Below are 56210 nucleotides of genomic sequence, written 5' to 3' on the forward strand. Positions count from 1 at the left end.
TCTTCTCGCTGACCCGGCGGCTTGTCAGTCGTTGTTCCCGGTCAGTGGAGGCGCATTATAGGGAGTTCTCGGCAGGCCGCAACCCCTATTTTCAATATTTTTTCCGACCGTTGAATGTTTAACCAAAACACCGTTAAAGCGGCAGTTTTTTCAACGATTTAAAGCCGTAGCTCTGCAAAACGGGCAATAAAGCGTCAGTATCTTCATTCAACGCCATGCAATAGGCCAGATTCTCTTCCTGGCTCGAGACCAGATTTTCCTGCGTCGAGATGAGCCAGGCGGTACGACGGGCAATCGCCGCGCCGGAATCCACCAGCCGGGTGCCTTCCGGCAACACCTGCATCAGCTCTTCAGCTAATAGAGGGAAATGGGTGCAGCCCAGCACGACGGTATCCGGCGGCTCGCGCATGCTCAGCCACGGATGCAGGATCTTCTTCAGTACCGGCAACGGCACGGCTTCGCCGTGCAGCTTGGCCTCCGCCAGCTCCACCAGCTCTGAAGAGCCCAGCAGCTCAATCTTGCAGTCGGTAGCGAAACGGGAAATCAGTTCGTGGGTGTAGCTGCGCTGTACGGTGCCGCGAGTCGCCAACAGGCCGACAATGCCATTGACGGTAAGACGGGCGGCAGGCTTGATGGCGGGTACCACGCCCACGACCGGGAAACTGAAGCGCTCGCGCAGGGCCGGCAAAGAGACGGTGCTGGCCGTGTTACAGGCAATGACGACAATCGCCAGAGGATGCCGCTGCTGCACTGCGCCGACAATCTCCATCACGCGCTCAACGATAAACTCTTCGGACTTCTCACCGTAGGGGAACGCCACGTTGTCGAAAGCGTATATATAGTGGAGATCCGGCAGCAACTGCCGAATCTCCTGATATACCGACAGCCCGCCGACGCCGGAATCGAAAACCAGCACCGTCGGGCGAGGTGTGGCGGTGCTGTTAGAAGGTATAGCTTCCAGTGAGGTAGTATTCTCTTCCTGGAGTAGCGTAGCCATAGGCCGTCTCATAATCTTTATCAAACAGGTTGGCAATTCTACCACGAACTGTCAGATGAGATGTGACCGGATACGAAACTGCGAGATCCCACAGGCTCACGCCGCCGAGTTTCACGCTCTGCTCCGGATAGGTACTGTAGTCCTTGTCATAACGTTGACCCAAATATTGATAAGTCACCGCCCAGTCAAAGTCATACAGCTGCCAGTCCAGCTCATATTTCACCTGCTGTTTGGCGCGGCGCAGCAGCACTTCGTGAGTTTTTGCGTTGCGCGGGTCGACATAATCGTAACCAATCTGGTGCGTCAGCGGGCCGGTATCAAAAGACGCCGTCGCTTCAATCCCTTTGATGGTCGCCTTACCCACGTTGTAGTAGACGTAGTTGGTTTCCCCCGTCGAATCGATCAAATTGTCAATGTCGTTGCGATAACCGGAGATGCGCCAGGTCACCGGCCCGGTCAGCCCTTCAAAACCGCCTTCCCACTGCTTGCTTTCTTCCGGCTTCAGATCGGTGTTATTGCCAAAGTTGCCGTATAGCTGGCCCATATTGGGTGCTTTGAACGCCGTGCCATACGACGCGATAAAACGGTATCCCTCGACGAACTCCCAGGCCGCGCTGGTTTGCCAGGTGCCGTGCCAGCCAAACTCGGAATGATCGTCACCCCGAACCGCGCCTTCCAGCGTCACCGGGCCAACCAGTTGCTGCGCGGTCAGATAGATGCCTGCATCACGTTGGCTTTTTTCACCCTTTACGGTGGTGGAGTCCGGTTTGATTTTCTGTTGCTGCCAGTCGACGCCAGAGCTTACGGTACCCTGTCCAACCTGCAGCGTATTGCCCCACTGCAGGTTGTACTGTTCGGAATCCACCAGGCTGGCCGAGCTGTCATGCATACCGCGGCGAGGATCGTAATCGTAATCCTTGCTATGGCTGTAGCTGCCGGTCAATTGTGTTGCGTAAATGCCTTCTTTATAACGCAATCCGGTATCCCAGGTTTGGCTGTACAGCTTGCGAGTATCTAGCAGAGAGCTGGCCGGAGAGGAATAGTAACTATCGTACGCCGTGCGGTTGTCGTAGCCATACCCACGTACAAAACCGCTGACCGATTCGCTGAACTGATGCTCAAGCGCACCATACAGCGATTTACTCATAAAGCCATCGCGATCCTGCTGGCTTTGCATACCGGTACTGCCATAGGCCACCACGTCATACCCTTTGGTATAGGTGTAGTCGCCCGCCACCGTCGCCACGGTGCTGTCGCCCAGCTGCTGTTGGGTCGACGCGTCATAGGATTGATAGCCGTTGGAGCCGAGGCCGGCGGAAAGCGTCGTGCCGTTCTTTTCGCGGGTGGTAATGATGTTGACCACGCCGCCGATGGCGTCGGAGCCGTACACCGCCGAGCGCGGGCCGCGAATGTATTCGACTTTCTGCACCAGCGAAATTGGGATTTGGCTAAGATCGGAAGAGCCGCTGACGCCCGCCTGGTTAAGGCGAATGCCGTCAATTAGCACCAGCACGTGGCTGGAGTTGGTGCCACGAATAAACAGCGAGCTCTTTTGCCCCAGCCCGCCGTTCTGGCCAACATCCACGCCCGGCAGGCGGCGCATCACGTCGGTCAGGCTCTTGGCCTGCCAGCGATCGATATCGTTGCGGGTGACGATGGAAGTCGGCGCCAGCACGGAAGAAACCGGCTGCGGGAAGCGGTTGGCGGTCACCACCAGGTTATCGCCATTCGTGGTTGTGGTGTTGTCTTGCGCCCATCCAGAAAAAGCCGTGACGGAGGAAACCACCGCCAGCAGCGTATTTTTTGTAATTGTCATGAGAAAAGCATCCAAACTTAATTGGCGGATGCCGCAGGATCATGGCCGATAGTTCGCGACGGCCACGGACATTGCGACGTAACACCGGCAGGTCTTCGGGCTTGGGATTTGCAGGCCGCGGGGCGCGACCGGCAACGGGCGATGACTTCCCATCCTGCAATGGACAGTGTCTGCGTCGAAACGCTATCGCCGTGACTTCCCCTTACCGCTGCGCGTCAGCTCCGGATTCACACCGGATTCCCTTTTCACTCGCTGCTTGAGGCCGGACGGCAATGCTACGATCAATGAAAATAGATGTCTAGACTGCTACTAATGTTACAAATAATAAACGCGACAAAACTGGACTTCACGGGCTGATTCCCTACAATCCCCGCTGATCAAATTTGCCTGACGAGAAGACACACATGACGCCCGAGAATTTGCCTATTGAACGTTACGATGACCAACTGGCGGAGAAAGTCGCCCGCCTGAAGACGTTGATGTCACCGTTCGCGGCGCCCGAGCCGGAAGTGTTCCGCTCGCCAGTCGACCACTACCGCATGCGCGCCGAATTCCGCATCTGGCACGACGCGGACGACATGTACCACATCATGTTCGATCAGCAGACCAAGCAGCGTATTCGCGTCGATCGTTTCCCGGCCGCCAGCGAACTGATCAACCGCCTGATGAGCGCCCTGATCGCCGCGCTGAAACCGGAACCGATCCTGCGTCACAAGCTGTTCCAGATCGATTATCTGTCGACGCAAAGCGGCAAAATCATCGCCTCGTTGCTGTACCACCGCAAGCTGGATGACGTTTGGCAACGGCGCGCCGAGCAGCTGCGCGACGATCTGCGCGCGCAGGGTTTCGACCTGCAGCTGATCGGCCGGGCGTCGAAGACCAAAATCATGCTCGACCAGGATTATGTTGACGAAGTGCTGCCGGTCGCCGGCCGCGACATGATCTACCGCCAGGTGGAAAACAGCTTCACTCAGCCCAACGCGGCCATGAACGTGCAGATGCTGGAATGGGCGCTGGCGGTGACCGCCGGTTCCAAAGGCGATTTGCTGGAGCTGTATTGCGGCAACGGCAACTTCTCGCTGGCGCTGGCGCGCAATTTCGAGCGCGTGCTGGCGACCGAAATCGCCAAACCGTCGGTGGCGGCGGCGCAGTACAACATCGCCGCCAACCATATCGACAACGTGCAGATCATCCGCATGGCGGCGGAAGACTTCACTCAGGCGATGAACGGGGTGCGCGAATTCAACCGATTGAAAGGCATCGATCTGAGCGGCTACAACTGCGAGACGATTTTCGTCGATCCGCCGCGCAGCGGGCTGGACGAGGAAACGGTGAAGATGGTGCAGGCCTACCCGCGCATTCTGTATATCTCATGCAATCCGGAAACGCTGTGCGCCAACCTGGAAACGCTGCAGGCCACGCACCGGGTCAGCCGCCTGGCGCTGTTCGATCAGTTCCCGTATACCCATCACATGGAATGCGGCGTGCTGCTGGAAAAGCACCGCTGATACGACAGGGGCGCCATCATGGCGCCCCGTTTCATTACGACTCTTGAGTCGGCGCATCCGGCGCCTTGCGCGCCTTCAGTTTCATCCCGATCCACAGCACCAACGCCACGCAGATCACCGACGGCAGGAAGTTGGAACCGATCTGCGGGTATTCGGCGCGCACGATGGCGCTGTACAGCAGCAGCCCCAGCAGGAAACAGGCCGCCGCCAGCTTCGGCATGCCGTCCGGCATAGCGCGGTTCAGGTAACGCTGATGCAGGCAGTACACCGCCAGCACCAACGCGATCAGCGGGAAGATCGAAAACGGCACCACCGAGCTGAACAGCGCGGCAAACGAACCGTTGATCGAAAGGCCGGCAATCAACGCCAGCAGTAAGGTGCCATTTTCACGGCCTGGTTTTTCCATCATTTTTTACCTTTTTTATACGTGGGACACAGAAGCTTTTTCTTGTTCGCGGCGATACCAGTAATACGCCCCTTTGGAGATCATCCGCAGCTGCAGCACCAGCCGCTCTTCCAGCTGCTGCCGCTGCTCGACGTCGATATCCAGCGCTTCCGCGCCGGCGCTGAACACGATGGTGACCATCGCTTCCGCCTGCGCTTCGGTAAAGCTGCGCGGCATGTGGTTTTCCAACTCGAGGTAGTCCGCCAGTTCGGCGATGAAATGCTGGATCTCGCGCGCCACCGCCGCACGGAATGCCGCCGACGTGCCGGAGCGCTCACGCAGCAGCAGACGGAAGGCGTTCGGGTTGTTGCCGATAAATTCCATAAAGGTGGACACCGAGGTGCGGATCACGCTGCCGCCCTTGGCGATGCGTTGGCGCGCCTGGCGCATCAACTGACGCAGCATCAGGCCGCTTTCGTCCACCATGGTCAGCCCCAGCTCATCCACATCGCGGAAATGGCGGTAAAACGACGTGGGCGCGATGCCCGCCTCGCGTGAAACTTCCCGCAGGCTCAGGCTGGCGAAGCTGCGTTCGGCGCTCAGCTGGCTGAATGCGGCTTCGATCAGGGAACGACGAGTCCGTTCTTTTTGTTGTGCTCTGACGCCCATATGCATATCCGGATAGGTTCCATTCTCTCAGTCTAACGCCCTAGACTCGGCAATATAGCAAATTTTATTGCAACAGCATTTATACTAACGCGCTCTATCACACTTCCGCCCTGAGCCGATTGTGCTTTGCCTCAAAAAGCCTAATGGTGATTGGGTGAGCAGCGCTATGATGTTAAGATACCGTTGTAATCTTGTATAAAAAACAGGTCTCTCCTACATGCAACAGCACTATCAATTTGATGCCATTGTGATTGGCTCGGGCCCTGGTGGTGAAGGTGCCGCCATGGGGCTGGTGAAACAGGGCGCCCGCGTGGCCGTTATCGAACGGTACAACAACGTAGGCGGCGGATGTACCCACTGGGGCACCATCCCTTCCAAAGCCCTCCGCCACGCCGTCAGCCGCATTATCGAATTCAACCAGAACCCGCTTTACAACAACTCGCGCACGCTCAGCGCGACCTTCCCTGACATTTTACGCCACGCCGATAACGTCATCAGCCAGCAAACCCGCATGCGCCAAGGGTTCTATGAGCGGAACCAGTGCAAACTGTTCGCCGGCGACGCGCGTTTCATCGACGCCAACACCGTCAGCGTCAGCTACATGGACGGCACCCAGGACACCATCCGCGCCGACCACATCGTGATCGCCTGCGGCTCGCGCCCTTATCACCCGGCCAGCGTCGATTTCAATCACCCGCGCATCTATGACAGCGACTCCATTCTCGAACTGAGCCATGAACCGCGCCACGTGATCATTTACGGCGCCGGGGTGATCGGCTGCGAATACGCGTCTATCTTCCGCGGTCTGAACGTCAAGGTCGATCTGATCAACACCCGCGATCGCCTGCTGGCATTCCTCGATCAGGAGATGTCGGATTCGCTCTCTTACCACTTCTGGAACAACGGCGTGGTGATCCGCCACAACGAGGAGTTCGAGAAGATTGAAGGCACCGAAGACGGCGTGATCGTGCACCTGAAGTCCGGCAAGAAGGTGAAAGCGGACTGCCTGCTGTACGCCAACGGCCGTACCGGCAACACAGATTCGCTGGGGTTGGAAAACGTCGGCCTGGAATCGGACAGCCGCGGGCTACTGAAGGTGAACAGCATGTACCAAACCGCGCTGTCGCACATCTATGCGGTCGGTGACGTGATCGGCTATCCGAGCTTGGCTTCCGCCGCCTACGATCAGGGCCGCATCGCCGCGCAGGCGATCGCTTCCGGCGAAGCCAGCGGTCACCTAATCGAAGATATCCCGACCGGCATCTACACCATTCCGGAAATCAGCTCCGTCGGCAAAACCGAGCAGGAACTGACGGCGATGAAGGTGCCGTATGAAGTGGGCCGCGCCCAGTTCAAGCATCTGGCGCGCGCGCAGATCGCCGGGATGAACGTAGGCAGCCTGAAGATCCTGTTCCATCGCGACACCCTGCAGATCCTCGGGATCCACTGCTTCGGCGAGCGTGCGGCGGAGATCATCCACATCGGTCAGGCGATCATGGAACAGAAAGGTGAAGGCAATACTATCGAGTATTTCGTTAATACGACCTTCAACTATCCGACCATGGCCGAAGCCTACCGGGTGGCGGCGCTTAACGGCTTAAACCGCCTGTTTTAACGCGTTGTCGATGTAGCCCTGCATGTGCTCGCGGATCGCTTCGGCCAACTGCTCATAACGGCTGCGCAGTGGGGAACCGGGGCGATACACCAACGCGATGGTGCGCTTCGGTTCCGGCTTGTAGCAATCCAGATAGCAGACGCCGTCGCGTTCGCGCTGCGGCGGCACCGCCAGTGACGGCAGCAGGGTAATGCCGCTGCCGGCCGCGACCATATTGCGCAGCGTTTCCAGACTGGTGGCGCGGAAGTGGGTATCTTCGTCCGCGCCCGCCTGGAAGCAGAAGCCCATCGCCTGATCGCGCAGGCAGTGCCCATCCTCCAGCATCAGCAGCTTCTCTCCCGCCAAATCCGGCATCGCCACGCGCTCGCGCTGCGCCCACGGGTGATCGGAATACACCGCCAGCTTCATCGGTTCATCGAACAGAGGCACTTCGATAAACGCCTCGGTTTCCTTCACCAATGCCAGAATGGCGCAGTCCAATTTGCCGCTGTCGAGTTGCGCCAGCAGTTGCTGGGTTTGCGCTTCGTGCAGGTACATTTCCAGTTTCGGGAAAGTTTTGTGCAGCGTCGGGATGATCTGCGGCAGCAGATAAGGCCCCACGGTCGGGATCAGGCCGATGTGCAGCGGCCCGGACATGGCTTCGCCCTGCTGGCTGGCCATCTCCTTCAATACTTTCACTTCGCGCAGCACGGTACGCGCCTGCTCCACCAGCAGCAGACCCGCCTGGGTGAACAGCACCTTGCGGCTGGTGCGCTCGAGCAGCATGACGCCCAACTCGTCTTCCAGCTTGCGGATCTGCCCGCTCAGCGTGGGTTGGCTTACATGGCATGAATCGGCCGCGCGGCGGAAGTGCCGGTGCTCGGCCAAGGCGACCAGATACTCTAAATCACGAATATTCATTGTTTCCCTCCATTCCATGATAGCTCATGGCGATAGATAAGATAGCAATGAGCGATTAGATCTATCAACCCCCAGCGACAATAATGTGTCCCAACGAAGCGATATCGCGCTAAATGCTAAAAATTAATTTTGCTAATTAAGGGGTTAATCAATGTTTACCAGTCAAGAAGGCAAGAAAGTTCCTCAGGTTACTTTCCACACCCGTCAGGGCGACCAATGGATTGATGTGACCACTGATGACCTGTTCAAAAACAAAACCGTTATCGTGTTCTCGCTGCCGGGCGCATTTACGCCAACCTGTTCTTCGAGCCATCTGCCGCGCTACAACGAACTGTCCAGCGTATTCAAGCAGCACGGCGTCGACGGCATTCTGTGCGTCTCGGTGAACGATACCTTCGTGATGAACGCCTGGAAAGCCGATCAACATGCGGAAAACATCACCTTCGTGCCGGACGGCAACGGTGAATTCACCAAAGGCATGAACATGCTGGTCGAGAAAGCGGATCTGGGCTTTGGCCCGCGTTCATGGCGCTACTCGATGCTGGTGCGCGACGGCGTGGTCGAGAAAATGTTCGTCGAACCGAACAAGCCGGGCGACCCGTTTGAAGTGTCCGACGCCGACACCATGCTGAAATACCTGGCGCCGGAATTCAAAGTGCAGGAGTCGGTCTCCCTGTTCACCAAGCCGGGCTGCCCATTCTGCGCCAAAGCCAAGCAAATGCTGCAAGAGCGCGGCATTCAGTATGAAGAGATCGTACTGGGCAAAGACGCCACCACCGTCAGCCTGCGCGCCGTCAGCGGCCGCGCCACGGTGCCGCAAGTGTTCATCGGCGGCCGTCACATCGGCGGCAGCGACGATCTGGAAACTTTCCTGTCAGCTTAATAAGTAATAACAAAGCCAACGTGAACTTTGGCGGGCTACGGCCCGCCCTTTTTTTACCTTTCAGGAGCGGATATGAAACTGTTGAACGTTGATGTTGCGGTCATCGGCGGCGGCACCGCAGGGCTCGGCGCCTATCGCGCGGCCAAACTGTCTACCCCCAGCGTGGTGATGATCGAAGGCGGGCCTTACGGCACCACCTGTGCGCGCGTTGGCTGCATGCCATCCAAGTTGCTGATCGCCGCTGCCGAAGCGGTACATCAAATCGAACGCGCGCCGGGCTTTGGCGTGCACCCAACCGGTACAACCCGCATCGACGGGCGCGAAGTGATGGCGCGCGTCAAACGCGAACGCGATCGCTTCGTCGGCTTCGTGCTGGAAGGCGTGGACGAGATCCCGGCCGGCGATAAAATTCAGGGCTATGCCCGCTTTATCGACGACAACACGCTGCAGGTCGACGAGCATACGCGCATCGTGGCGCAGCGCATCGTGATCGCCACCGGTTCCCGCCCCAGCTGGCCGGCGCCGTGGAACGAACTGGGCGATCGTCTGATCGTCAACGACGATCTGTTCAACTGGGATGATTTGCCGCAGTCCGTAGCGGTATTCGGCCCTGGCGTCATCGGGCTCGAGCTGGGGCAAGCGCTGCACCGCCTCGGTGTCGACACCAAGGTCTTCGGCATCGGCGGCGCCGTCGGGCCGCTGACCGACAGCGCCGTGCGCGACTACGCCGCCAACGCGCTGGGGGAAGAGTTCTATCTCGACGCCGACGTGAAGGTAGAGATGATGCAGCGCGAAGGCGACCGCGTATTTATCCGCTATCGGGATCTGCAGGGCCAACCGCAGGAGATCCTGGTGGACTACGTGCTGGCCGCCACCGGCCGCCGCCCCAACGTCGATCGGCTGGGCCTCGAAAACACCGGCTTACAGCTCGACGCCCGAGGAGTGCCGTTGGCCGACCGCCTGACGATGCAAACCAGCGTGCCGCATATTTTCATCGCCGGCGACGCCAGCAACCAGCTGCCGCTGCTGCATGAGGCCAGCGATCAGGCGCGCATCGCCGGCGCCAACGCCGGCAGTTTCCCGGAGATCAATCCGGGCCTGCGCCGCAGCGCGATTTCAGTGGTGTTCTCCGATCCGCAGATCGCCATGGTCGGCTCGACCTTCCGCGAGCTGAGCGAGAAGTTCAGCGCCTGCGGCTGCTTTGAAGTGGGCCAGGTCTCGTTTGAGAATCAGGGCCGCTCGCGGGTGATGCTGCGCAACAAAGGCATTCTGCACGTCTACGGCGAGCAAGGCACCGGCCGTTTCCTCGGCGCGGAAATGATCGGCCCGGACGCCGAGCACATCGCGCACCTGTTGGCCTGGGCGCATCAGCAACAGATGACCGTCGATCAGATGCTGGACATGCCGTTCTATCACCCGGTGATCGAGGAAGGCTTGCGCACCGCGCTGCGTGACCTGCAGGCGAAGCTCAAACTCGGCACGGCCGAAATCGAGCGCTGCCAGCGCTGCCCGGGCGAATAACCTCTCATTCTCCGTTCATCCCCACCGGGCCTTCAGGCCCGGTTTTTTTGCGCAGCACTTTCCACATTTTCCTCCCTCCTCTTGCCTCACGGCCCTTCTGCGTTCATTTTTTATGCTTCGACATTGAAGTGATACCAATAACGATACTAGAATAAAGCAGGGAGCCAGAATGGAGGAAGAACATGGAAAAGCATGAACACTATACCTATCGCATCACCTGGTCAGCGGAAGATCGTGAATATGTCGGGCTGTGCGCCGAATTCCCCTCGTTGTCCTGGCTGGCGGCCACGCGTACCGGCGCGCTGGAGGGTATCGAAAAAGTGGTGAGCGAAACGATCGACGATATGTTGGCGCAAGGTGAAACGCCGCCGCAGGCGCTGGCGGAAAAGAACTTCAGCGGAAAACTGGTGTTGCGCATGACGCCGGAACAGCATCGGCGGCTGGCGATCGGCGCGATGGAGGAAGGCGTGAGTCTGAACCGTTATCTGTGCGCACGCCTGGCGGGGTAGAGGTTCAAGGGCGGCACCGGGCCGCCCTTGTCGTCGTCAAGCCAAACGCTGTTTCGCTGCGGCGATTGCCGCGGCCACCTGCTGCGGCGCGACGCCGCCTTTGGCCGCACGCTTGTCCAGGCAGGATTGCAAGGCCAGGATCGGGTAAACGTCGTCGCCGATCGTTGCGCTGAACTGCTGCAAGTCCGCCAGCGGCAGCGCTTCCAGCGGTTTGCCCTGGCGAATCGCTTCTACCACCGCCTCGCCGACGATATGGTGCGCCTCGCGGAACGGCACGCCCTTGGCGACCAGGTAATCCGCCAGTTCGGTGGCGTTGGCATAGCCCTGCTCCGCCGCTTCCTGGCAGCGCGGGCGCTTCACCTGAATGCCGTCCAGCACCAGCGCCGCCATCTGCAGGCAGTCCATCCAGGTGTCGAGCGCGTCGAACAGCCCTTCTTTGTCTTCCTGCATGTCTTTGTTGTACGCCAGCGGCAGGCCTTTCAGCGTCATCATCATGCCGGTCAGCGCGCCCTGCACGCGGCCGCACTTGCCGCGGATCAGCTCCAGCGCGTCCGGGTTTTTCTTCTGCGGCATCAGCGAAGAACCGGAGGTCACACGGTCGGACAGCTCGACAAACGCCGCTTCACCGCTGTTGAAGAAGATCAGGTCTTCGGCGAAGCGCGACAGGTGCACCATGCTGATGGCGGCGTTGGACAGCAGCTCCAGCACGTGATCGCGATCGGATACGCTGTCCAGGCTGTTGCGGGTCGCCGAGGCGAAGCCCAGCCAGCCGGCCAGCTGCTCGCGATCGATAGGATAAGCGGTGCCGGCCAGCGCGCCGCTGCCCAGCGGGCTGACGTCCAGCCGTTTCAGGGTATCCTGCAGGCGGCTCTCATCGCGCGCCAGCATCTCGACATAGGCCAGGCACCAGTGCGCGAAAGTCACCGGCTGCGCGCGTTGCAGGTGGGTATACCCCGGCATCACCGCATCCTGGTTGGCTTCGGCGGTCTCCACCAGCGCCTGCTGCAGCTGGACGATCGCCTGATGCAGATCGCCGACTTGCTGTTTGCACCACAGCTTCAGATCGGTCGCGACCTGATCGTTGCGGCTGCGGCCGGTGTGCAGCTTCTTGCCCAAATCGCCGACCTTCTCGATCAGCTTCTGCTCCACCCAGCTGTGGATGTCTTCGGCATCGCTTTGGACGATCGCCAAAGGATCGGCCTGGACCTCCGTCAGTAGCGCATTCAGCGCCTGCTCCAGCTGCTGTTGCTCCGTTGCCGTCAACACGTTAACGGTCACCAGCGCCTTCGACCAGGCCACCGAGCCCACGATATCCTGCTCCGCCAGGCGATAATCGAACCGCAGCGAATCGTTGAGTTGCTTGAACCGCTGATCCGCCGCCTGAGTGAACCGTCCGCCCCAAAGTGCCATATCTTACTCCTGAATTTTTATGCGAAAGGGCGCAGCATGCTGCGCCCTTGCAGAGTCACGCCAATCGATTATTTATTCTTTTTCTCGTTCAACGCGCGGATGCGTGAAGACAGAGAGAACAGGCGGATAAAGCCGCCCGCGTGGCTGTGATCGTAAACTTCGTCTTCGCCGAAGGTGGCGAACTCTTCGGAGTACAGGCTGTTGGCGGATTTTTTCTGGATCGCCGTCACCTGGCCTTTGTACAGCTGCAGCACCACTTCACCGTTCACCTCTTCAGCCAATGCTTCGGCAGAGGCCTGCAGCGAGCGGCGCAGCGGCGCGAACCAGCGGCCGTCGTACACCACATAAGACATCTCCAGGCCCAGCTGCTCGCGCCATTTGAAGCTGTCGCGGTCCAGCACCAGCTGCTCGACGGCGCGCAGCGCCGCCACCATGATGGTGCCCCCCGGGGTTTCATAGCAGCCGCGGGATTTGATACCCACCAAGCGGTTTTCCACGATGTCGATACGGCCGACGCCGTGCTTGGCGCCCAGCGCGTTCAGGGTTTCCAGGCACTGGTACGGCGACAGCGCTTTACCGTTAACCGCCACGACGCGGCCTTTCTCAACGGTGACGGTCACCTGCTCAGGCTGGTCCGGCGCTTCCTGCGGATCGACGGTCCACACCCAGCAATCTTTGTTCGGCGCATTCCACGGGCTTTCCAGCACGCCGCCTTCGGTGGAGATGTGCCAGGCGTTTTCATCGCGGCTGTAGATCTTCTCCAACGACGCGGTAGTCGGGATGTTGCGCTCTTTCAGGTAATCCAGCAGCGCTTCACGGGAACGCAGGTTCCACTCACGCCACGGCGCCACCACTTTCAGCTGCGGTGCCAGCGCGGTGTAGGTGGTCTCGAAGCGCACCTGGTCGTTGCCTTTGCCGGTCGCGCCGTGGCACAGCGCGTCGGCGCCCACTTTCAACGCCAGCTCGACCTGCGCCTTGGCGATGATCGGCCGCGCCATCGAGGTGCCCAGCAGGTAGCTGCCCTCGTACAGGGCGCCGGTCTGCAGCACCGGATAAACGTAATCGCGGATAAATTCTTCACGCAGATCGACCACGTGACATTCAGAGGCACCGGACTGCAGGGCTTTTTGCTCCACGCCTTCCAGATCGCTGCGCTCCTGACCGATGTCCGCCACGAACGCCACCACTTCACAGCCGCCGTAGTTCTCTTTCAGCCATGGAATGATGGCCGAGGTATCCAGGCCGCCGGAGTACGCCAGAACGATTTTTTTGATGCCTTGGTTTTGCATGATCTATTCCTTTCTAATTCTAAAATTAAGCGAGGATCCGGGTGCCAATCGACACGCCGTTAAACAAAGCAGGAAGCTGATCGGCATGGCGCCAGCTGGCGATATCCACCGGGCGGCCGAGGGTGCGGGCCGCGTCGAGCGCCGCATTCACCTTCACCACCATACCATCGGTGATAATGCCTTGCGCGATCAGTTGTTCCGCTTTTTGCGCCGTCATTTCCGCAATGCGTTGCCCCTTGCCGTCGAGGATGCCGCTGACGTCCGACAGCAGGATCAGATCCGCCCCCAGCGTCGCCGCCAGCGCCGTCGCCGCCTGATCGGCGTTCACGTTCATTAACTGCCCATCGGCGGTGATGCCGATGGAGCTGACAACCGGCAGGTAGCCGGCGCTCAGCAGGGTATTGAGCAGCGCGGGCGAACCGGGCTGCGCGTTGCCGACGTGGCCCAATGCCGGATCGAGCGGGGTCACGACTGCGCTGCCGCCGTCCGCCAGGCTCAGGCCGACGGCGTTGATTTGGTGTTTAATCGCCCACGCCAGCAGCGTTTTGTTGGCGGTGCCGGCCAGCGCGCCGGTGATGATGTCGATCTGATCGGCCGGCGTGACCCGCAGGCCGTTCTTTTTCACCACCGGCAAAGAGAGCTGCTTCATCAGTTCGTCCACCACGCAGCCGCCGCCGTGCACGATCACCAGCGGGCGCTGATGCTGCTGCCGGTAGCTGTCCAGCGCGGTAAACAGACGCTCCAGCGCTTCTTCACTGTCTAATAACACGCCACCTAACTTGATAATTAACGGGTTCATTGCTGTTTACTCACGCTGGTTTAAAGGAGTGACTGGGTTTCCGGGAAGCCGAAACGGATATTCAGGCATTGCACCGCCTGTGCCGCCGCGCCTTTCAGCAGGTTGTCTTCCACCGCCACGGCGATCAGATGCTCGCCCTGCACCGCAAAGCCGATGTCGCAGAACGGCAGCCCCACCACCGCTTTCAGCGCCGGCACGCCCTGGTCGTACAGCCGCACCAGCGGCTTGTCGTCATAGGCGGCGTGATAGGCGGCGGCCACGTCCTGCGCGGTCACGCCGGCCTTCAGGCGGCAGGTGATGGTTTCAAGGATGCCGCGCGGGAAGTTGCCCAGGTGCGGCGTAAAGATGACCGGCACGCCCAGGTGCGCGGCGATCTCCGGTTGGTGCCGGTGGGTGAAAATACCGTACGGCTGCAGGCTCACTTCGCAGAAGCTGGTGGTCATGCTGGCCTTGCGCCCGGCGCCGCTGACGCCGCTGGTGGCGTTGATCACCGGCCACTGGTCGAGGTTCAGCAGCTGCTTCTCGATCAACGGCTTCAGCGCCAGCTGCGCCGCCGTCGGGTAACAGCCCGGCACGGCAATCAGCTGCGCCTGTTTAATCTTGTCGCTCTGCCATTCCGCCAGGCCGTATACCGCCTGCTCCAGCAGGGCGCCATGCTGATGTTCAAAACCGTAGTACTGGCTATAAAAACCGGCGTCCTGCACGCGGAAGGCGCCCGACAGATCGAACACCACGCAGCCCGCCGCCAAGAAGGCCGGTGCGATATCGTGGCTGACTTCATGGGCGGTGGCGAGGAACACCACGTCGATGCCCTGCGCCGCCTTGGCAACGTCGGTCAACGGCTGCAGCGGCAGATCGACGATGCCTTTCAACTGGGGATGGAGATCGGAAAGCAACTTTCCTGCATCTGCACTTTGCGCTGAAACCGCTAAAGCGGTTATGTTCATGTGTGGGTGGCGATTCAGGTAAGCCGTGAGCTCCGCTCCGGCGTAACCGCTGGCACCAACGATCAGCGTATTCAACATGTGGCCTTTCACCTTCTAAACTGACGTGCGGTCGCTTGCGACCCAGGTAACAGGGCTAGCCAGCGTTGTTGCGCCGTTCACCCACGGAGCCAGGCGTTGATGCTTTTATAAACATCCGGGTATCGGGTTCCCTTACGCGTCGGCTTACTGTATTTTTATTCAAAATAAATGCATGAATATTGATACTATCCTAACCAAAGGCTGTCAACAGTGAAGATGAAATTACCTCCATTTATTGAGCTGTACCGGGCGTTGATCGCAACGAAGTCGATCAGCGCCACCGATGCCGGCCTCGATCAGAGCAATGAGGCGTTAATCAACTTGCTGGCCGGCTGGTTTGCCGACCTGGGCTTTCGCGTCGACGTGCAGCCGGTGCCGGAATCGCGCCACAAATTCAACCTGCTGGCCAGCATCGGCGAAGGCAGCGGCGGCCTGCTGCTGGCCGGCCATACCGATACGGTGCCTTACGACGAAGGCCGCTGGACGCGCGATCCCTTCACCCTGACCGAGCACGACAACAAGCTCTACGGCCTGGGCACCGCCGACATGAAAGGCTTCTTCGCCTTTATTCTGGATGCGGTGCGCGACATCGACGCGAGCAAATTGACCAAGCCGCTGTACATTCTGGCTACCGCAGATGAAGAAACGACGATGGCCGGCGCGCGTTATTTCGCCGCTTCCACCGCCATTCGTCCGGATTTCGCCATCATCGGCGAACCGACCTCGCTGCAGCCGGTGCGCGCGCACAAGGGCCACATGGCCAACGCCATTCGCATCGTCGGCCAGTCCGGCCACTCCAGCGATCCGGCGCGCGGCGTCAACGCCATCGATCTGATGCACGAATCCATCGGTCGCCTGATGGAGCTGCGCAAAACCCTGCAGGAGCGCTACAACAATCCGGCGTTCGCCGTGCCTTATCCCACCATGAACTTCGGCCATATCAGCGGCGGCGACGCGGCCAACCGCATCTGCGCCTGCTGCGAGCTGCACCTGGATATCCGCCCGCTGCCCGGCATGACGCTAGACAACATCAACGAGCTGATGCATCAGGCATTGGAGCCGGTGAGCCAACGCTGGCCGGGCCGCCTGACCATCGAAGAGCTGCACGCGTCGGTGCCGGGTTACGAATGCCCGACCGACCACCGCATGGTGGCGGTGATCGAGGAGCTGCTGGGCACCCGCACGCAGGTGGTCAACTACTGCACCGAAGCGCCGTTCGTGCAGCAGGTCTGCCCGACGTTGGTGCTCGGGCCCGGTTCCATCGATCAGGCCCACCAGCCGGACGAATACATCGACACCGCGTTTATCGAACCGACGCGCAAACTGCTGGGCCAGCTGGTCAATCACTTTTGCCGGCAGTAAACCCGACATTTAACAGGGGAAACGCGCTATGCTTCCCCTAACTCAAAATAAGTAGAAAACGGCGAAATAACCCACGCTGATAACCGATGCGGCGTAATTAAATTTCAGAAAATGCGCCGATTTTGATGTTTTTTTGCTAAAAATAGTGTCAATTGACGATTGGACAGGAACGCGATGTGATCAGGCAGGCGGTCTGCGCCTGACGCGTGAAATTTATTTACAAGATAAAAATCATACAGAACTGGGTCAGGGGTTATATGAACGAACAATATTCGGCAATGCGCAGTAATGTCAGTATGCTCGGCAAATTGCTCGGCGATACCATCAAAGAAGCGCTGGGCGAGCATATTCTCGATCGCGTTGAGACCATCCGTAAGCTTTCCAAATCTTCACGCGCCGGCAACGAAGCGCATCGCCAGGAGCTGCTCTCCACCCTGCAGAACCTGTCCAACGACGAGCTGCTGCCGGTGGCGCGCGCCTTCAGCCAGTTCCTCAACCTGACCAACGTCGCCGAGCAGTACCACAGCATTTCGCCCAACGGCGAAGCCGCCAGCAATCCGGAAGCGCTGGCGCAGCTGTTCAGCCGTCTCAAAGACAAAAAGCTCAGCGACAAAGAGCTGCAGCACGCGGTGTCGCAACTTTCCATCGAGCTGGTACTGACGGCGCACCCGACGGAGATCACCCGCCGCACCCTGATCCACAAGCTGGTGGAGGTCAACACCTGTCTCAGCCAGCTCGATCACAACGATCTGGCCGACTACGAGCGCAACAAGATCATGCGCCGCCTGCGCCAGCTGGTGGCCCAGTCGTGGCACACCGATGAAATTCGCAAACATCGCCCTTCCCCGATCGACGAAGCCAAATGGGGCTTCGCGGTGGTGGAAAACAGCCTGTGGGAAGGCGTGCCGGCGTTCCTGCGCGAGTTCAACGAGCAGTTGGAAAACTCCATCGATTACAGCCTGCCGGCGGAAGCGGTGCCGGTGCGCTTCACCTCCTGGATGGGCGGCGACCGCGACGGCAACCCGAACGTGACCGCCGAAATCACCCGCCATGTGCTGTTGCTCAGCCGCTGGAAAGCCTGCGACCTGTTCACCCGCGATATTCAGGTGCTGGTCTCCGAGCTGTCGATGACCGAATGTACCCCGGAGCTGCGCGCCCGCGCCGGCGGTGACGAGGTGCAGGAACCGTACCGCGAAATCATGAAGCAGCTGCGCAGCCAGCTGATGAGCTCCCAGGCCTATCTGGAAGGCCGCCTGAAGGGCGAACGCGTGCTGAAGCCGCACGACCTGCTGGTGAACAACGAGCAGCTGTGGGAGCCGCTGTATGCCTGCTACCAATCGCTGCAGGCCTGCGGCATGGGCATCATCGCCAACGGTCAGCTGCTGGATACCCTGCGCCGCGTGCGCTGCTTCGGCGTGCCGCTGGTGCGCATCGACGTGCGCCAGGAAAGCACCCGCCATACCGAGGCCATCGCCGAGCTGACCCGCTACCTGGGGCTGGGCGACTATGAAAGCTGGTCGGAAGCCGATAAACAGGCGTTCCTGATCCGCGAACTGAACTCCAAACGCCCGCTGGTGCCGCTGAAATGGCAACCGAGCGCCGACACGCAGGAAGTGCTGGAAACCTGCCGGGTGATCGCCGAAGCGCCGCAGGGCTCGATCGCCGCCTACGTGATTTCGATGGCGCGCACGCCTTCCGACGTGCTGGCGGTGCACCTGCTGCTGAAAGAGGCCGGTTGCCCGTTCGCGCTGCCGGTCGCTCCGCTGTTCGAAACCCTCGACGATCTGAACAACGCCGACGACGTGATGACTCAGTTGCTGAACATCGACTGGTATCGCGGCTTTATTCAGGGCAAACAGATGGTAATGATCGGCTACTCCGACTCGGCGAAAGACGCCGGTGTGATGGCCGCTTCCTGGGCGCAGTACCGCGCGCAGGACGCGCTGATCAAAACCTGTGAAAAGGCCGGCGTGGCGCTGACGCTGTTCCACGGCCGCGGCGGTTCCATCGGCCGCGGCGGCGCACCGGCGCATGCGGCGCTGCTGTCGCAGCCGCCGGGCAGCCTGAAGGGCGGCCTGCGCGTCACCGAACAGGGCGAGATGATCCGCTTCAAATTCGGCCTGCCTGAAGTCACCATCAGCAGCCTGGCGCTGTATGCCGGCGCGATCCTCGAGGCTAACCTGCTGCCGCCGCCGGAACCGAAGAAAGAATGGCGGGCGCTGATGGACGATCTGTCAGACACCTCCTGCCGGATGTATCGCGGCTACGTGCGTGAAAACCCGGACTTCGTGCCTTACTTCCGCGCGGCCACGCCGGAGCTGGAGCTGGGTAAACTGCCGCTGGGCTCACGCCCGGCCAAACGCAAGCCGAACGGCGGCGTAGAGAGCCTGCGCGCCATTCCGTGGATCTTCGCCTGGACGCAGAACCGCCTGATGCTGCCGGCCTGGCTCGGCGCCGGCGCCGGATTGCAGGAGGCGGTGAAAGCCGGCAAACAGGCGGAACTGGAGGCGATGTGTCGCGACTGGCCGTTCTTCTCCACCCGCATCGCCATGCTGGAAATGGTGTTCGCCAAGGCCGACCTGTGGCTGGCGGAATACTACGATCAGCGCCTGGTGGATAAATCGCTGTGGCCGCTGGGCCAACAGCTGCGCGATCAGCTGGAAAGCGACATCAAGGTGGTGCTGACCATCGCCAACGATGCGCACCTGATGGAAGACCTGCCGTGGATCGCCGAATCCATCGCGCTGCGCAACGTTTATACCGACCCGCTGAACGTCTTGCAGGCCGAGCTGCTGCACCGTTCACGCCAGCAGGAGCAGCCGGACGCCCGCGTCGAGCAGGCGCTGATGGTCACCATCGCCGGCGTCGCCGCCGGGATGCGCAACACCGGCTAGCGAGCCTCATCGCGGCCCCGTTTATCGGGGCCGTTTTTTTATGCCTTTCCCCCACAAAAAAAGGGCGCCGCGGTAAGCGACGCCCTTTTTCAATGGAACAGGCCTGTCAGGCGGCGGCCACCGGGCGCACGCCCAGCGTGTGGCAGATGGCGTAGCTCATCTCGGCGCGGTTCAGCGTATAGAAGTGGAAATCTTTCACGCCTTCGCGGCTGAGGATCTTCACCATGTCCATGGCGATGTTGGCGCCGACCATTTTGCGGGTCTCCGCATCGTCGTCCAGCCCTTCGAACATGCTGGTCATCCAGCTTGGCACCCGCACGTTGGTCATGGTGGCGAAGCGCTGCAGCTGCTTGAAGTTGGATACCGGCAGAATGCCCGGCACGATTTCCACGTCGATACCGGCGGCGACGCAGCGGTCGCGGAAGCGCAGGTAGCTCTCAACGTCGAAGAAGAACTGGGTGATGGCGCGGCTGGCGCCGGCGTCGATCTTGCGCTTCAGGTTGATTAAATCGGCCTGGGCACTCTTCGCCTCCGGGTGCACTTCCGGGTAGGCGGCGACAGAAATGTCGAAGTCGCCCACGTCTTTCAGCAGCGCCACCAGATCGGTCGCGTACATGTCCGGCTTGCCGCCGCCCGGCGGCAGATCGCCGCGCAGCGCCACGATATGGCGAATGCCGCTGTTCCAATAATCGGCCGCGATGTCGCGCAGCTGCGCCGGGCTGGCGTCGATGCAGGTCAGGTGCGGCGCCGCCTCCAGGCCGGTGCGCTCCTTGATCCCCTTGATGATGCTGTGGGTGCGATCGCGCTCGCCGGAGTTGGCGCCGTAGGTGACGGAAACGAATTTGGGTTTGAGGATGCTCAGACGATCGATCGACTGCCACAGGGTCTCTTCCATCTCGCTGGTGCGCGGCGGGAAGAACTCGAATGATACGTTAATCTGGCCGTTCAACTCCGCCAGACTCTGATTCAGCGCTTCCCGCTGGTTTGCGTGGAAAAAGCTCATACCCTGCTCACCTCTTATCAATCACTGTTTTTTTCATCTTGATGAGCGTCTATACGTTTAGACGTCTAGATAGAAAATGCCGCATGTTGGCTAAAGAGTCAACAGGAAAATGAGGGGAATAAGATGATTAATCTTCACCCGCTCAACGAGGGAATTTCATGACGGCGGCAGGGATAAGTATGGCAGGAAAAGCGAAGGGGCGCGGTGAACCCGCGCCCGCAGAGGATTAAAGCAGCTGCGCCAACCGGTTAAGGTCTGACTGGATCGCTCCGGCGGTCACGTCGCGGCCGGCGCCCGGCCCGCGGATCACCAGCGGATTATCGCGATACCAGCGGCTTTCGATGGCGAACACGTTGTCGCACGGCAGCAACGAGGCCAGCGGATGCTCAGGACGCACCGCCTCCACGCCGACCCGCGCCTTGCCGTTGGCGTCGAAACGCGCCACGTGACGCAGCACCAGGCCCATTTCGCTGGCGGCCTCAAAACGCTGCTGCATCTGCTGGTTCAGCGCCTCGCCGTTCTCGAAGAACTGATCGACGGAGCCCTGCTCGCAGCCCGCCGGCACCAGCGACTCGACCCGCACCTGGTTAGGTTCGATGTCGTAGCCCGCTTCGCGCGCCAGGATCACCAACTTGCGCATCACGTCCTGGCCGGAGAGATCGACCCGCGGATCCGGTTCGGTCAGCCCCTGCTGCCAGGCCTGATCCACCAGCTCGGTGAACGGCACCGTGCCGTCATACTGCAGGAACAGCCAGGAAAGCGTGCCGGAGAAAATGCCGCTGATCGCCAAAATGCTGTCGCCGCTGTCGCGCAGATCGCGCACCGTGTGGTTGACCGGCAGACCGGCGCCGACGGTGGCGTTGTACAGCCAGTGGCGGCCGGTTTTGGCGAAGGCGTCGCGGATTTGGCGATAGGTATCGCTGCACGAGGCTCCCGCCAGCTTGTTGGCGCTGATCACGTGGAAACCGTAGCTGGCGAAATCCAGATACTGCCCGGCCAGCTCTTCGCTGGCGGTCACGTCGAGCACCACCAGATCGTCGAACGGGTGCGCGCGCATCCACAGGAACAGCGACTCTTCGTCGAGCGCCTGCGCCTCGTCCTCAAAGAACGCCAATGCGCGGCTGGCGTCCAGCCCTTCGTAGTTCAGCAGGCTGCGGCGGCTGTCCACCACCCCCGCCAGGATAAATTCGAAGCCGCTGCGCGCGGAAATATTGGTCTGCTCGCGGGCAAACAGCTCCAGCCAGCGCGACCCAATGTTGCCCTTGCCGAACAGCACCAGACCGATGCGCTTCTCGGCGCGGAACAGGCTTTGGTGCAGCCCCTGAATCAGCAGCGCGGTCGGCCCCTGACGCAATACCGCCACCAGGCTGATGCCATCTTCCGCCTGCCAGATAAACTCGACCGGCTGATCTTTCAGCTGCTGATAGAAGCGATGGCTGTGCAGCGGGTTCTTGCACACCCCGGCGCCCACCATCGCCACCAGCGCCAACCCTTCGCGCAGGTGCAGTTCACCCGGCAGCGCCGAGGCCTGCAGGATCGCCAGCGCGCTGTTGACCACCTCGGAGGTGTAGCACAGCTGTACCCGATTGCGATCAGGATGGATGCCCACCGCCAGCGGTTTGATCTGCGCGCGCTTGAGCACCAGATCCAACTCTTTCTGCGCCAGTTTGAAGTCATGCTGAGCGGCGACGTGCAGCTCAATCAGGCACACGTCATCGTGGCTGGTGACAATCTTGGCGCCGGTGCCGGACGCCAATACGCGCTCGATGCGCGTCGAGCCCTGCTCCGGCTGGTAGCTGCAGCGCAGCTGAAGATCGATATCGCTGCCGGAGACCGGCTGCAGGGTGCGGGTATGCAACACCGGTGCCGCCAGGCGCGCCAGCTCGCTGGCTTCGTCCAGGCGCAGCAGCGGCAGCAGGCAGGCGTCTTTCACCTTGCGCGGGTCGGCGCTGTAAACCCCGGCCACGTCGCTCCAGATGGTGACGCGCGCCGCGCCGGCCAACGCGCCGACCTGAGTGGCGGAGTAGTCGCTGCCGTTACGCCCCAACAGCACGGTTTCCCCGGCGTCGTTGCGCGAAATGAAGCCGGTCACCACCAGGCGCTTGCCCGGATGTTGAGCCAACAATTGCTGCAGCAGCGGATAAGAACGGCCTTCATCCACCTGCGGCTGCGCGGCGCGCTCGGCGCGCAGGAAATCACGCGCATCCAGCCAGGCCGCCTGCATATCCAGGTGGTTGAGCACCGCCGCCATCAGGCGCGCCGACCAGATCTCGCCGTGCCCGACCACTTCGGCATAGCACACCTCGTCGACTTTGCCGTCCAGCAGCACCGCCAGACGTTCCAGATCCTGAATGAACTCGGCGATCAGCGGCTCGGCGCTTTCCGGCGGCAGCAGGCCGCTGATAAGATCGCTGTGATAACGACGCAACGTCTGCTGCACCTGGTGCGCAGACAGGCGATCGCTCTGGCTGAGCTTCAGCCAGTTGATCAACTGGTTGGTGGTACTGCCGGCGGCCGATACCACCATCATGTCGCCCGGCTGGCTGTATTCCGCCATAATCCCGGCCACACGCAGATAACACTTCACATCCGCCAGACTGCTGCCGCCAAACTTGTGCAGTTGACGCCCACTCACCGGCCCTGCTACAGCAATTGCATTCATGCTTACCTCGTTGCCGCCGCCTGGAAAGCGCGTTCCAGATCGGCAATCAAATCTTCACTGTCTTCAATACCCACGGAAATGCGCAGCAGGCTCTCGGAGATGCCGGCCGCTGCCCGCGCCTCCGCCGCCATGCCGGCGTGGGTCATGGTCGCTGCATGCGAGATCAGGCTTTCTACGCCGCCCAACGATTCTGCCAGAGTAAACAGCTCAAGGGCAGAGAGAAAACGGCGCAGCACCGCTTCATCGCCGTCCAGTTCAAAACTCAGCATCGCGCCGAAACCGCGCTGCTGCCGGCGGGCGATCTCATGCCCCGGATTCTCCGGCAGGGAGGGATGATACAGCTTTTTCACCAACGGTTGCTGCTGTAAATAGTCAACAATCGCTTCAGCGTTTAGCTGCGCCGCCTTGATGCGCGGCGACAGCGTGCGCATGCCACGCAGCAGCAGATAGCTGTCGAACGCGCCGCCGGTCACGCCGATGTTGTTCGCCCACCAGGCCAGCTCGACCGCCAGCTCGGGATCTTTGGCGATCACCGCCCCGGCCACCACGTCCGAATGCCCGTTCAGGTATTTGGTGCATGAATGGACCACCAGATCGGCACCGAGTTCGATCGGCTGTTGCAGGGCCGGGCTGAGGAAGGTGTTGTCCACCACCGTCAACGCGCCCGCCGCGTGCGCGGCGGCGCAGATCGCCGCGATGTCCACCACCCGCAGCAGCGGGTTGCTGGGGCTTTCGATCAACACCAGCTTCGGCTTTTGCGCCAGCGCCTGTTGCAGGGCGGCTTCATTACCCTGATCGACGAACAGCACGCGATAGGCACCGCGTTTGCTCAGGCTGTCGAACAACCGATAGCTGCCGCCGTAGCAGTCGTGCGGCGCCACCAGCAGATCGCCGGGCTTCAGCAGCACGGTGGTCACCAGATGGATCGCCGACATCCCGCTGCCGGTCATCACCGCGCCGGCGCCGCCTTCCAGCTCCGCCAACGCGCGTTGCACCACGTCGCGCGTCGGGTTGCCGCGGCGCGAATAATCATGGGCTCGGGGTTGGTTGAAGTCGGTAAAGTTATAGGTGCTGGACAGATGAATCGGCGGGACAACGCAGCCGTACTGTTCGTCGTCGTTCAGGCCGCTGCGTACGGCAATCGTGGCTGGTTTACGCGTCATGGGCTCGCTCGGCTCTCGGTTCGGTGAATGAGGCCTAAAGAGTAATCGCAGGATTGATAGACGTCAATACATCTGGACATCTAAACTTCTCTGCGTATAGATTGAGCAATGGCACAATACCCGCTAAAATTATGCCGATATGACATGACGATAAGATGTTAAGCCGCAATGCCCGGCCGAGGCGGGGCATTCAGTGACCCTGGTCGCGTAAAATTGACATTTATTTAGTGAGAACAGTGAAGATCGGGCATAATTGGCCGGTTTTTAGAATTTTGTAATTTTTCTGACAAAGTTAAGGTGTCCCATGGCTGAGTGGAACGGCGAGTATGTCAGCCCTTACGCTGAACACGGTAAAAAAAGCGAGCAAGTCAAAAAGATCACGGTATCCATTCCGCTGAAGGTCCTGAAAATCCTCACCGACGAACGGACCCGTCGCCAGGTGAACAACCTGCGCCACGCCACCAACAGCGAACTGCTGTGCGAAGCGTTTCTGCATGCCTTTACCGGCCAGCCGCTGCCGAACGATGAAGACCTGCGCAAAGAGCGCAGCGATGAAATTCCGGAAGCCGCGAAAGTGTTGATGCGCGAACTGGGTGTCGACCCCGATACCTGGGAATATTGAGAACCGCCCGGCGAACGCCGGCGGCAGAAACGAAAAAAGGCGCCAAAGGCGCCTTTTTCATCGGACGATAAGAAATCTTATTTCTTAGCGCCTGGTACGCTGAAACGCTTGTTGAAGCGGTCAACGCGGCCACCGGTGGCAACGTCACGCTGCTTGCCAGTGTAGAACGGGTGGCATGCGCCACAAACGTCCAGGTTCAGATCGTGGCCCACGGTGGAGCGGATCTTCATCACGTTACCGCAAGAGCAGTTAGCAGTAACTTCTTCGTATTTTGGGTGGATACCTTGTTTCATGGGAAACCTCAGTTAAGGCCGTGTCGCTATCCAGCCCTGTTTCGCCAGACACCACACGTGGTTGATAATAGAATTTTGGTATCGAATTATACCAAAGGCGGCAAATTATACAGCATTAGTCGGGGCGCGCAATCGGAACCGTACATTTGCCGATGCGCCGTGTAAACTGATGCCCACTTTTTTCAATTTGGATGAGATCATGCCCGTCGTACACGTTGCCTTGCCGGTCCCCCTCGCCCGCACCTTCGACTATCTGCTGCCGCCCGGCATGCAGCCGGTGGCCGGCGCGCGCGTGGGCGTGCCCTGGGGCAGGCAGCATGCGATCGGCATCGTCACCGGCTGCAGCGACACCAGTGAACTGCCGCTGGACAAGCTCAAACCGATCGACAGCGTGATCGACGCCGAATCGCTGTTCTCCCCCAGCCTGTGGCGCATCCTGCGCTGGGCCAGCGATTACTATCACTACCCCATCGGCGAAGTGCTGTTCCATGCGCTGCCGATCCTGCTGCGGCAAGGCAAACCGGCCGAGGCCGCGCCGCTGTGGCAATGGTTCGCCACCGAAGAGGGGCGCGCCACCCCGCCCGAAAGCCTGAAACGCGCGCCGAAACAGCAGCAGGCGCTGGCGGCGCTGCTGCAACGCCCGGTCTATCGCCACCAGGTCAGCCAGCTTGAGCTGACGGAAAGCGCCCTGCAGGCGCTGCGCGCCAAAGGGCTGATCGATCTGCGCGCTCAGGTCGCGGATACGCACGACTGGCGCCCCAACTTCGCAGTGCTCGGCGAGCGGCTGCGGCTGAACACCGAGCAGGCTACCGCCGTCGGGGCGATCAGAAGCGAGGATGAGCAGTTCGCCGCCTGGCTGTTGGCGGGGGTAACCGGCTCCGGCAAGACCGAAGTCTACCTCAGCGTGCTGGAAAACGTGCTGGCCAAAGGCCGACAGGCGCTGGTGCTGGTGCCGGAAATCGGCCTGACGCCGCAAACCATCGCCCGCTTTCGCGAGCGCTTCAACGCGCCGGTAGACGTGCTGCACTCAGGGCTGAACGACAGCGAGCGGCTGGCGGTTTGGCTGCGCGCGCGCAGCGGCGAAGCCGCCATCGTCATCGGCACCCGTTCGGCGCTGTTCACGCCGTTCCGTCAGCTGGGCGTAATCATCATCGACGAAGAGCATGACAGCTCCTATAAACAGCAGGAAGGCTGGCGCTACCACGCCCGCGATCTGGCGGTGTTCCGCGCCCGGGAAGAGGACATCCCGATGGTAATGGGCTCCGCGACCCCGGCATTGGAAACGCTGCACAACGTGCAGCTGGGTAAATATCGCCAGCTGAAGCTCACCCAGCGCGCGGGCAACGCCAAACCGGCAACGCAGCACCTGATCGATCTAAAGGGGCTGCCGCTGAAGGTCGGCCTGTCGCAACCGCTTTTGAAAAGCATGCAGCACCATTTAAAAGCCGGCAATCAGGTGATGCTGTTCCTCAACCGCCGCGGTTACGCTCCGGCGCTGCTTTGCCACGAGTGCGGCTGGATCGCCGAATGCCAGCGCTGCGATCACTACTACACCTTCCACCAGCATCAGCGCCAGCTGCGCTGCCACCACTGCGACAGCCAGCGGCCGGTGCCGCACCAGTGCCCACAGTGCGGCTCCACCCACCTGGTGTCGGTCGGCGTCGGCACCGAACAGCTGGAGCAGGAGCTGGCGCCGCTGTTCCCCGACACGCCGATCACCCGCATCGATCGCGACACCACCAGCCGCAAAGGGGCGCTGGAGCAGCACCTGGCGGATATTCATCGCGGCGAAGCGCGCATTCTGATCGGCACGCAGATGCTGGCCAAGGGCCACCATTTTCCCGACGTCACGCTGGTGGCGTTGCTGGACGTGGACGGCGCGCTGTTCTCCGCCGACTTCCGCTCAGCCGAGCGTTTCGCTCAGTTGTATACCCAGGTCTCCGGGCGGGCCGGCCGCGCGGGCAAACAGGGTGAAGTGCTGCTGCAAACCCACCATCCGGAGCACCCGCTGCTGCAGGTACTGCTGCAACAGGGTTACGACGCCTTCGCCAAACAGACGCTGGCGGAGCGCAACAGCGTGTTTCTGCCGCCTTACACCAGCCACATCATCGTGCGCGCCGAAGATCACGACAACCAGCAGGCCCCGCTGTTCCTGCAGCAGCTGCGCAACCTGCTGGAAGCCAGCCCGCTGAAGGACGATTCGCTGTGGGTGATGGGCCCGGTGCCGGCGCTGCAGTCCAAACGCGGCGGCCGTTTCCGCTGGCAGCTGCTGCTGCAGCACCCGACGCGGCGCGTCCTGCAACAGCTGATGAAAAGCTCGCTGCCGCTGATCGGCACCCTGCCGCAAACGCGCAAGGTGAAATGGACGCTGGATGTCGATCCGATCGACAGCTGATCCCGGAAAAGTCCGATTTAGCTGCCGCAGTGCAAACGTTTACCCTTGAAATTGCGAGCGAACGCTAAAAAACCTTCTCAGGTCACATTTTTTATGCAAATTAGGTAACAAAGGCGGGGCGTATTCTGTTTAGAATGTCTGCGAGGGCAAATTTTGTCGCCACATCGCAGCGCGACGGAGTGCCCGAACGCGAGTGGCGCTCAATGACAACAATTTCGCCACCGCATGCCGGACATTGTGAGCAAACAGCAGTAGTGGCGTCGGCATGGGGCTGACGCAAGGAGAAAGGCGTTGGAACACAAGAAAGAGTTATCCATGGCGACCATGAAAGACGTCGCCGAAATGGCGGGCGTTTCAACGGCTACCGTATCGCGTGCGCTGATGAACCCGGAAAAGGTGTCAACGCCGACGCGCCAGAAAGTGGAACAGGCCGTCCTGGCCGTGGGTTATTCTCCTCATGCTCTGTCACGCAATATCAAGCGCAACGAATCCCGCACCATCCTGGTGATCGTGCCCGACATCTGCGATCCGTTTTTCGCCGATGTGATCCAGGGGATCGAACAGACCGCCGCCCAACAAGGCTATCTGGTGCTGATCGGCGACTGCGCGCAGCAAAACCAGCAGGAGCGCACCTTCGTCAATCTGATCATCACCAAACAGATCGACGGCATGCTGCTGCTGGGCTCCAACCTGCCGTTCGACGCCAGCAAGGAAGAGCAGCGCAACCTGCCGCCGATGGTGATGGCCAACGAGTTCGCTCCCGAGCTGGAACTGCCGACGGTGCACATCGACAACCTGACCGCCGCCTTTGAAGCCGTGCATTATTTGCATCAATTGGGCCACCGGCAGATCGCCTGCGTCGCCGGGCCGGAACAGATGCCGCTGAGCCATTATCGGCTGCAGGGTTACGTTCAAGCGCTACGTCGTAATGGCATTACCGTCGAAAGCAGCTATATTACCCGGGGTGATTTTACCTACGAAGCCGGCGCGCAAGCACTGACGGCGCTGATGGCACAGCCGAAACCGCCGACAGCGGTATTCTGCCACAGCGACGTCATGGCGATCGGCGTGCTGTCCCAGGCGAAGAAAATGGGGCTGCGGGTGCCGCAGGATCTGTCGATCGTCGGCTTTGACGACCTCAAGCTGGCGCAGTATTGCGATCCGCCGCTGACCACGGTGGCGCAGCCGCGCTTCCAGATCGGCCAGCAGGCGATGTTGTTGCTGTTGGAGCAGTTGAACGGCCAGACGGTGGCCAGCGGCTCCCGGCTGTTGGACAGTGAATTGATTATCAGAGGCAGCACCGCTGCCCCGAAACGCTAGTCAAATATTTTAGGGTTCAGTAACATGACGGACTTATCCTTTCATCAGGACACAGCGGAATAATAGTGGCACAAAAAGACTATGTAAGCCGTGGGCGCGCAGCAGGAGCTAAGCGTAAAACCCCCAGCCGTAAAAAACGCAGTTCTCCGAAGGTTTCCAAAACCGTGCTGGCGTTAGCCGCCGCGTTGCTGGTTGTCTTTGTCGGTGGCCTCTATTTCATTACGCACAACAAGCCGGAAGACGCGCCGTTGTTGCCTGCGCACACCACGCGCCCCGGCAACGGCCTGCCGCCGAAGCCGGAAGAGCGCTGGCGCTACATCAAAGAGCTGGAAAACCGGCAGATCGGCGTGCAAACCCCGACCGAACCGACGGCCGGCGGCGAGCTCAATTCCAAAACTCAGCTGACCGCCGAACAGCGGCAGTTGCTGGAACAGATGCAGGCCGACATGCAGCAGCGCCCGACGCAGCTGAACGAAGTGCCGTATAACGATCCGGGCCAGGCCAACGCGCGCAGCACTCGCCAGCAGCAGCAAATGCAGCAGCAGCCGGTGCAGCAACAGCAGCAGGTCAGCCAGCCGCCGCGCAACCCGTTCAACAACGGGGCCACCACCGCGCCGGTGCAGCCGCACCCGCAGCCAAAACCGACTACCCAGCAACCGGTGCAGGTGAAACAGCCTGAGCCGAAGCCGCAACCGAAACCGGAGCCCAAACCGGAAGTGAAACAGGAAACGGCCAAGCAGGAAACCAAACCGGAATCAAAACAGAAGTGGATGGTGCAATGCGGTTCGTTCCGCGCCACCGATCAGGCTGAATCCGTGCGTGCGCGCCTGGCGTTCGAAGGCATCGAGAGCCGCATCACCGCCGGCGGCGGTTGGAATCGCGTGGTGCTCGGCCCGTACAGCAGCCGCGCCGCCGCGGACAAAACCCTTTCGCGCCTGAAGGGCGTCGGCATGTCGAGTTGCATTCCCCTCTCCGTTGGGGGTTGAAAAGCGTCAATCCCCCCCCATCTATACTCTCAATATGCCTCGTAGCGTCTGCGAAAGCAGGCGCTGCGGGGGCTTCTTTCCGTCTTTAACGAGGGTCTGCTCGTGACAACAATTGTAAGCGTACGCCGCAACGGCCAGGTCGTCATCGGTGGTGATGGCCAGGCAACCCTGGGTAATACGGTGATGAAGGGTAACGTCAAGAAAGTGCGTCGCCTGTATAACGACAAAGTGATCGCCGGTTTCGCCGGTGGCACCGCTGACGCCTTCACGCTGTTTGAACTGTTTGAACGCAAACTGGAAATGCATCAGGGTCACCTGGTGAAAGCCGCCGTCGAGCTGGCGAAAGACTGGCGCACCGACCGCATGCTGCGCAAGCTCGAAGCGCTGCTGGCGGTCGCCGATGAAAACGCTTCGCTGATCATCACCGGCAACGGCGATGTGGTGCAGCCGGAAAACGATCTGATCGCCATCGGCTCCGGCGGCCCTTACGCTCAGGCCGCAGCCCGCGCCATGTTGGAAAATACCGAGCTGAGCGCCCGCGACATCGTTGAGAAATCCCTCAACATCGCCGGCGACATCTGTATTTACACCAACCATTTCCACACCATTGAAGAATTGCCTTCCAAAGCGTAAGGATCGAATACCATGTCTGAAATGACCCCGCGCGAGATCGTCAGCGAACTGGACAGCTATATCATTGGCCAAAACAAGGCCAAACGCGCTGTCGCCATTGCCCTGCGCAACCGCTGGCGCCGGATGCAGCTCAACGAGATGCTGCGTCACGAAGTGACCCCGAAAAACATTCTGATGATCGGCCCGACCGGCGTCGGTAAAACCGAAATCGCCCGCCGTCTGGCGAAGCTGGCCAACGCGCCGTTCATCAAGGTTGAAGCCACCAAGTTCACCGAAGTGGGCTATGTGGGCAAAGAAGTGGACTCCATCATCCGCGATCTGACCGATGCCGCCATCAAAATGGTGCGCATGCAGTCGATCGAGAAAAACCGCACCCGCGCCGAAGAGTTGGCCGAAGAGCGCATTCTCGACGTGCTGATCCCGCCGGCCAAAAACAACTGGGGCCAGCCGGAAGAAAATCAGGAACCGTCCGCCGCCCGCCAGGCATTCCGCAAGAAACTGCGCGAAGGCCAGCTGGATGACAAAGAGATCGAAATCGATCTGGCCGCCGCGCCGATGGGCGTGGAAATCATGGCGCCTCCGGGCATGGAAGAGATGACCAACCAGTTGCAGTCGATGTTCCAGAACCTCGGCGGCCAGAAGCAAAAACCGCGCAAGCTGAAGATCAAAGAAGCCTTCAAGCTGCTGGTGGAAGAAGAAGCCGCCAAGCTGGTGAACCCGGAAGAGCTGAAAGAGCAGGCGATCGAAGCGGTTGAACAGCACGGCATCGTGTTTATCGACGAGATCGACAAAATCTGTAAGCGCGGCGGCCAAAGCTCCGGCCCGGACGTCTCGCGCGAAGGCGTACAGCGCGATCTGCTGCCGCTGGTGGAAGGCTGCACCGTGTCGACCAAGCACGGTATGGTGAAGACCGACCACATCCTGTTCATCGCTTCCGGCGCGTTCCAGACCGCCAATCCGTCAGATCTGATCCCGGAGCTGCAGGGCCGTCTGCCGATCCGCGTTGAGCTGCAGGCGCTGACCACCGAAGACTTCGAGCGCATCCTGACCGAGCCGAGCGCGTCGCTGACCGAGCAGTACAAAGCGCTGATGGGCACCGAAGGCGTCAACATCGAGTTCACCGCCGACGGCATCCGCCGCATCGCCGAAGCCGCGTGGCAGGTCAACGAAAGCACCGAGAACATCGGCGCGCGTCGTCTGCACACCGTGCTTGAGCGTCTGATGGAAGATATTTCCTACGAGGCGAGTGAAATTAATGGCCAATCCATTACAATTGATGCGGATTACGTGCGCAGTCATCTGGATGAACTGGTGGCGGATGAAGATTTGAGTCGTTTTATCCTATAATCGCTCAATCTTTGTCTTGTCAGTCATCTGTGTGGGAGGCATTGCCTCCCACAATTATTTCTAACGGACACCGCAACTTACTGACAGAAGCGAAACATGAGCTCATCGACCCCCACCACCCCGATCTCCGCCTGGCTGGAAAGTCTACGCCCCCGCACCCTGCCGTTGGCCTTTGCCTCCATCGTGGTCGGTTCGGCAATCGCCGCCTGGCACGGCAGCCTGAAACCCGAAGTGGCGCTGCTGGCGCTGTTGACTGCCGGCCTGCTGCAGATCCTCTCCAATCTGGCGAACGACTACGGCGATGCCGTCAAAGGCAGCGACAAAGAAGATCGCATCGGGCCATTGCGCGGCATGCAAAAAGGCATGATCACCCAGGCGCAGATGAAACGGGCGCTGGTGGTGACGGTGGTACTGATCGCGCTCGCCGGCTGTTCGCTGATCGCCGTCGCCTGCGAGCAACCCAGCGACGTGGTCGGCTTCCTGGTGCTGGGCGGGCTGTCTATCGTGGCGGCCATCACCTATACCGTCGGCAACAAGCCCTACGGGTATTTGGGGCTGGGCGACATCTCGGTGCTGGTATTCTTCGGCTGGCTAAGCGTAGCCGGCACCTACTATCTGCAAACGCACACCTTCGACAGCGTCGTGATGCTGCCGGCCACCGCCTGCGGCCTGCTGGCGACGGCGGTGCTCAACATCAACAATCTGCGCGATATCGAGAGCGATCGCGAAAACGGCAAGAACACGCTGGCAGTGCGTCTCGGCCCGCACAAGGCGCGCATTTACCATGCCCTGCTGCTCGGCGGCGCGGTGCTGTGTTTCGCGCTGTTTACGCTGTTCAATCTCCACAGCCAGTGGGGCTGGCTGTTCGTGCTGGCGATCCCGCTGCTGGTGCGCCACGGCCTGCGCGTACTGCGCGATCCGACGCCGGTCGGCATGCGGCCGATGCTGGAGCACATGGTCAAGGCGGCGTTGCTGGCCAACCTGCTGTTCGCCATCGGCGTGGCGCTCAGTTAAAAACTGATGATTTTGCCAACAGGGCGAATAAAGGGATATACTGAACATTCCAGCGGCAAACAGACGTAAAATCCTATGAAATACGATACTTCCGAACTTTGCGACATCTATCATGAAGAGGTGAACGTTGTTGAACCTCTGTTCTCCAATTTTGGCGGGCGTACTTCATTTGGCGGGCAGATCACCACGGTGAAATGCTTTGAGGATAACGGCCTGTTGTTCGATCTGCTTGAAGAAAACGGCCGCGGCCGCGTGCTGTTGGTCGACGGCGGCGGTTCGGTACGCCGGGCGCTGATCAACGCCGAACTGGCGCGCCTGGCCGCCCAGAACGAATGGGAAGGCATCGTGGTGTACGGCGCGGTGCGTCAGGTGGACGATCTGGAAGAGCTCGACATCGGCATTCAGGCGATGGCGGCGATCCCGGCGGGCGCGGTAAGCGAAGGCGTGGGGGAAAGCGATATCCGCGTCAACTTCGGTGGCGTCACCTTCTTCTCCGGCGATCACCTGTATGCCGACAACACCGGCATCATCCTCTCCGAAGACCCACTCGACATCGAGTGATTTTCGGTCATGAAAAAGGGCGCCGCAGGCGCCCTTTTCGTTGCTGCCTGGCGTGAGGAATCAGACCTCTTCCATTTTGCCCAGCAGAGCGCGCAGGCGATCTTGCCATACGTGCTGTTCTTCTTTCAGCTGTTGGTTTTCGCGCACCAGCGCTTCGTGGTTGCCGGAGGCAGCCTGAACTTCCTGCGACAGAGAGTTGTTTTTGTCTTTCAGCTCTTCAATTTCCATCTGCAACAAGGTGATGGTATCAATCGCCTGCTGTACTTTTGCTTCCAGTTTCTCAAATACTTCAAATGACATGCTTCAGTCCCCTCATGATAGCAAGGCGTACATCTATAAGTAGCGGCCGCAACGTCGGCTGCAGCTACTGCGAATATTGCATCGCGCTCAGTGACGCGCGCCGTTATGGAAGGCGCGCCAGTCTCGATTCGTTAAAAACGATTGTAAGTAGCCAGTCTCCGCCTGTCTAGCAACATACCGGATCATCGCGCAGTCTGTTGCAATTTTCCTGCCTCCGCCATCAGCAAAAACTGAAAATCCCCGCCGCCGCCGCCGCGAGTTGTTAACGCCCCTCGCCAAACCACTGGTCAGATCACACTTTTATGGCTCAGAAAGAACACTAAACGACGCGAAATCGCTCAATTTTATGACGAGCTACACACATTTTGATTTCGCTATTTCTCGTTTATGTTCGTTAACGATAAATTTACATCACGTCCTCATTCAATAATTGGACGAGATGAAAAAAACTGTGCCCATAGGTCAGATGTATACCTAACTGAGCCTATAAACCAACAACCGCCGTTTTGCAGGACAACAACATTATGAGCCAAACCACCAGTCCGACATTAAAAGGCCAGTGCATCGCCGAGTTCCTCGGCACGGCGCTGCTGATCTTCTTTGGCGTAGGCTGCGTTGCCGCGCTGAAACTGGCGGGCGCCAGCTTCGGCCAGTGGGAAATCAGCATCATTTGGGGCCTGGGCGTCGCCATGGCCATCTATCTGACCGCCGCCATTTCCGGCGCGCATCTCAACCCCGCGGTCACCCTCGCTCTGTGGCTGTTCGCCTGCTTCGACGGGCGCAAAGTGGTGCCTTACATCATTGCGCAGATCGCCGGTGCCTTCTGCGCCGCCGCCCTGGTCTATGGGCTGTACTACAACCTGTTCTTCGACTTCGAAGCGGCTCACCACATGGTGCGCGGCAGCAACGAAAGCCTCGAGCTGGCCGGCATCTTCTCGACTTACCCTAACGCGCATATCTCCGTCGGCCAGGCCTTCCTGGTAGAAATGGTGATCGCCGCCATTCTGATGTGCCTGATCCTGGCGCTGACCGACGACGGCAACGGCATCCCGCGCGGCCCGCTGGCGCCGCTGCTGATCGGTATTCTGATTGCCGTGATCGGCGCCTCCATGGGACCATTGACCGGCTTTGCGTTGAACCCGGCGCGTGACTTCGGGCCGAAACTGTTCGCCTACCTGGCCGGCTGGGGCAAAGTCGCCTTCACCGGCGCACGCGACATCCCGTACTTCCTGGTGCCGATCTTCGCCCCTATCGTCGGCTGTGGCCTGGGCGCTTTCGGTTACCGCGCGCTGATTGGCCGCCACCTGCCGTGCGACGTCTGCGTGACGGAAGAAGAGCCCGACGCCAAGACCCAGCAGCGCAAAGCATGATGGGTGCAGTTTTACACGGTTAACAACAGCAGGATAATTACCATGACTGTAGAAAAAAAATACATTGTCGCACTCGACCAAGGGACCACCAGCTCACGCGCCGTCGTGCTCGATCACGACGCCAACATCGTTGCGGTATCGCAGCGCGAATTCCCGCAGATCTATCCCAAGGCCGGCTGGGTTGAGCACGACCCGATGGAAATCTGGGCGTCGCAAAGTTCGACGCTGGTAGAAGTGCTGGCGAAAGCCGACATCAGTTCCGATCAGATCGCCGGCATCGGCATCACCAACCAGCGCGAAACCACCATCGTCTGGGAAAAAGAGACCGGCAAGCCGATTTACAACGCCATCGTCTGGCAGTGCCGCCGCACCGCCGACATCTGCGAGAAACTCAAGCGCGACGGCCTGGAAGAGTACATCCGTCACAATACCGGCCTGGTGGTTGACCCGTACTTCTCCGGCACCAAGGTGAAGTGGATCCTGGACAACGTCGAAGGCGCCCGCGAGCGCGCCAAGCGCGGCGAACTGCTGTTCGGCACCGTCGACACCTGGCTGGTGTGGAAAATGACCCAGGGGCGCGTACACGTCACCGATTACACCAACGCCTCACGCACCATGATGTTCAACATCCACGAGCTGGACTGGGATGAACGCATGCTGGAAGTGCTGGATATCCCGCGCGCCATGCTGCCGAAAGTCCGTCCTTCCTCCGAGGTGTACGGCCAGACCAACATCGGCGGTAAGGGCGGTACGCGTATTCCTATCGCCGGTATCGCCGGTGACCAGCAGGCGGCGCTGTACGGCCAGCTGTGCGTTCAACCGGGCATGGCGAAGAACACCTACGGCACCGGCTGCTTCCTGCTGATGAACACCGGCAAAGAAGCGGTGCGTTCGAAAAACGGCCTGCTGACCACCATCGCCTGCGGCCCGCGCGGCGAAGTGAACTATGCGCTGGAAGGCGCGGTGTTCATCGGCGGTGCGTCTATCCAGTGGCTGCGCGACGAGCTGAAACTGATCAGCGACGCCGCCGACTCCGAATACTTCGCCACCAAGGTGAAAGACAGCAACGGCGTCTATGTGGTGCCGGCCTTCACCGGCCTGGGCGCCCCTTACTGGGATCCGTACGCCCGCGGCGCCATCTTCGGGCTGACCCGTGGCGCCAACAGCAACCACATCATCCGCGCCACGCTGGAATCCATCGCCTTCCAGACCCGTGACGTGCTGGACGCCATGCAGGCCGACGCCAACACCCGCCTGCAATCGCTGCGCGTGGACGGCGGCGCGGTCGCCAACAACTTCCTGATGCAGTTCCAGTCCGATATTCTCGGCACTCGCGTAGAACGCCCTGAAGTGCGTGAATCGACGGCGCTGGGCGCCGCGTTCCTGGCGGGCCTGGCCATCGGCTACTGGAACGATCTGGACGAAGTGAAGAGCAAAGCGGTGATTGAACGCGAATTCCGCCCAAGCATCGAAACCACCGAACGCAACTACCGCTACGGCGGCTGGAAAAAAGCGGTGGCGCGCGCTCAGGCGTGGGAAGATCACGAGTAATCCCGAAGCTGCCGTTTCACCAACAAGCGCTGCCTGCGGGCGGCGCTTTTTTTTGCCCCGCCCCGCCGCCGCCGCGCTGTGATAGACTTTGCCGATATTTTCTTCCCTTTCTCACAGACAGGTTTGCCATGAAACGTGAATTAGCCATCGAATTTTCCCGCGTTACCGAAGCCGCCGCGCTGGCGGGCTACAAATGGCTGGGACGCGGCGACAAGAACGCCGCCGACGGCGCGGCGGTCCACGCCATGCGCATCATGCTTAACAACGTGGATATCGATGGGCGCATCGTGATCGGCGAAGGCGAGATCGACGAAGCGCCGATGCTGTATATCGGCGAACAGGTCGGTACCGGCCAGGGCGACGCGGTCGACATCGCGGTCGATCCGATCGAAGGCACCCGCATGACCGCCATGGGCCAGTCCAATGCGCTGGCGGTATTGGCGGTGGGCGATCGCGGCACCTTCCTGCACGCGCCGGACATGTACATGGAGAAGCTGGTGGTCGGCCCGGCGGCGCGCGGCGCCATCGATCTCAACCTGCCGCTGGCGGAGAATCTGCAGAACGTCGCCGCCCGGCTGGGCAAACCGCTGTCGCAGCTGACGGTGATCGTTTTGGCCAAACCGCGCCACGACGGCGTCATCGCGCAGATGCAGCAGCTCGGCGTGCGGGTGTTCGCCATTCCTGACGGCGACGTGGCGGCCTCCATTCTCACCTGCATGCCGGAAAGCGAGGTCGATGTGATGTATGGCATCGGCGGCGCGCCGGAAGGGGTGATCTCAGCCGCGGTGATCCGCGCGCTGGACGGCGACATGCAGGCGCGTTTGCTGCCGCGCCATGAGGTGAAAGGCGACAGCGCCGAGAACCGCCGCATCGGCGAACAGGAGCTGGCGCGCTGCCGGGAGATGGGTATCGAAGCCGGTCAGGCGCTGCGTCTGGATCAGATGGCGCACAACGACAACGTGATCTTCTCCGCCACCGGCATCACCAAGGGCGATCTGCTGGAGGGCATCAGCCGCCAGGGCAATATGGCCACGACCGAAACGTTGCTGATCCGCGGCAAGTCGCGCACCATCCGCCGCATCCGTTCAACCCACTATCTGGATCGCAAGGACCCGGCGCTGCACGAGTTTTTGCTGTAACGAAACAGGGCGCCGAATGGCGCCCTGATGATTGATGACAAACCTCATGACCTTGCCGAGTTGGCAGAGAGCAACGAATAGAAAACCAGGAAAATCAATTTATTGATTTTCGGCTGATAACCACAAAGGGGGAAAAATCACGCTTTTTCCCCCTTTGTCAACTGCATGAGGGCGCCGAATGGCGCCCTGTCGTTATGCGGTATGCCCCTGATGTTGCATCCGGTTGGACAGCGGCCACCAGCACAGCAGGATCAACAGCGCCATCGCGAACATCAGCAATCCGAGGCTGAACTGCCCGGTTTGCGGCAGCATGGCGGAAAGCCAGGTCGCAAGCCCCGATCCCATATTCTGCATGCCGCCAACCAATGCGCCCGCCGCGCCGGCCAGGTAAGGGAACGGCTCCATCGCCCCGGTGGTCGCCAGCGGGAACAGCATGCCGGCGCCGAAGAAGAACAGTGCGGCCGGCACGATCAGCGTCCAGATGTTCATCACGCCGAACCAGCCCGGGATCCACATCATCGCCCCCGCCAACAGGCAGCTAATCACCGAATGCCACATCAGCGTGTGGAAGGTCTTGCCGTCGCGCCCGGCGTACCAGGCACCGAAAAACGCCGCCGGGATCGGCAGAATGAACAGGATGCTGACGGTCAGGCCACTCAGCCCCAACACGCCGCCCATCAACACGCCGCAGCTGGCCTCGAATACCGCAATGCCCGCCAGCGCGCCGATCAGCATCACCAGATAGCAGCTGAAGGTGCTGTCAGCCAGCAGCTGGCGGAAACTGGCCAGCATGCGGCGTTTTTCCGTTTGCACCGGGCGGGTTTCCGGCAACCAGCGGAACATGGCGAAAGCGACGCAGGCGCACAGCGCCAGCAGGAAGGCGTAGCTGGCACGCCAGCCGAACACCATCGCCAATGCGCCGCCGATCACCGGCGCCAGCAGCGGGCTGACCAAAATCCCCATATTCAGCAGGCTGTTGGCATAGCGCAGCGCGGTGCCGGCATACAGATCGCGCGGCATGGTGCGCGCCATCACGCCCGCCACGCCGGTGCCCATGCCCTGAATCGCGCTGGCGGCGACCAGCATCGTCAGGTTGGTTGACAGCAGCGCGCCCAGCGCGCCGATCAGGAAGATCATCATGCCGGTCAGGATCACCGGACGACGCCCGATACGGTCCGATATCGGCCCGTAAATCAGCTGGGAGAAACCGTAGGTCAGCAGATACGCCGCCATCACCCGTTGCACGGCGCCGGTGCGAACCGACAGATCGTGGGCGATATCAGCAATAACGGGAACATAAATGGTTTGCGCCATCTGGCCGACGGCGACCAACAGGATAAGCATCACCAGCAGGTGAAAATTCTCTAGTTTTCTCATTATCTTCGTTAACGTTTCAACTCGTCACAGCGTCCCGGAATGGCCGTTGCAGCAGCCAGAACGGCGAGCAGCCCTCTATGGCGGCATAAACTAATCAAATCTGATTTTTTTAGCGAGTTTCAGGCAGATATTGATCCAGGTCACACTGGCAGCAAACCCGACCAGGCTCGTAAATTAAACTGTACGTCTAACGCTTTGGAGTTAAAAACAGCGCCCTTGCAGTAGCCGCGCTTTAGCATTTAATCGATAATCCTTTTCATCAACTTGAAATAAAATAACACCATAGGGATTTGGTTCATGAAAACACCTGAGCTGATTTTATTGCAGTTAAAGGCTCTCGGCCCGCACTCGGCCAAAATGCTGGCGGAGCGTCTGGACATCACGCCGATGGGCATCCGACAACATCTGCAATCCCTGGAAAAACGTGAGTTGGTTTGTTACGAAGAAGCGCGCAGCAAGGTCGGCCGCCCGACGCGCTACTGGTCGCTGACCGAGCGAGGGCATGCCTTTACGGCCGCCGACCAGGAGCGGTTGCGGGCATCCGCGCTGCAGCTGTTTGGCGGCGCCGGGGTGGAACCGTTGCTCAGCGCGCGCGAAGAGCAGCTTTATCTGCGTTATGCCGAAGAGCTGTCCGCCGAGCGTAGCCACCATGATCGGTTAGCCCGACTGGTGCGCCTGCGGCAACATGACGGTTACATGGCTGAATTGCTCGACCACCCGCACGGCGCGCTGCTGGTGGAAAACCACTGCCCGATCGGCGTGGCCGGCTCCAGCTGCAGTAGCCTGTGCAATTCCGAGCTGCAGCTGTTTCACCGCCTGTTCGGCAACGACTACCGGGTAGAGCGCACCGCGCACGCCATTTCCGGCTCACGACATTGTGCTTATTTGATTCGACCACGGGAGCTTTAGAGTATGGCTGAATGGGTAAACGGCAAGGTTACGCAGGTAAAACAATGGACCGACGGGCTGTTCAGCCTGGTGGTCAATGCCCCCATCGATCCTTTCACCGCCGGGCAATTCGCCAAGCTGGCGCTGGAGATCGACGGCGAACGGGTGCAGCGCGCCTACTCCTACGTCAATGCCCCCGACGACGCCAATCTGGAGTTCTATCTGGTCACCGTGCCAGAAGGCAAACTGAGCCCGCGCCTCAATCAGCTGCAGCCGGGCTCGGACGTGATGGTAACCAAAGAAGCCGCCGGCTTCTTCGTGCTGGACGAGGTGCCCGACTGCGACACGCTGTGGATGCTGGCGACCGGCACCGCCATCGGCCCCTATTTATCGATTCTGCAGCAGGGCATCGGGCTGGAGCGCTTCAACAACCTGGTGCTGGTGCACGCCGCGCGCTTTGCGCGTGACCTGAGCTACCTGCCGCTGATGCAGCAACTGCAGCAGCGCTACAACGGCAAGCTGCGCATCCAGACCGTCGTCAGCCGCGAAGAGGCGCCCGGTTCATTGACCGGCCGCGTACCAGCGCTGATCGAGGACGGCCGGCTGGAAGCGGCGATCGGCTTGACCATCGACGCCGAAACCAGCCATGTGATGCTGTGCGGCAACCCACAAATGGTGCGGGACACCCAGCAAACGCTGAAAGACCACCGCCAGATGCGCAAGCACCTGCGCCGCAAGCCGGGCCACATCACCAGCGAACACTACTGGTAACCCGGCGAGGGTCAGCGGAACTTCACCGGTTCGGCTTCCGGGCCGAACCGGTTATCTCCCGGCGTGCCGACGAAGGCGCCCAGATCGATCATCATCATCACGATAATCAGCGTCGGAATGAAACGCCCGACGCCCCATTGCCAGATCGGCGCCAGCATCTGCCAGTTCCCCGCCGCCAGCATCCACGCCAGGATCAGCAGCAGCGCCCACCAGCCGGCCTTGTTGCGATCGTGCAGGCGCTTGACCAGCACCGCCGCCGTCGGCCACAGCAACGCCACGATAAAGAAGGCGATGGATTGGATGGCGATCAGCTGATAATTGGCCAGCGTAAACGCCGCCGCCATCAGCGCCAGCCACAGCCCCATCCAGATCCAGAAGTCGCGCCGCCCGATACGGCCCTTAAAAGAAAAACACCACTGTTGTAACGTCATCGATTCCTGCGCTCTAAGCCTGCCCATATTCTGCGCCGCAGTGTAACATAGGCGCTGCCGGGCCGAGTTTTCCGCCTTGCATAACGCGGTGCGCCGCACAGCTTTCTCGTCAGCGAACCGATAATGGCGTGGGATCTTTGACAAGCCCCGCGGGTTATCGCTTTAATCGGAGCCATCTTTGTCCTTGATGCCATACGCCATGCTGAGAAAAACCCTCGTCATCGCCTGCCTGCTGCAGGCGGCCGCCAGCGCCTGGGCCGATCCGCCGCCCACCGAAGCGACGCCCGCCGCACCTTACCTGCTGGCCGGGGCGCCGACGTTCGATCTGACGGTGGTCAAATTCCGCGAAAAATACAACCGCGACAACCCGAAGCTGCCGATTGGCGAATTCCGCGCCATTCCCGCCGCCGAAGACGATTCGCCGCTGCTGACGCGCGCCGCCAGCAAACTCAACGAAAACCTGTACGCCTCCACCGCGCTGGAGAAAGGCACCGGTAAAATCAAAACGTTGCAGATCACTCACCTGCCGCTACAGCAGGCCACTGAAGAAAAAGCCGCGCGCGCCATCGCCATCAGCTACATGGCGGCGCTGATGCGCCAGTTCGAACCGGCGTTGACGGTGGAACAGAGCCAGAACAAGGTGAACAGCCTGCTGGAAAAAGGCAAAGGATCGCGCTTTTACCAACAGCAGGTCGGCGCCATTCGCTATGTCGTTTCGGACAACGGCGATAAAGGCGTAACCTTCGCGGTTGAACCGATTAAGCTGGCGCTTTCCGAGCCGTAACGGCGCGGCATTTAATGACGAAAAGCAAAGCCTTCGCGCTTAATGATCTCTATACTGTTGGGCAGGTAAACTGCCGGTCCGGCAGTTGTCATTTCGACTCTCGCGTTCCCTAGTTGGAGGAAAAAACATGCGTCATCCATTAGTTATGGGTAACTGGAAGCTTAACGGCAGCACCCACATGGTCAACGAACTGATCGCCGGCCTGCGCAATGAGCTGAGCAGCGTTGACGGCTGTGGCGTCGCCATCGCCCCGCCGGTGATGTATCTGGATCAGGCCAAGCATGCGCTGGCCGGCAGCCGCATCGCGCTGGGCGCGCAGAACGTGGACGTTAACCTGTCCGGCGCCTTCACCGGTGAAGTTTCCGCCAACATGCTGAAAGACGTCGGTGCCCAGTACATCATCATCGGCCACTCCGAGCGCCGCACCTACCACAAAGAAAGCGACGAAGTCATCGCCGAGAAATTCGCCGTGCTGAAAGAAGCCGGCCTGATCCCGGTGCTGTGCATCGGTGAAACCGAAGCGGAAAACGCCGCGGGCAAAACCGAAGAAGTGTGCGCGCGCCAGATCGACGCCGTGCTGAAAACGCTGGGCGCACCGGCGATGAAAGGCACCGTGATCGCCTATGAGCCGGTCTGGGCCATCGGCACCGGCAAATCCGCTACCCCTGCGCAGGCGCAGGCCGTGCACAAATTTATCCGTGGCCACATCGCCAAGCACGATGCCGCGGTTGCCGCTGAAATCATCATCCAGTACGGCGGTTCGGTGAACGACAAGAACGCCGCGGAGCTGTTCTCTCAGCCGGACATCGACGGCGCGCTGGTTGGCGGCGCCTCGCTGAAAGCCGACGCTTTCGCCGTGATCGTCAAAGCCGCTGCCGCAGCGAAAAAAGCCTGATTCCCTTAGGCCTGCCATAAAAAAACCCCGGCTTGCCGGGGTTTTTTATTGCCGCTCAACCGGCATCAGCGTTTGCTTATCTCGTCGAACACGCCGCCGGTGGCGAAGTGCACCTTCTGCGCTTCGGTCCAGCCGCCGAAGGTGTCATCCACGGTGAACAGCTTCAGCTGCGGGAACTGCCCGGCAAACTTGGCCGCCACCGCCGCATCGCGCGGACGGTAATAGTGCTGCGCCGCGATGGTCTGCCCTTCCGGCGAATACAGATACTTCAGGTAGGCGGTCGCCACGTCGCGGGTACCGCGTTTATCGACCACCTTATCCACCACCGACACCGTCGGTTCGGCCAGGATCGATTCGCTCGGCGTAATAATCTCGAACTTGTCTTTGCCGAGCTCTTTCTCCGCCAGCAGCGCTTCGTTTTCCCAGGCGATCAGCACATCGCCGATGCCGCGCTCAACGAAGGTGTTGGTCGCGCCGCGCGCGCCGGAATCCAGCACTTCGACGTTCTTGTACAAGTTTTTGACGAAGTCCTGCGCCTTGGCCTTATCGTTGTTGTTGTGGTGCAACGCGTAGCCCCAGGCGGCCAGGTAGTTCCAGCGGGCGCCGCCGGAGGTTTTCGGGTTCGGGGTGATCACCGACACGCCCGGCTTGATCAAATCGGGCCAGTCGTGAATTTGTTTCGGGTTGCCTTTGCGCACCAGGAAGACGATGGTCGAGGTGTAAGGCGCCGAGTTGTCCGGCAGGCGCTTGATCCAGTCTTTCTCGATGCGCCCGCGTTCGGCGATGGCGTCGACGTCATAGGCCAACGCCAGCGTTACCACGTCGGCCTCGATGCCGTTGATCACCGAGGTCGCCTGCTTGCCGGATCCGCCATGCGACTGGCGCACCGTCACCTTGTCGCCGGTTTCCGCCTGATAGTGCTTGCTGAATGCCGTGTTGTAAGCCTGATAGAATTCACGCGTCGGATCGTATGACACGTTCAGCAACTGAATATCCTTCGCCATGGCGCCGGACGCCAACAGCACCAATGTCAGACCTACACCCCATTTACGCATCGACAGGCTCTCCCAGAAAATTAAGCGCAACCTCAATCGGTTGGTTTAGCATCAGAGCCTGCCAGAAACTTTCCCGGCAATTAAAGAATAAAAAATTTTGGGATAGATGATTACGGAATATATCGCCGGCGGGCATCAAAAAGCCCCCGCAAGCGGAGGCTCTTTTGTCGTGCGGTGAGCGGCGTATCAGTACAGTTTTTTCGCCGTTTCCAGCCAGTCGCCCTTGAACGGACGCTTCATGTTTTCGATCGCGTCGATGATGTCGTGGTGCACCATTTTTTCGTTCTGGATACCGACGCAGCGGCCGCCGTAGCCCTGCAGCAGCAGCTCGATGGCGTAGGCGCCCATGCGCGAGGCCAGGATGCGGTCGTAGGCAACCGGTGAACCGCCGCGTTGAATGTGGCCCAGCACGGTGGCGCGGGTTTCACGCTTGGTTTCCTGCTCGATGTGGCGCGCCAGCTCATCGATGTCGCAGATGTGCTCGGTGATCGCCACGATGGCGTGTTTTTTACCCTTGGCGATACCGGCCTTGATTTCGCACACCAGATCTTCGCGGTTGAATTCGATTTCAGGCAGCACGATGAATTCGCAACCGCCGGCAATCGCCGCCGCCAGCGTCAGATCGCCGCAGTAACGGCCCATCACTTCCACGATGGAGATACGCTGGTGCGAAGAGGAGGTATCGCGCAGGCGGTCAATCGCTTCCACCACGGTTTCCAGCGCGGTGAAGTAACCGATGGTGTAGTCGGTGCCGGCAACGTCGTTATCGATGGTGCCCGGCAGACCGATGCACGGGAAGCCTTCTTCCGTCAGGCGTTTGGCGCCCATGTAGGAACCGTCGCCGCCGATCACCACCAGCGCGTCGATGCCGCGATTCTTCAGGTTTTCAATCGCCTTGGCGCGCACGTTTTCATCCCTGAACTCCGGGAAGCGGGCAGAGCCGAGGAAGGTGCCGCCGCGGTTGATCATGTCGGACACGCTATAGCGGTCCAGCTGCTCCATGCGATCTTCGTACAAGCCAAGGTAGCCATCGTAAATACCAAAAACTTCCAGACCTTCTGAAAGCGCAGAACGCACAACGCCGCGGATTGCAGCGTTCATACCCGGCGAATCACCGCCGCTCGTCAGTACACCGATTTTCTTGATCATGACTACCTCTGAACTGTGTAGATGCAATTTCTTAAGAATTCTGTCTCCGCCGATCGTCTTGAAACCTCTCCGGCTGCAGAAAACCAGCTTTACGGCTTATTGCTGGATATTATATCAAAAACACCCAGCTGAATTGATTCAAGTCACGCAATATAACGGTAAAAATACCGCATGGCACGCTGAGCTAACTCAGATATTCATGATAATACTTCGATCTGTGCCTCTATCTGATTATAGCTCCCAATGCCCCTGCCTACCCGGCGGCACCACGGAGCACGGATCCAGGTGAATGATGACGTCCGCCCCCGCAAAACGGTGCCGCAGCGCCTGTTCCACCTGATCGGCCAACCGGTGCGCCTCGCGCAGCGGCAGCGTGTCTTCCATCTCCAGATGCAGTTGGATGAAACGCGTCGGCCCCGACTGCCGCGTGCGCAGATCGTGCGCGCCTTTCACCCCGGGCCAGGAGGAAACCACCTCGATAATCGCCTGACGCTCGTCATCCGGCAACGCCCGATCCAGCAGCGACTGCACCGCTTCGTAGCCCATGCGCAGCGCGCTATACAGGATGTAAACGCCGATGCCCAGCGCGAACAGCGCGTCTGCCCGCCGGAAGCCGTACCAGCTTAGCCCAAGAGCGATAAGAATAGCACCATTCATCATGACATCTGACTGATAATGCAGCATATCTGCGCGCACCGCCTGGCTGCGCGTTTTTCTGACCACCCAACGTTGATAGGTGACCAGAATCAGGGTGCTGATCAACGCGATCACCGTCACGACCACCCCAACGCCGGGATCGCGCAGCGTTTGCGGCGCATACAGATGTTGGAAGCCGGTGAGAAACAAAAACAGGGCGGAACCGGAAATAAACATGCTTTGCGCCAGCGCTGCCAGCGACTCAGCTTTGCCGTGGCCAAAGGTATGCTCGGCATCGGCCGGCTGCAGCGAATAACGCACCACCAGAAGGTTGGTCAGCGAGGCGGCGATATCGACCAGCGAATCTACCAGCGCCGCCAGCAGGCTGACCGAACCGGTGTGGTACCAGGCGACGATTTTGATCAACAGCAGTGACGACGCCAGCGCGGTAGCGGCCAACGCAGCGGACTTTACCAGGCGTGCATAGCGCTGTTCCATCAAGGGATCCCGGTCAAAAGGTGTGGCGCTCAATATAGCGAAATGTCGGATAAAAAAAACCCCGCCATCATGGCGGGGAAGACAGGGATGGTGTCTATGGCAAGGAAAAACAGGGGACTACTCAGTCGTACTTCACTTCTGGGCAGAAGCTTGCTGCAAACCAGAAATTTGTTGCTCCATCTGCTGCATACGCTGCTGATGTTTCTGGTCTAAAACACTTTTTTGCTCTGGCGTCAGCAGGTTATACATTTGGTTACGCACCCGGGCCATCTCGACCTGGCGCTTGACCTGCTGTTGGGCCATCTTTTCCGCCTGGGCATACACGGCGGCTTCGTCAAATTTCTCTGCGGTCACCAGTTTATGCATGGCTTCCATTTCAGCTACATTGACACCAGGCAGATCGTGCCGGGCCTGGCGCATCAAATCGCGCATTTGCTGGCGCTGCTGTTCGCTGAGGCTGACACCGTCGAACATATGGTGTTGGCCGGGTATTCGGGTCATCGCGTCGTTGCCGGGAGGTTGGGCTGTGTCCGGTATAGTGTCGGCAGCGAAGGCAGCGGTCGAACCAATTGCCAGCAGTGATGCCATAACTAATGCGGTCACCTTACGCATTTCAACTCCTCAAGCTTTCTCACTTTGCGAATCAACGAGGAGCAGTGTACCGCTACACCTGAAAACCTGCGTCAGTGCATGTAAAACTACGTAAAGTCATGGAATGGCAACAGTTGATGACGTATTTTGCGTCTGGAGGTAAATCATAATGAACAAGATTCTGTTAGTTGACGACGACCGCGAGTTGACCTCGCTGTTAAAAGAACTGCTTGAAATGGAAGGTTTTAATATCGTCGTCGCGCACGATGGCGAGCAGGCGTTGTCGCTGCTGGACAGCTCCGTCGATCTGTTGCTGCTCGACATCATGATGCCGAAGAAAAACGGCATCGATACGCTGAAAGAACTGCGCCAACATCACCAGACGCCGGTCATCATGCTGACCGCGCGCGGCAGCGAACTGGACCGCGTGCTGGGCCTGGAGCTGGGTGCCGATGATTACCTGCCGAAACCCTTTAACGATCGCGAGCTGGTCGCGCGCATTCGCGCCATTCTGCGCCGTTCCAACTGGAGCGAACAGCAGCAGCAGGTCGACAGCGGCGCCCCGACGCTGGATGTCGATGGCCTGCAGCTGAACCCCGGTCGCCAGGAGGCCAGCTTCGACGGCCAAGTGCTGGATCTGACCGGCACCGAATTCACCCTGCTTTACCTGCTGGCGCAGCATCTCGGCCAGGTGGTGTCGCGCGAACTGCTGAGCCAAGAAGTGCTGGGCAAACGCCTGACACCGTTCGATCGCGCCATCGACATGCACATCTCCAACCTGCGGCGTAAGCTGCCGGATCGCAAAGACGGGCATCCGTGGTTCAAAACCCTGCGCGGGCGTGGTTATTTGATGGTATCTGCAACATGATCAACAGTTTGACGGCACGCATCTTCGCCATTTTCTGGTTCACGTTAGCCCTGGTGCTAATGTTGGTGCTGATGGTGCCTAAGCTCGACTCCCGCCAAATGACTTCGCTGCTCGACAGCGAACAGCGGCAGGGGTTGATGCTGGAACAGCACGTCGAGGCCGAGTTGCAAAACGATCCGGCCAACGATTTGATGTGGTGGCGCCGCCTGTTCCGCGCCATCGACAAATGGGCGCCGCCGGGCCAACGCCTGCTGCTGGTCACCAGCGAAGGCCGGGTGATCGGCGCGCAGCGCAATGAAATGCAGATCGTCCGCAACTTCATCGGCCAATCCGACAACTCGGATCATCCGAAGAAGAAAAAGTACGGCCGCGTCGAGCTGGTAGGGCCGTTCGCGGTGCGCGACGGCGAAGACAACTACCAGCTGTACCTGATCCGTCCCGCCAACAGCCCGCAATCCGATTTCATCAACCTGATGTTCGACCGGCCGCTGCTGCTGCTGATCGTCACCATGCTGATCAGCGCCCCGCTGCTGCTGTGGCTGGCCTGGAGCCTGGCGAAACCGGCGCGCAAACTGAAAAACGCCGCCGATGAAGTAGCGCGCGGCAACCTGAAGCAGCATCCGGAACTGGAGGCCGGCCCGCAGGAATTCCTGGCCACCGGCGCCAGCTTCAACCAGATGGTCAGCGCGCTGGAACGCATGATGAATGCTCAGCAACGCCTGATATCGAACATCTCGCACGAGCTGCGCACGCCGCTGACGCGCCTGCAGCTGGCCACCGCGCTGATGCGCCGCCGCCACGGCGAAGGCCACGAACTGGCGCGCATCGAAACCGAAGCGCAGCGGCTGGATTCGATGATCAACGATCTGCTGGCGCTGTCGCGCGGTCAGCAGAAGAGCGAGCTGGCGCGCGAGCAGCTGAAGGCCAACGAACTGTGGGCCGACATGCTGGACAACGCCCGTTTCGAAGCGGAACAGATGGGCAAGCAGTTGGAGATCACCGCGCCGCCCGGCCCATGGACGCTGTTCGGCAACGCGAGCGCGCTGGACAGCGCGTTGGAAAACATCGTGCGCAACGCCCTGCGTTATTCGCACACCCGCATCGCCGTGGCGTTCAGCGCCGACAATCAGGGCGTGACCATCCAGGTTGACGACGACGGCCCCGGCGTCAGCGCCGAAGACCGCGAGCAGATCTTCCGTCCGTTCTATCGCACCGACGAGGCGCGCGACCGCGAATCCGGCGGCACCGGCCTCGGCCTGGCAATAGTCGAGGCGGCTATCAACCAGCATCGCGGCTGGGTGAAGGCCGAAGACAGTCCGCTTGGCGGCCTGCGGTTGGTGCTGTGGCTGCCGCTGCATCATCAACGTCTGTCGACTAAGACAGAACAGTAAGAGTTTGCTATCCTGCGCCCCTCGTTCACGAGGGGCCTGCAACATGCTGAACATCGTTTTATTTGAACCCGAAATTCCACCCAACACCGGCAATATCATCCGCCTGTGCGCCAATACCGGCTTTAACCTGCACCTGATCGAACCGCTGGGTTTCCCGTGGGACGACAAGCGCCTGCGCCGCGCCGGGCTGGACTACCATGAGTTCACCCGCGTCAGCCGTCATGCCGATTACGCCGCCTTTCTCGCCGCCGAAAAGCCGCAACGGCTGTTTGCCCTCACCACCAAAGGCACGCCGGCGCACAGCGCCGTCAGCTATCAGGCCGGCGACTACCTGCTGTTCGGCCCGGAAACGCGCGGGTTACCCGCCGATATCCTCGATGCGCTGCCTGCGCAGCAAAAAATCCGCATCCCGATGCAGGCGCAAAGCCGCAGCATGAACCTGTCGAATGCCGTCTCGGTGGTCGTGTATGAGGCCTGGCGGCAGCTGGACTATGCCGGCGCGCTGATCAAGGCGTAATCCGCGACGACGCGCCATACTGAAAGGGTCATCCTCTCCAGAGCACGGCACATGGTTTTCGTCGCAGATATTGTCACCCAGCTTCGCCGGCTTGAGCCGGCGCTGAACGAGGCGCTGTTGCGGCTGCAACAGGCGCAAGACACCGAAGCGCTGCACGACTTGCGCGTCTGTCTGCGCCGCATTCGCAGCCTGCTGCGCCCGTTGCGCGGCTGCCCCGGCGCAACGCGGCTCGATCGGGCCGCCGCCGAGTTGGGCAGGCTCACGACGCCGCTGCGCGATCTCGAGGTGCTGATCGCCGAACTGGCGCGCCATCGCCTGGATTGGCAGGCCAACGTGCGCCAGAGCGATCTTCAGGCCCGCTACCGTCAACTGCTCGCCCATCCGCAGATCATCGACTTTCCCTCGCTGTTGCACACCTGGCCGCGCCGCTTCCGCCGCACCGCGCGACGCACCGCCAAACACCGCCTGAACCGACGCCTGCAGCGCCAGCAACAGCAATTGCGCCGGGCATTGGCCGATACCGGCTACGATCGCCACCGCCTGCGGCTGCTGATAAAGCGCCTGCGCTACGCGGCCGAAGCCTATCCGCAACGCCTCCCCCTCTCTCCCGCCGCGATGGCGGGCCTCAAGGCGGCGCAAAGCGCCCTCGGCGACTGGCACGATCGTGAGGTCTGGTGCCTGCAGGCAGAACATCAGGCGGATCTCTGGCCCTTGTTGCCCCGGTGGCAAGCTGAGCAACGCCAGACGCTGGCCAAGGCGGACGACTTGCTCGCCGCCTTATCGTCGGCGCTGACGGCGAAAACCGGCGGCGCATCACGATCCTGAAAAAAGGCCGCGGCAGGGCACGCCCGGCCCCGAAAATGCCCGATGAGGCGTAGATAATGCGCTATGTTTTGTAAGGGTAATCACCACTCATCATAGGAAACCATATGAAGAAACAACGCTTGAGCGTTGCCATGGCGGTTCTGGCAGCGGGCCTGTTGCTGGCGGGCTGTTCGTCCAAAGTCACCCAAACGTCGCAGTATTCGGGCTTCTTGTCCGATTACAGCAAACTGCAGGAAACCACCTCGCCAAGCGGCCATAAAACGCTGCGCTGGATAGACCCAAGCTACAAGGAATCCAACTATCGCGGCCTCTATTTCCAACCGGTGGTCTATTTCCCGGCGGAGAAACCCACGGCGCGCGTCAGCCAGGACACACTGAACAAGATTAAGGCCTACGCGACCCAGCGGATCAAAACCGCGCTGCAGAACCGCTTCACCATTCTGCCAAGCCCGACGGGCTCGCGCGTGCTGGTGGCCAAGCTCGCCATCACCGCCGTTTCCGCCGAAAATGAAGACATGAAATTCTATGAGGTGGTGCCGGTCGCCGCGGTGGTCGCCAGCACCATGGCTGCTACCGGGCACCGGACGCAAAATACCGCGCTGTATATCGAAGGCGAGCTGATCGACCAGGATACCGGCAAAACGGTGATGGAAGTGGTACGCAAGGCCTACGGCAAAACCGTCAACAACGACAGCACGCCGGTCACGGCGGATGACGTCAAGGCGGCGATCGACGACATCGTCACCGATATCACCAACTTCCCGAAACAGGGCTGACCGCCGCCTGAAAAACACAGGGGAAGCCGAAGCTCCCCCTGAATGGCTGCAAAGACGGCGCTCAAATGCCGTCGCCGTACTCGAAGCCGTGATTGGTGCCGTTAAAGTATTGGTCCATATCCATCGACGGCGTATCGCTCTCCGGCCGCCCGACGATGCGCGCCGGCACGCCGGCGGCGGTGGTGTGCGGCGGTATCGCCTGCAAGACCACCGAGCCCGCGCCGATCTTCGCGCCCTTGCCCACTTCGATATTGCCGAGAATTTTGGCGCCGGCGCCAATCATCACCCCTTCGCGGATTTTCGGGTGACGGTCGCCGCTGGTTTTACCGGTACCGCCCAGGGTGACCGACTGCAGGATAGAGACATTGTTCTCCACCACCGCCGTCTCACCGATCACGATGCCGGTGGCGTGGTCGAGCATGATGCCGCAGCCGATGGTCGCCGCCGGGTGGATGTCCACGCCGAAGGCGACGGAAATTTGATTTTGCAGGTAGATAGCCAGCGCTTGCCGCCCTTGCTGCCACAGCCAGTGACCGATGCGGTAAGCCTGCAGCGCATGGAACCCTTTCAGGTAAAGCAGCGGCGTGGAGTATTTATCGACCGCCGGGTCGCGCAGCCGTACCGCGAGGATATCGCGCGCCGCCGACACGATCATCTGGTTGTCGGACTTGTAGGCCTCTTCCACCACCTCGCGCACCGCGATGGCGGGCATGATCGGCGTCGCCAGCTTGTTGGCCAGCATATAGCTGAGCGCGCTGCCCAGGTTCTCGTGCTTGAGCAACGTCGCATGGAAAAAGCTGGCCAGCATCGGTTCACAATCAGCCAGTGCTCGCGCTTCTGATTTAATGCTGTTCCAGACCTGTTCCAACTCTTCTGACGACATCACATTCCCCTCTGCCTTGCCAAACGGGCCGCTTCACACGGTAGCGCGAAGCGGCCCAGGTCATTAGCGGGGTCAGCATGCTGCCCCGACATATCGTTTTATGTCACGCGCTGGGTTTTTCGTCCTTTCGGGCTCGCCCCAGCAGGCTCAGCGCCGCTTCGCGGGCGTCTTTATGGCAGTAAAGCACCTGATAAATCTGTTCGGTGATCGGCATTTCCACACCGTGCCGCTGCGCCAGCGCCAACACCTCTTTGGTATTGCGATAGCCCTCGACCACCTGACCGATGCTGTCCTGCGCTTCCTGCACGCCTTTGCCCTGCCCCAGCATAATACCGAAGCGGCGGTTGCGCGATTGGTTGTCCGTGCAGGTTAGCACCAGATCCCCCAGCCCCGCCATGCCCATGAACGTCGAAGGATCGGCGCCCAGCGCAGAACCCAGACGGCTCATTTCCGCCAGCCCGCGTGTAATCAACGCGGTGCGGGCGTTGGCGCCAAAACCGATGCCGTCGGACATGCCGGCGCCGATGGCGATCACGTTCTTCACCGCGCCGCCAAGCTGCACGCCGATGAAATCGGGATTGCTGTAGACGCGGAAGCTCTTGCCGCAGTGCAACAGCTGTTGCAGATCGTCGGCGAACTGCGCATCGGTCGCCGCCAGCGCGATCGCCGTCGGCAGGCCGGCGGCCAGCTCTTTGGCGAACGTCGGCCCGGAGAGCACCGCCAGCGGGATCGCCTCGCCCAGCGCCTCACGCGCCACGTCCTGCAGCAACCGGCCGGTTTCCGCTTCCAGCCCCTTGGTGGCCCACACGATGCGGGCGTCCGGGCGCAGATGCGGCTTCAGCTGGCGCAGCACGTCACCGAACACGTGGCTCGGCACCACCACCAGCACGTCGCGGCTGGCCGCCAGCGCCCGCGCCAAATCGGCTTCAAGCAGCAGGGTATCGGGGAAGGGAACGTCGGGCAGAAACGCCTGATTGCAGCGATCTTGCTGCAACGTTTGAACTTGCGCGGGGTTATGCCCCCACAGCACCACGGTGTGGCCGTTACGCGCCAGCGTAATGGCCAATGCGGTGCCGTACGAGCCGGCACCGATGACAGTCATTGAAGCATTGACGGTGTTCATCAGGCATCCTGATGTGGTGCGGCACCTTCGCCTTCCGCCTGCTGCTGCAGATAGTTCATGAACAGCGCGTCAAAGTTGACCGGTGCCAGGTTCAGCTGCGGGAACGTACCGCGGGAAACCAGGCTGGTGATGCACTCGCGCGCATACGGGAACAGGATGTTCGGGCAGTATGCGCCCAGGCAATGCGCCAGCTGCGTGCCTTCGATGCCTGCTACCGAGAAGATGCCCGCCTGTTGCACTTCGCACAGGAACGCGGTCTCTTCGCCCAGGGTCGCCGTCACGGTTACGCGCAGTACCACTTCATACACTTCGTCAGCCAGCTGGCTGGACGCGGTATCCAGATCAAGTTTAACTTCCGGCTGCCATTCCTGCTGGAAAACCTGCGGCGCATTCGGCGCTTCGAAAGAGATGTCCTTGGTATAAATACGTTGGATCTGGAAAGCCATTTCGGTGCTGTTTTGTTCTGACATGTGAGTAATACCCTTGGTTAAACGTCCTTATTGACACTCGGTGAACCGGCAAGCTGCTTAAAGCAGTGGATCCAGGCCGCCGCGAGCATCGAGTTCATATAAATCATCGCAGCCGCCGATATGCCGGCCATCGATGAAAATCTGCGGCACGGTGGTGCGCCCGCTGCGCTCGATCATCACTTCGCGCTTGGCGTTATCGCCGTCGATGGCGATCTCGTTAAACGCCGCGCCCTTGCTGTTCAACAGCGCCTTGGCGCGATGGCAGAACGGACAGGTCGCTTTGGTGTAGATATCAATGTTAGCCATGGATTGCCACCTCAAATAGGTTAAACGGTTACTTACCGCGCACCAGCGGCAGGTTTTCTCCACTCCAGCCGGAAATGCCGTCTTTCAGCATAGTCACCTTTTCAAAACCGGCCTTGCTCAGGTTCTCCGCCGGCTCGCGGGAGGCGGTGCCGTTGGCGCACACGACGATGATCGGCTGCGCTTTGTGTTTTTCCAGCTCGCCCAGGCTGCCGCTTTTGATTTCGCTGGCGGTCAGGTTGATGGCGTTGGCCAGGTGACCACGGCGAAAATCGTCGCGGCTGCGGGTGTCGACCACCACGGCTTCTTCTTTGTTGATCAGACGAATAGCTTCACCGCGGGCGATCTCTTTGACCTTGGAGAAACGGCTTTTGAAGGTCATGACGATCACGGCGACCAGCAGAGCGATCCAAGCCAGGCTCAGAATAGGGTGTCTGCTTACGAATGGCATAATTTCTTGCAGCATGGGGTGTAACAACTCCCGTCAGTTAAGGGATAAATAAGTCAAGGTTCCAGAGTATACCTGCCGAGTGCGGCAAATACAGCCAATAAGCAAGCGCGATTGCAGAAACTGCGGGCCGCGCTGAGAAATTCCCGACGTCAGAGCATAAAAGCCCGCGCGATTCGCCGCAACCTTGATCTCTTTGGGCTATTTATCGCCGGCGGCGATGTAAAATCAGCCGGTTTTTCGAGGGTGAATAGCCATGCTTGCGGCGGGCGCATGGCTATTCGCAGCTTAAAAAGTTCATAAGAGGTCAATGCAATGTCGAGCAACAAAAAACCGATGGTTCTGGTGATCCTGGACGGTTACGGCCACCGTGAAGAGCGGCAGGACAACGCGATCCTGAACGCCGGCACTCCGGTGATGGATCGCCTGTGGCGGGAGCAGCCGCATACGCTGATCGCCGCCTCCGGGCTGGATGTCGGCCTGCCCGATGGGCAAATGGGCAACTCCGAAGTCGGCCACGTCAACCTGGGCGCCGGGCGCATCGTGTACCAGGATCTGACCCGGCTGGACAAAGCGATCGCCGACGGCGACTTCTTCGCCAACCCGGTGCTGACCGCCGCGGTCGATAAGACCGTAGCGGCCGGCAAGGCGGTGCACATCATGGGCCTGCTGTCGCCGGGCGGCGTGCACAGCCACGACGAGCACATTCTGGCCATGCTCAAGCTGGCCGCCCAACGCGGCGCCAAAGCGGTTTATCTGCACGCCTTCCTCGATGGGCGCGACACGCCGCCGCGCAGCGCCGAAGCCCCGCTGCAACGCTGCCGCGACGCCTTCGCCGCATTGGGCGTCGGGCGCATCGCCTCGCTGATCGGCCGCTACTACGCGATGGACCGCGACAACCGCTGGGATCGCGTGCAGCTGGCCTATGACCTGCTGACCGCGGCCAAAGGCGACGCCGTGGCCGAGGATGCGATCGCCGGGCTGCAGGCCGCTTATCAGCGCGGTGAAAACGACGAGTTCGTCAGACCGACCGTGATCCGCGCCACCGGTGAGGCCGATGCCGCGATGCAGGACGGCGACGCGTTGATCTTCATGAACTTCCGCGCCGACCGCGCGCGCCAGATCACCCGCGCCTTCGTGAACGCGGATTTCGACGGTTTCCCGCGCGCCAAACAGGTGCAGTTCGGCGATTTCGTGATGCTGACCGAATACGCCGCCGACATCGCGACCGCCTGCGCCTATCCGCCGGCGTCGCTGGCCAACACCTTCGGCGAATGGCTGATGAAGCACGACAAAACCCAACTGCGCATCTCGGAAACCGAAAAATACGCCCACGTCACCTTCTTCTATAACGGCGGCGTGGAAGCGCCGTTCAAGGGCGAAGACCGCGTGCTGGTCAACTCGCCGAAGGTCGCCACCTACGATCTGCAGCCGGAGATGAGCGCCGCCGAGCTGACCGACAAGCTGCTGAGCGCCATCCGCAGCGGCAAATACGACGCCATTATCTGCAACTACCCGAACGGCGACATGGTGGGGCATACCGGCGTGTATGAAGCGGCGGTCAAAGCGGTGGAAACGCTGGACGCCTGC

At 60.4% G+C, this 56210-nt stretch carries 53 protein-coding genes and 1 riboswitch (1 of these 54 running past the window's edge); of the genes, 28 read left to right on the forward strand and 25 right to left on the reverse strand.

All coding sequences use genetic code 11. The features are described from left to right. Positions 1-133 precede the first annotated feature (133 nt). Positions 134-997, reverse strand: a complete 864-nt coding sequence (murI, locus tag ACF8MC_RS22375; RefSeq protein ID WP_033649902.1) for a glutamate racemase — start codon at positions 995-997, stop codon at positions 134-136. Next, positions 942-2813 (reverse strand): TonB-dependent vitamin B12 receptor BtuB, encoded by a 1872-nt coding sequence (gene btuB / locus ACF8MC_RS22380; RefSeq protein WP_033649900.1) that lies wholly within the window; start codon positions 2811-2813, stop codon positions 942-944. Before btuB ends, murI begins: the two co-directional genes overlap by 56 nt. Positions 2814-2881: 68 nt before the next feature. After that, a riboswitch (cobalamin riboswitch) is annotated at positions 2882-3095 on the reverse strand. Positions 3096-3217: 122 nt separating this feature from the next. Here btuB and trmA point away from each other — a divergent pair. Beyond that, positions 3218-4321 (forward strand): tRNA (uridine(54)-C5)-methyltransferase TrmA, encoded by a 1104-nt coding sequence (gene trmA / locus ACF8MC_RS22385; RefSeq protein ID WP_033636420.1) that lies wholly within the window; start codon positions 3218-3220, stop codon positions 4319-4321. A 34-nt stretch (positions 4322-4355) separates the two neighbouring features. On the opposite strand, the gene ACF8MC_RS22390 is transcribed toward trmA, so the two are convergent. Continuing rightward, positions 4356-4727 (reverse strand): YijD family membrane protein, encoded by a 372-nt coding sequence (locus tag ACF8MC_RS22390; RefSeq protein ID WP_025304650.1) that lies wholly within the window; start codon positions 4725-4727, stop codon positions 4356-4358. Positions 4728-4742: 15 nt separating this feature from the next. Continuing rightward, entirely contained in the window at positions 4743-5375 is a 633-nt protein-coding gene (gene fabR / locus ACF8MC_RS22395; protein ID WP_004931044.1) for an HTH-type transcriptional repressor FabR, read from the reverse strand. A 217-nt stretch (positions 5376-5592) separates the two neighbouring features. On the opposite strand from fabR, the gene sthA reads away from it, so the two are divergent. Continuing rightward, a complete protein-coding gene (gene sthA / locus ACF8MC_RS22400; RefSeq protein ID WP_004931047.1) occupies positions 5593-6990 on the forward strand; it encodes a Si-specific NAD(P)(+) transhydrogenase in 1398 nt (465 codons plus the stop codon). Here the strand turns inward: sthA and oxyR are convergent. Beyond that, positions 6973-7890 (reverse strand): DNA-binding transcriptional regulator OxyR, encoded by a 918-nt coding sequence (gene oxyR, locus ACF8MC_RS22405; protein WP_033636422.1) that lies wholly within the window; start codon positions 7888-7890, stop codon positions 6973-6975. The two genes, sthA and oxyR, sit on opposite strands and share 18 nt — an antisense overlap. Positions 7891-8041: 151 nt before the next feature. Between oxyR and ACF8MC_RS22410 the strand changes: the two genes are divergently transcribed. The 3 genes from ACF8MC_RS22410 (at position 8042) to ACF8MC_RS22420 (ending at position 10803) form a co-directional block, all read left to right on the forward strand. Further along, positions 8042-8773: a glutathione peroxidase gene (locus tag ACF8MC_RS22410; protein ID WP_019452251.1), complete on the forward strand. Its 732-nt coding sequence runs from the start codon at positions 8042-8044 to the stop codon at positions 8771-8773. Positions 8774-8845: 72 nt separating this feature from the next. Next, positions 8846-10294 carry a dihydrolipoyl dehydrogenase gene (locus ACF8MC_RS22415; protein ID WP_049212130.1) on the forward strand — a complete coding sequence of 483 codons (1449 nt, stop codon included), beginning with the start codon at positions 8846-8848 and terminating at the stop codon, positions 10292-10294. Positions 10295-10476: 182 nt separating this feature from the next. Next, positions 10477-10803: a type II toxin-antitoxin system HicB family antitoxin gene (locus tag ACF8MC_RS22420; RefSeq protein ID WP_033649898.1), complete on the forward strand. Its 327-nt coding sequence runs from the start codon at positions 10477-10479 to the stop codon at positions 10801-10803. 36 nt (positions 10804-10839) lie between these two features. Here ACF8MC_RS22420 and argH read toward each other — a convergent pair whose 3' ends face one another. The 4 genes from argH to argC all read right to left on the reverse strand — a co-directional run bounded on the left by argH (position 10840) and on the right by argC (position 15326). After that, positions 10840-12213, reverse strand: coding sequence for an argininosuccinate lyase (gene argH / locus ACF8MC_RS22425; protein WP_033636426.1), 1374 nt, complete (start codon positions 12211-12213; stop codon positions 10840-10842). 68 nt (positions 12214-12281) lie between these two features. Further along, a complete protein-coding gene (locus ACF8MC_RS22430) occupies positions 12282-13502 on the reverse strand; it encodes an argininosuccinate synthase (protein WP_033649897.1) in 1221 nt (406 codons plus the stop codon). Between the two features lie 25 nt (positions 13503-13527). Next, positions 13528-14301 (reverse strand): acetylglutamate kinase, encoded by a 774-nt coding sequence (gene argB / locus ACF8MC_RS22435; RefSeq protein ID WP_033636427.1) that lies wholly within the window; start codon positions 14299-14301, stop codon positions 13528-13530. A gap of 20 nt (positions 14302-14321) precedes the next feature. Further along, the gene (argC, locus tag ACF8MC_RS22440; RefSeq protein WP_025304655.1) at positions 14322-15326 is read right to left on the reverse strand and encodes an N-acetyl-gamma-glutamyl-phosphate reductase; all 1005 of its coding nucleotides are present in this window, start codon (positions 15324-15326) and stop codon (positions 14322-14324) included. Between the two features lie 216 nt (positions 15327-15542). Between argC and argE the strand changes: the two genes are divergently transcribed. Both argE and ppc read left to right on the forward strand, forming a co-directional pair. Beyond that, entirely contained in the window at positions 15543-16688 is a 1146-nt protein-coding gene (gene argE, locus ACF8MC_RS22445) for an acetylornithine deacetylase (protein ID WP_033649896.1), read from the forward strand. A 257-nt stretch (positions 16689-16945) separates the two neighbouring features. Then, on the forward strand, positions 16946-19582 hold the full coding sequence (gene ppc / locus ACF8MC_RS22450) for a phosphoenolpyruvate carboxylase (protein WP_033638623.1): 2637 nt from the start codon (positions 16946-16948) through the stop codon (positions 19580-19582). 106 nt (positions 19583-19688) lie between these two features. Here the strand turns inward: ppc and metF are convergent, their stop codons facing one another. The 3 genes from metF to metB form a co-directional block, all read right to left on the reverse strand. Next, positions 19689-20585 carry a methylenetetrahydrofolate reductase gene (gene metF, locus ACF8MC_RS22455; RefSeq protein ID WP_033636430.1) on the reverse strand — a complete coding sequence of 299 codons (897 nt, stop codon included), beginning with the start codon at positions 20583-20585 and terminating at the stop codon, positions 19689-19691. A gap of 226 nt (positions 20586-20811) precedes the next feature. Further along, positions 20812-23247 (reverse strand): bifunctional aspartate kinase/homoserine dehydrogenase II, encoded by a 2436-nt coding sequence (locus ACF8MC_RS22460; RefSeq protein ID WP_033649894.1) that lies wholly within the window; start codon positions 23245-23247, stop codon positions 20812-20814. A 2-nt stretch (positions 23248-23249) separates the two neighbouring features. Then, positions 23250-24410: a cystathionine gamma-synthase gene (metB, locus tag ACF8MC_RS22465; protein ID WP_033649893.1), complete on the reverse strand. Its 1161-nt coding sequence runs from the start codon at positions 24408-24410 to the stop codon at positions 23250-23252. 304 nt (positions 24411-24714) lie between these two features. On the opposite strand from metB, the gene metJ reads away from it, so the two are divergent. Continuing rightward, positions 24715-25032, forward strand: a complete 318-nt coding sequence (gene metJ / locus ACF8MC_RS22470) for a met regulon transcriptional regulator MetJ (RefSeq protein WP_006317756.1) — start codon at positions 24715-24717, stop codon at positions 25030-25032. 77 nt (positions 25033-25109) lie between these two features. Here the strand turns inward: metJ and rpmE are convergent, their stop codons facing one another. Next, positions 25110-25325: a 50S ribosomal protein L31 gene (rpmE, locus tag ACF8MC_RS22475; protein WP_004931078.1), complete on the reverse strand. Its 216-nt coding sequence runs from the start codon at positions 25323-25325 to the stop codon at positions 25110-25112. Between the two features lie 199 nt (positions 25326-25524). Here rpmE and priA point away from each other — a divergent pair, with 199 nt between their 5' ends. From priA to rraA, 7 genes are all read left to right on the forward strand, one after another. Next, entirely contained in the window at positions 25525-27720 is a 2196-nt protein-coding gene (priA, locus tag ACF8MC_RS22480) for a primosomal protein N' (RefSeq protein ID WP_043148438.1), read from the forward strand. Between the two features lie 291 nt (positions 27721-28011). Continuing rightward, positions 28012-29040: a DNA-binding transcriptional regulator CytR gene (gene cytR / locus ACF8MC_RS22485; RefSeq protein WP_004931082.1), complete on the forward strand. Its 1029-nt coding sequence runs from the start codon at positions 28012-28014 to the stop codon at positions 29038-29040. Between the two features lie 65 nt (positions 29041-29105). Then, positions 29106-30026, forward strand: a complete 921-nt coding sequence (ftsN, locus tag ACF8MC_RS22490) for a cell division protein FtsN (RefSeq protein ID WP_060388471.1) — start codon at positions 29106-29108, stop codon at positions 30024-30026. Between the two features lie 102 nt (positions 30027-30128). Continuing rightward, the gene (gene hslV, locus ACF8MC_RS22495; protein WP_033649891.1) at positions 30129-30659 is read left to right on the forward strand and encodes an ATP-dependent protease subunit HslV; all 531 of its coding nucleotides are present in this window, start codon (positions 30129-30131) and stop codon (positions 30657-30659) included. A gap of 12 nt (positions 30660-30671) precedes the next feature. Continuing rightward, on the forward strand, positions 30672-32006 hold the full coding sequence (gene hslU, locus ACF8MC_RS22500; protein ID WP_060423742.1) for an HslU--HslV peptidase ATPase subunit: 1335 nt from the start codon (positions 30672-30674) through the stop codon (positions 32004-32006). 96 nt (positions 32007-32102) lie between these two features. Further along, a complete protein-coding gene (locus tag ACF8MC_RS22505) occupies positions 32103-33020 on the forward strand; it encodes a 1,4-dihydroxy-2-naphthoate polyprenyltransferase (protein ID WP_060437075.1) in 918 nt (305 codons plus the stop codon). Between the two features lie 75 nt (positions 33021-33095). Then, a complete protein-coding gene (rraA, locus tag ACF8MC_RS22510) occupies positions 33096-33581 on the forward strand; it encodes a ribonuclease E activity regulator RraA (protein ID WP_004931090.1) in 486 nt (161 codons plus the stop codon). A gap of 60 nt (positions 33582-33641) precedes the next feature. On the opposite strand, the gene zapB is transcribed toward rraA, so the two are convergent. Further along, on the reverse strand, positions 33642-33881 hold the full coding sequence (gene zapB, locus ACF8MC_RS22515; protein WP_004931092.1) for a septal ring assembly protein ZapB: 240 nt from the start codon (positions 33879-33881) through the stop codon (positions 33642-33644). Positions 33882-34405: 524 nt separating this feature from the next. On the opposite strand from zapB, the gene ACF8MC_RS22520 reads away from it, so the two are divergent. The 3 genes from ACF8MC_RS22520 (at position 34406) to glpX (ending at position 37941) form a co-directional block, all read left to right on the forward strand. Further along, positions 34406-35251 carry an MIP/aquaporin family protein gene (locus tag ACF8MC_RS22520; protein WP_004931095.1) on the forward strand — a complete coding sequence of 282 codons (846 nt, stop codon included), beginning with the start codon at positions 34406-34408 and terminating at the stop codon, positions 35249-35251. Between the two features lie 42 nt (positions 35252-35293). Further along, entirely contained in the window at positions 35294-36802 is a 1509-nt protein-coding gene (gene glpK, locus ACF8MC_RS22525; protein ID WP_033649890.1) for a glycerol kinase GlpK, read from the forward strand. A gap of 128 nt (positions 36803-36930) precedes the next feature. After that, a complete protein-coding gene (gene glpX / locus ACF8MC_RS22530; RefSeq protein ID WP_033654536.1) occupies positions 36931-37941 on the forward strand; it encodes a class II fructose-bisphosphatase in 1011 nt (336 codons plus the stop codon). 192 nt (positions 37942-38133) lie between these two features. Here the strand turns inward: glpX and emrD are convergent, their stop codons facing one another. Then, entirely contained in the window at positions 38134-39318 is a 1185-nt protein-coding gene (gene emrD / locus ACF8MC_RS22535) for a multidrug efflux MFS transporter EmrD (protein WP_033649888.1), read from the reverse strand. Between the two features lie 297 nt (positions 39319-39615). On the opposite strand from emrD, the gene ACF8MC_RS22540 reads away from it, so the two are divergent. Together ACF8MC_RS22540 and fpr are read left to right on the forward strand one after the other, a co-directional pair. Further along, positions 39616-40227, forward strand: a complete 612-nt coding sequence (locus ACF8MC_RS22540) for a metalloregulator ArsR/SmtB family transcription factor (RefSeq protein WP_039569507.1) — start codon at positions 39616-39618, stop codon at positions 40225-40227. A 3-nt stretch (positions 40228-40230) separates the two neighbouring features. Then, the gene (fpr, locus tag ACF8MC_RS22545) at positions 40231-40977 is read left to right on the forward strand and encodes a ferredoxin--NADP(+) reductase (protein ID WP_033636442.1); all 747 of its coding nucleotides are present in this window, start codon (positions 40231-40233) and stop codon (positions 40975-40977) included. An 11-nt stretch (positions 40978-40988) separates the two neighbouring features. On the opposite strand, the gene ACF8MC_RS22550 is transcribed toward fpr, so the two are convergent. Beyond that, entirely contained in the window at positions 40989-41408 is a 420-nt protein-coding gene (locus tag ACF8MC_RS22550) for a DUF805 domain-containing protein (RefSeq protein WP_033639143.1), read from the reverse strand. 199 nt (positions 41409-41607) lie between these two features. Between ACF8MC_RS22550 and ACF8MC_RS22555 the strand changes: the two genes are divergently transcribed. Next, positions 41608-42192 carry a DUF1454 family protein gene (locus ACF8MC_RS22555; RefSeq protein ID WP_060437076.1) on the forward strand — a complete coding sequence of 195 codons (585 nt, stop codon included), beginning with the start codon at positions 41608-41610 and terminating at the stop codon, positions 42190-42192. A 127-nt stretch (positions 42193-42319) separates the two neighbouring features. After that, positions 42320-43087: a triose-phosphate isomerase gene (gene tpiA, locus ACF8MC_RS22560; protein ID WP_033649886.1), complete on the forward strand. Its 768-nt coding sequence runs from the start codon at positions 42320-42322 to the stop codon at positions 43085-43087. 65 nt (positions 43088-43152) lie between these two features. On the opposite strand, the gene ACF8MC_RS22565 is transcribed toward tpiA, so the two are convergent. The 4 genes from ACF8MC_RS22565 to cpxP all read right to left on the reverse strand — a co-directional run bounded on the left by ACF8MC_RS22565 (position 43153) and on the right by cpxP (position 47037). After that, positions 43153-44142, reverse strand: a complete 990-nt coding sequence (locus tag ACF8MC_RS22565; protein ID WP_033636447.1) for a sulfate ABC transporter substrate-binding protein — start codon at positions 44140-44142, stop codon at positions 43153-43155. 186 nt (positions 44143-44328) lie between these two features. Continuing rightward, a complete protein-coding gene (gene pfkA, locus ACF8MC_RS22570; protein WP_004931116.1) occupies positions 44329-45291 on the reverse strand; it encodes a 6-phosphofructokinase in 963 nt (320 codons plus the stop codon). A 231-nt stretch (positions 45292-45522) separates the two neighbouring features. Then, positions 45523-46425, reverse strand: a complete 903-nt coding sequence (gene fieF, locus ACF8MC_RS22575; RefSeq protein ID WP_047570041.1) for a CDF family cation-efflux transporter FieF — start codon at positions 46423-46425, stop codon at positions 45523-45525. Positions 46426-46557: 132 nt separating this feature from the next. Continuing rightward, positions 46558-47037 (reverse strand): cell-envelope stress modulator CpxP, encoded by a 480-nt coding sequence (gene cpxP, locus ACF8MC_RS22580; protein ID WP_004931122.1) that lies wholly within the window; start codon positions 47035-47037, stop codon positions 46558-46560. 148 nt (positions 47038-47185) lie between these two features. Here cpxP and cpxR point away from each other — a divergent pair, with 148 nt between their 5' ends. From cpxR to ACF8MC_RS22605, 5 genes are all read left to right on the forward strand, one after another. Further along, positions 47186-47884, forward strand: coding sequence for an envelope stress response regulator transcription factor CpxR (cpxR, locus tag ACF8MC_RS22585; protein ID WP_004931124.1), 699 nt, complete (start codon positions 47186-47188; stop codon positions 47882-47884). Then, complete coding sequence (gene cpxA, locus ACF8MC_RS22590; protein WP_392424042.1) at positions 47881-49275, forward strand: envelope stress sensor histidine kinase CpxA; 1395 nt, start codon at positions 47881-47883, stop codon at positions 49273-49275. The genes cpxR and cpxA overlap by 4 nt, the downstream gene beginning before the upstream one ends. A 43-nt stretch (positions 49276-49318) precedes the next feature. Beyond that, on the forward strand, positions 49319-49792 hold the full coding sequence (gene trmL, locus ACF8MC_RS22595; protein ID WP_033636451.1) for a tRNA (uridine(34)/cytosine(34)/5-carboxymethylaminomethyluridine(34)-2'-O)-methyltransferase TrmL: 474 nt from the start codon (positions 49319-49321) through the stop codon (positions 49790-49792). A 51-nt stretch (positions 49793-49843) separates the two neighbouring features. Next, positions 49844-50617, forward strand: a complete 774-nt coding sequence (locus ACF8MC_RS22600; protein WP_060426987.1) for a CHAD domain-containing protein — start codon at positions 49844-49846, stop codon at positions 50615-50617. A gap of 104 nt (positions 50618-50721) precedes the next feature. Further along, on the forward strand, positions 50722-51393 hold the full coding sequence (locus tag ACF8MC_RS22605) for a DUF3313 domain-containing protein (protein WP_039569514.1): 672 nt from the start codon (positions 50722-50724) through the stop codon (positions 51391-51393). A gap of 61 nt (positions 51394-51454) precedes the next feature. Here the strand turns inward: ACF8MC_RS22605 and cysE are convergent, their stop codons facing one another. The 5 genes from cysE to ACF8MC_RS22630 form a co-directional block, all read right to left on the reverse strand. Next, entirely contained in the window at positions 51455-52276 is an 822-nt protein-coding gene (cysE, locus tag ACF8MC_RS22610) for a serine O-acetyltransferase (protein ID WP_004931135.1), read from the reverse strand. 103 nt (positions 52277-52379) lie between these two features. Beyond that, a complete protein-coding gene (gene gpsA, locus ACF8MC_RS22615; protein ID WP_033636456.1) occupies positions 52380-53399 on the reverse strand; it encodes an NAD(P)H-dependent glycerol-3-phosphate dehydrogenase in 1020 nt (339 codons plus the stop codon). Then, positions 53399-53869, reverse strand: a complete 471-nt coding sequence (secB, locus tag ACF8MC_RS22620) for a protein-export chaperone SecB (protein WP_004931139.1) — start codon at positions 53867-53869, stop codon at positions 53399-53401. Before secB ends, gpsA begins: the two co-directional genes overlap by 1 nt. Positions 53870-53926: 57 nt before the next feature. Further along, the gene (grxC, locus tag ACF8MC_RS22625; protein WP_004931142.1) at positions 53927-54175 is read right to left on the reverse strand and encodes a glutaredoxin 3; all 249 of its coding nucleotides are present in this window, start codon (positions 54173-54175) and stop codon (positions 53927-53929) included. A 28-nt stretch (positions 54176-54203) separates the two neighbouring features. Next, positions 54204-54638, reverse strand: coding sequence for a rhodanese-like domain-containing protein (locus ACF8MC_RS22630; RefSeq protein ID WP_033649725.1), 435 nt, complete (start codon positions 54636-54638; stop codon positions 54204-54206). A 297-nt stretch (positions 54639-54935) separates the two neighbouring features. Here ACF8MC_RS22630 and gpmM point away from each other — a divergent pair, with 297 nt between their 5' ends. Further along, a protein-coding gene (gene gpmM, locus ACF8MC_RS22635) for a 2,3-bisphosphoglycerate-independent phosphoglycerate mutase (RefSeq protein ID WP_049212142.1) crosses the window boundary here: on the forward strand, positions 54936-56210 show its 5' portion. Its footprint extends 270 nt past the window's final position; only the first 1275 of its 1545 coding nucleotides appear in the window; its start codon is at positions 54936-54938; its stop codon lies beyond the right edge, outside the window.

The organism is Serratia sp. LACPHL-BACT-2024-00286 (assembly GCF_043109535.1).
GTDB classification, from domain to species: domain Bacteria; phylum Pseudomonadota; class Gammaproteobacteria; order Enterobacterales; family Enterobacteriaceae; genus Serratia; species Serratia sarumanii.

What these genes read in the sequence shown, in the direction of transcription:
- murI (WP_033649902.1), bottom strand. Translation starts at nt 997, where the DNA reads ATGGCTACGCTACTCCAGGAAGAGAATACTACCTCACTGGAAGCTATA.
- argH (WP_033636426.1), bottom strand. Translation starts at nt 12,213, where the DNA reads ATGGCACTTTGGGGCGGACGGTTCACTCAGGCGGCGGATCAGCGGTTC.
- ACF8MC_RS22430 (WP_033649897.1), bottom strand. Translation starts at nt 13,502, where the DNA reads ATGCAAAACCAAGGCATCAAAAAAATCGTTCTGGCGTACTCCGGCGGC.
- metJ (WP_006317756.1), top strand. Translation starts at nt 24,715, where the DNA reads ATGGCTGAGTGGAACGGCGAGTATGTCAGCCCTTACGCTGAACACGGT.
- ACF8MC_RS22460 (WP_033649894.1), bottom strand. Translation starts at nt 23,247, where the DNA reads ATGAATGCAATTGCTGTAGCAGGGCCGGTGAGTGGGCGTCAACTGCAC.
- gpsA (WP_033636456.1), bottom strand. Translation starts at nt 53,399, where the DNA reads ATGAACACCGTCAATGCTTCAATGACTGTCATCGGTGCCGGCTCGTAC.
- ACF8MC_RS22410 (WP_019452251.1), top strand. Translation starts at nt 8,042, where the DNA reads ATGTTTACCAGTCAAGAAGGCAAGAAAGTTCCTCAGGTTACTTTCCAC.
- pfkA (WP_004931116.1), bottom strand. Translation starts at nt 45,291, where the DNA reads ATGATCAAGAAAATCGGTGTACTGACGAGCGGCGGTGATTCGCCGGGT.
- ACF8MC_RS22600 (WP_060426987.1), top strand. Translation starts at nt 49,844, where the DNA reads ATGGTTTTCGTCGCAGATATTGTCACCCAGCTTCGCCGGCTTGAGCCG.
- glpX (WP_033654536.1), top strand. Translation starts at nt 36,931, where the DNA reads ATGAAACGTGAATTAGCCATCGAATTTTCCCGCGTTACCGAAGCCGCC.
- ACF8MC_RS22630 (WP_033649725.1), bottom strand. Translation starts at nt 54,638, where the DNA reads ATGCTGCAAGAAATTATGCCATTCGTAAGCAGACACCCTATTCTGAGC.
- argB (WP_033636427.1), bottom strand. Translation starts at nt 14,301, where the DNA reads ATGAACCCGTTAATTATCAAGTTAGGTGGCGTGTTATTAGACAGTGAA.
- grxC (WP_004931142.1), bottom strand. Translation starts at nt 54,175, where the DNA reads ATGGCTAACATTGATATCTACACCAAAGCGACCTGTCCGTTCTGCCAT.
- oxyR (WP_033636422.1), bottom strand. Translation starts at nt 7,890, where the DNA reads ATGAATATTCGTGATTTAGAGTATCTGGTCGCCTTGGCCGAGCACCGG.
- emrD (WP_033649888.1), bottom strand. Translation starts at nt 39,318, where the DNA reads ATGAGAAAACTAGAGAATTTTCACCTGCTGGTGATGCTTATCCTGTTG.
- ACF8MC_RS22415 (WP_049212130.1), top strand. Translation starts at nt 8,846, where the DNA reads ATGAAACTGTTGAACGTTGATGTTGCGGTCATCGGCGGCGGCACCGCA.
- ACF8MC_RS22520 (WP_004931095.1), top strand. Translation starts at nt 34,406, where the DNA reads ATGAGCCAAACCACCAGTCCGACATTAAAAGGCCAGTGCATCGCCGAG.
- fabR (WP_004931044.1), bottom strand. Translation starts at nt 5,375, where the DNA reads ATGGGCGTCAGAGCACAACAAAAAGAACGGACTCGTCGTTCCCTGATC.
- ACF8MC_RS22390 (WP_025304650.1), bottom strand. Translation starts at nt 4,727, where the DNA reads ATGGAAAAACCAGGCCGTGAAAATGGCACCTTACTGCTGGCGTTGATT.
- argC (WP_025304655.1), bottom strand. Translation starts at nt 15,326, where the DNA reads ATGTTGAATACGCTGATCGTTGGTGCCAGCGGTTACGCCGGAGCGGAG.
- cysE (WP_004931135.1), bottom strand. Translation starts at nt 52,276, where the DNA reads ATGTCGTCAGAAGAGTTGGAACAGGTCTGGAACAGCATTAAATCAGAA.
- secB (WP_004931139.1), bottom strand. Translation starts at nt 53,869, where the DNA reads ATGTCAGAACAAAACAGCACCGAAATGGCTTTCCAGATCCAACGTATT.
- ppc (WP_033638623.1), top strand. Translation starts at nt 16,946, where the DNA reads ATGAACGAACAATATTCGGCAATGCGCAGTAATGTCAGTATGCTCGGC.
- cpxA (WP_392424042.1), top strand. Translation starts at nt 47,881, where the DNA reads ATGATCAACAGTTTGACGGCACGCATCTTCGCCATTTTCTGGTTCACG.
- cpxR (WP_004931124.1), top strand. Translation starts at nt 47,186, where the DNA reads ATGAACAAGATTCTGTTAGTTGACGACGACCGCGAGTTGACCTCGCTG.
- metF (WP_033636430.1), bottom strand. Translation starts at nt 20,585, where the DNA reads ATGAGCTTTTTCCACGCAAACCAGCGGGAAGCGCTGAATCAGAGTCTG.
- ACF8MC_RS22420 (WP_033649898.1), top strand. Translation starts at nt 10,477, where the DNA reads ATGGAAAAGCATGAACACTATACCTATCGCATCACCTGGTCAGCGGAA.
- fieF (WP_047570041.1), bottom strand. Translation starts at nt 46,425, where the DNA reads ATGGAACAGCGCTATGCACGCCTGGTAAAGTCCGCTGCGTTGGCCGCT.
- btuB (WP_033649900.1), bottom strand. Translation starts at nt 2,813, where the DNA reads ATGACAATTACAAAAAATACGCTGCTGGCGGTGGTTTCCTCCGTCACG.
- zapB (WP_004931092.1), bottom strand. Translation starts at nt 33,881, where the DNA reads ATGTCATTTGAAGTATTTGAGAAACTGGAAGCAAAAGTACAGCAGGCG.
- priA (WP_043148438.1), top strand. Translation starts at nt 25,525, where the DNA reads ATGCCCGTCGTACACGTTGCCTTGCCGGTCCCCCTCGCCCGCACCTTC.
- trmA (WP_033636420.1), top strand. Translation starts at nt 3,218, where the DNA reads ATGACGCCCGAGAATTTGCCTATTGAACGTTACGATGACCAACTGGCG.
- cpxP (WP_004931122.1), bottom strand. Translation starts at nt 47,037, where the DNA reads ATGCGTAAGGTGACCGCATTAGTTATGGCATCACTGCTGGCAATTGGT.
- ACF8MC_RS22555 (WP_060437076.1), top strand. Translation starts at nt 41,608, where the DNA reads ATGCTGAGAAAAACCCTCGTCATCGCCTGCCTGCTGCAGGCGGCCGCC.
- argE (WP_033649896.1), top strand. Translation starts at nt 15,543, where the DNA reads ATGAAATTACCTCCATTTATTGAGCTGTACCGGGCGTTGATCGCAACG.
- ACF8MC_RS22540 (WP_039569507.1), top strand. Translation starts at nt 39,616, where the DNA reads ATGAAAACACCTGAGCTGATTTTATTGCAGTTAAAGGCTCTCGGCCCG.
- rraA (WP_004931090.1), top strand. Translation starts at nt 33,096, where the DNA reads ATGAAATACGATACTTCCGAACTTTGCGACATCTATCATGAAGAGGTG.
- rpmE (WP_004931078.1), bottom strand. Translation starts at nt 25,325, where the DNA reads ATGAAACAAGGTATCCACCCAAAATACGAAGAAGTTACTGCTAACTGC.
- ACF8MC_RS22605 (WP_039569514.1), top strand. Translation starts at nt 50,722, where the DNA reads ATGAAGAAACAACGCTTGAGCGTTGCCATGGCGGTTCTGGCAGCGGGC.
- trmL (WP_033636451.1), top strand. Translation starts at nt 49,319, where the DNA reads ATGCTGAACATCGTTTTATTTGAACCCGAAATTCCACCCAACACCGGC.
- sthA (WP_004931047.1), top strand. Translation starts at nt 5,593, where the DNA reads ATGCAACAGCACTATCAATTTGATGCCATTGTGATTGGCTCGGGCCCT.
- ACF8MC_RS22550 (WP_033639143.1), bottom strand. Translation starts at nt 41,408, where the DNA reads ATGACGTTACAACAGTGGTGTTTTTCTTTTAAGGGCCGTATCGGGCGG.
- ACF8MC_RS22565 (WP_033636447.1), bottom strand. Translation starts at nt 44,142, where the DNA reads ATGCGTAAATGGGGTGTAGGTCTGACATTGGTGCTGTTGGCGTCCGGC.
- ACF8MC_RS22505 (WP_060437075.1), top strand. Translation starts at nt 32,103, where the DNA reads ATGAGCTCATCGACCCCCACCACCCCGATCTCCGCCTGGCTGGAAAGT.
- glpK (WP_033649890.1), top strand. Translation starts at nt 35,294, where the DNA reads ATGACTGTAGAAAAAAAATACATTGTCGCACTCGACCAAGGGACCACC.
- fpr (WP_033636442.1), top strand. Translation starts at nt 40,231, where the DNA reads ATGGCTGAATGGGTAAACGGCAAGGTTACGCAGGTAAAACAATGGACC.
- hslU (WP_060423742.1), top strand. Translation starts at nt 30,672, where the DNA reads ATGTCTGAAATGACCCCGCGCGAGATCGTCAGCGAACTGGACAGCTAT.
- tpiA (WP_033649886.1), top strand. Translation starts at nt 42,320, where the DNA reads ATGCGTCATCCATTAGTTATGGGTAACTGGAAGCTTAACGGCAGCACC.
- metB (WP_033649893.1), bottom strand. Translation starts at nt 24,410, where the DNA reads ATGACGCGTAAACCAGCCACGATTGCCGTACGCAGCGGCCTGAACGAC.